This is a genomic window from Leptolyngbya sp. FACHB-1624 (assembly GCF_047649235.1).
Classification (GTDB): domain Bacteria; phylum Cyanobacteriota; class Cyanobacteriia; order Leptolyngbyales; family Leptolyngbyaceae; genus Leptolyngbya; species Leptolyngbya boryana.
The window spans coordinates 6,140,569-6,198,239 of sequence record NZ_CP180258.1; the positions used below are offsets into that span (position 1 = coordinate 6,140,569).

Sequence of the window (57,671 nt, forward strand, 5' to 3'; positions counted from 1 at the left end):
TTGAACGACTCGATAGTAAGGAAGGATTGCTTCGACCGAGCGATTGATCGGATAAACCGATGAATATGAGTGATCATTGATGCGGCTTCCCACTCGATTCTTATAAAACTTTGTGGGTTGATCATCCACATCAAGAATCAGGGCATTGATGCAAACCTGATGATAGGGGCTGACATTTTTAACTAATTGCTGAAACGACTCTGGAACTGCTTCGATCCAAACCACAGTATCAACTCCAGTTTGAGCATATCGCTCAGCTTCTTCTCCAATGTTACCGCCGACATGAATGATCCCTTTTGGCACAATGGGAGTACCGTTTACTACCGTACCTACAAAGTCTTTGGATTGTTCATGCTGTTTGCGGAGATTTTGAAGCAGCGTCATTCGTTTAACCCTCCCATAGTAAGACGGATGGCAGACGGTCAGGATGAGCAATTCTCAGAAGCTGATAGCCAATTCCTGACAATCCATGAAAAAAGCCTGGCTCAGTCACTCCAGATGGCGTAACCTCAGATAAGGTAAATCCGCCTTGAGCCTGCGCTCTGTTAAGCACAGTACTTGCGGTTTGACGAGCAAAGCTCAAGTGCTCTGGTTGATTCAACTGCTGGGCTGCAAAGAGAATAGTTTCAATCCGTCCGAAATTGCCCCAGCATAGGGCATCATTTCCCCAGAGCATCGATCGCTGAGTCGTATTCAGCGCGATCGCAATTTGTTCGCGAATGTCTGCGGTATCTAGCACAGATAAGCTGCCTAAGCGAGCTAAGGCAATACCCGGTGCTCCCTGTGCCCAACTCAGTTGAGTCTGATTCGTCTGAGATCGCAGATCTCGCCAGTTTTGAGCTTCGGGAGAGAACTGAGTTTGTTCATACGCGATCGCTTCAACTGCTGCGTCAAAAAACGGTTGATCTTGGGTGACAGCATAGAGCTTCAGGAGCGCATATGCAATGCCAGCAGCTCCGCGAGAAAATCCAGTCAGGGCTTGCTGTCTTCGCCAGGTTTTCCAAGCTTTTACTCCGTCAGTTCCACTTTGATGGGCGAGGAGATGCTGACCACAAGCTCTTGCTTGTTCTAGAAGAACTGCTCGATCAGAAGCTTCGACCCGCGGGATCAAGGCAAGTAAGCTCAAAATCGTACCTGCTGTTCCTCCGACTACATCAAACGTGCGATCGCCTGAAATCTCTTCTAAAGTTATCCAGGTTGTGATGCGTTGCGCAACTTCGACGAGTTCGGGTACTCGCAGCCATTCGCTGATCCAACTGAAAGCGTACACGATTGAACCTAATCCGTCTCCGCCGCCAATCCCTAAAAATTTTGCTAGCTTCAGGATAGAGGATTGATCTGGAGTGCGCATCGCCTCCAACAAGGGATTCAGCGCCAGTAACGCCAATTCTTGCCAAGTCGAGTCTTGGGTGATGTGGTAGAGCGCTGCAAAATACAAGGCTAAGCCACACTGTCCGTCATACAAACTTGCTCCAATTCTCTGAATCGAAAAGGTTTGAGTGCGATGCTGATAGTATGCACTCATCCAAGAAATACTGCTATCTTCAGCGATAATTGCAGAGCGGCGAAGCGTTTGAGCGATCGCAATGGCTTCATTAACACACTGCTCAGATGACACTGATGTGTCAACCTGGCAAGTCGAAGGTTGTGCAGATTCAAACTGAGGTTCTTCTAAAAACCGAGCATAAAAGGCAGTTTGAATGACCTGAGATTGAAACGCGAGATCTGATTCACTTAAGGCTTGAATGCGATCGCAGACTTGATCAAAACTAGAGCGATCGAACAGATCCGGAATCACAGTTCCAGTGGGCAGCGTTAAGTCGGTGCTAGAAGTATTCGCAGTGAGGAGCGGAATATCAAGCTGTTCTAGAGAGTATCTCTCTGCTTCTAGAATGCGCCAGTAACGAGGCTTTTCTGGCGATACAAGATACGCTCGGCTTAAGACATCTAGCCCAAGACTACGAGCGATTCCCGCTTGGAGAAACATCGGAGAGAGAGAACGCGCCAAAATTGCACCATAAGTTTTCGTATCCCGAAAGAGCAACCGACACTCTTGGTGAGCAAAGTTCTGAAGGGGACTCTGATCGGATAAAAGCATTTCTCGATACCGGATCAGCCACCGATACATCTGCTCAAATCCAGTGACAATCTCGCTGATAAAACGCTCTGGTGTGACGGGATCACCTTTTAAGATCGGCAAATTTGCTTTTTGTTCAAGCACCGTAGTGAGCGAACCGTAGCTTACCTGCATTCCATCTGTATTGATATGCTTCCAAGTTGAAGTCGGAACGGATTGATCTTCTAATTTTCCTAATCCACTGACATCAAAACTGAATAGGTCATTCACTGCTAACCTGCTTTGAGGCAGCAATGCTGTACGTAATACTGAGTTAAATAGCTTTCGAGAGAGTCCAGTTGCAGCATCTGAAGACTCTACAGACTGAGCAGGAATTTTCGGATGCAGCAATGCCTCCATATCGACTAATATCGGATATTCCCCATGAGCAATCAGATTTTCATAGTGATAATCGGTTCCCTCTAGCGTGTGGATTAAGCAGAGCAGCATCCCCGATCGCTGATAAAAGCGACGAACCGCTGCTTCAGATTCACAGGGCATCGCAGCGATATATTCTAACCACCCATAAGTTTGATAGTCCAACACGATCGGAGCTTTGAGCGGCAGGGGAATGTCGTGATGATTACACCAGTCTAAGAATTCGCGAAAAGCAACTTCCAGTGCTAGTTCTCTGGGTTTATAAACGACCTTTAACCCGGTATCAAAAGTCAGGATCATGACGGAGCGTCCGCCTTTGTGAGCGTCCGCGACGCTGGCATCAATGGATATGACCTGTGTCAATGCGCGATCGGGAGAGAAGGTCTGTTGAATTGTCGTCCAGTCTGCTGCTAACCGAGTCAGCAGTTCTGTGGTTGCTTCGACCCAAGACTGAACGATGCTAACAACCAAGCGTGCTAGAACACTGTATTGCTGGAATAGCGAGAGGAGTCCATCTTGTAATTGCTGATCGACAAATGCCTCATATCGATCACAACGAGGAGCACTTTGCACCGAAAGTAATAGAAAATCGCGCAAAGAATCGCCTGTGGAGCGAAAGTTGGAGAATTCATGGAATAAGGGAGTTACACAAACCGTTGCAAGTTCTTCGATGAGTTTGTGTTCTAATGTTGCATGGGTTGAGTCTGATAAAAGGTACAGGTGATCAGCCGTTCCCAAGCGCTGTTTCAGCAACGACTGGGCAACTTGCAAACTGGGGAGGCTAAGGTGCTCGAATGGAACAGGCCGATCGACATTAAGGGCGCGGTGGGATGTCGGTTTACAGCGATGTTGGGCAAGTGCCGCATCCATGATTTGTTGCAAAACTTCCACCCAGTCAGGTAAAGCCTTCACCTCTAACGATTGATCTTGCAGAAGTGCTTCGCTCACTAAAAGACGTGCTGTTTCCAGTGGCAAAGCTTCCCAGTCTAATCGTTTTTGAAAGGTTGCCCAATTGCCTTTGGCAACAACTTGGCACCAAAAGTCTAAGCGTCTGTCAATTTCGGCTTGCGTTTCAGGGGATGAATCTGGAGTTAGCAGGGAATGAGCGGGTAATGCTTTCAACTGCTCTGAAAGAGTCCGCGATCGAGCGGCGATCGCAGCCAAGATGTCGGTGGAGGAATGAGTCGTTAACATGATTTATAAATTAAGCCAATTTCCGAGCTTTGACAATTAGAAATAGCAAAAAAATGCAAAGTGAATTCCATCAATGCAAACGTAACAAAATGTTTTTATGATGTGTTGGATAGAGTTGCAAATCTAAAAAAAATCTAAGTGTTAATTGGTATCAAAAGGTATCAATCTAGAGCAATTTTGAAGGGGCTTTGAAGCAGCCGAATCTTGAGCCGAAGCCGTATCTATGTCAGACAAAAGGGTTAAAAAGTATCAAGATGTGTCTTACTGAGCTGAAAGATTATGGAAATATTCAGCGAAAAAAGTAGGAAAACGTATTTAGCCGATTGAGGATTTGTTTTCGATATCAGTTAAACATTGAGTTAACATTTTTTCACTCAGCGATTCCTTGAAAAAATGAGCTGTTGAAATTGGTAGACAACTTCTTTACGCATGTAGTAAAGTTTATTTTCAGGATTGATTAGCAAAAACTTTCAAAGTTTCTGCTGATTGTTCTAGTTGACCCTGAAGCAACAGTTTGGGCAAACGGTGCAAAGTTTGTTTTAGCCGATTTCTGAAATCGATAGTGAGCGATCTCAGATCATCCTGTTGACTGACCTCTACAGGTCATCAAGGTATTGTGATTTGAGTTTAGATTTGAGTTGAAATACCTTGCTCACTATCAAGGTATTGACGGAGTTTTCATCAGTACGATGTGCAAGAGTACGATGTGCAAGTGATAAGCCGAGAGCCGCAGCGTTACAAGAGCGCTGCGCTCCTGCCTTTCTGTTGATTTCAAAACACAATTCTATTCTGTTTAACGTATCAGGAGATTTTCATGAGTGCTGAAGCGGTCAATCAATTTCTGCAAAAAGTTGCAGAAGACCAATCTCTGCAAGCTGAGCTAGCAAGTGTTTTGGGAGCACCCGACGATCGAGATTTAACCACTCAGTTGGCGAAGCAAAAAGGATATGATTTCACCTCCGATGAACTCTGGGCAGAAGTGCAAAAGCGCCAAGCCGAGTTCGATCGACTGCGGGAATCAGGTGAACTAGAAATGAGTGACGAAGAATTAGAATCCGTCTCTGGAGGTATAATATTTACTCTCGTCTATCTCATTGGATCGGCTATCGCTACGGCAGTTGCCACAAGTGCCGGGGGTGGCGTGACCTACGCTAAAACCCAATGGTAAATCGCTGTTCATTCAATCCTAACGCGGCTTCCACCGCTAGTAGTAGACATTGAATAAAATTTGCTTCGCTAGCTAACAGTTGAACCGTCTCTGTGGTTGTCTGATTGACCGTGATATGGAAAGACGATCTGCAGATCATTCTGCTGACTGGCTTGTAGAAGTTAGTCAGCTTTTGTGGTTCAAGTTTGAACATCTATCGCAACATAAGGAATTTTGGCTTCATGAGTAGACAAGCTGTGACTGACTTTTTACAGAAAGTTAGCGAAGATCAGGCATTACAGGCTGATCTGGCTAAAGCACTGCAAGCAGACAACGATCGCGAAGCGGTTACTACACTGGGTAATCAGAAGGGCTATGACTTCACCTCCGACGAACTCTGGGAAGAAGTGCAGAAACGTCAAGCGGAGATTCAAGCCCAAGCAGATTCTGGAGAACTGAGTGATGAAGAATTGGAAGCAATTTCTGGAGGACTCAGCCCCCTAATCTTCATTACATTAGCCGCACAGGTGAGTGTGTCTGTTAGTGTTGCTGCTACCACTCCAACTTGGTAAATCAGTTACAGAATAGAAGATCTCTAGCTCCCTTCCTCTTAGGGAAAAGGGAGCTAGAGATGAGGAAAACTATACTTGCATTCAGCAACATCTACGAGCCGCGAACTAGAGTTTGACTGAGGACTTGATGAGGAGATGCCTTGGGGCGAAGTCCACGAATCCAGCCATTGATCGTAAATCGACTGTCAGCAAAGGCATGTGAGGGACAACGAATAGGCATAACCTCATGAAACTGACGACTTAGGAAGAAAACAATCCGATTGTTCCGTGGCTCTATGCTTTGAAAAGAATCAGCTTTATCGTATAGATGATTAACGAATGTGCTGTCATACAGTCGCAGTTCTCCTCCAGAAAAAGCTTTGGGTTCGTTGTGAAAGTAATAAACGTAAGTTAGTAGTCTGTTCTTAATTTTAGATTCAGAACTTCTATCGTAAATCCCATTATCAGTATGAATTTTGTAATAGCTTCCATCATTATGTGCTGTGAGTTGAGTCTCAATTTTGGATATCTCAAGTGAGGGCAAGCTCAGTTGGGCGAGGATGTCAGGAAATATTGCTTGAATGCGAGCTTCAACAATGCTAGAAAATTCAGGAAATGAGAACAAAACCCAGGCTTTTCGGTGAACTGATCCCTTGACCGTCATGTCCGCTGATACAAAATGAGATTGCTGTTGAGAGACGTAATTGAGCAGATGACGATGCTCTTCCACAGATAGCCAATTGTCAATCTGAACATAATGTGCGGCAAATTTCATGATGATTCCGCTGAGAGCAATGACGGAGCCGAGATGTAAAGCGTTGGATGCCAATTCGGACCAAGAATTTTGAACAGGATTTGATCCTAGCTGATGCTTGATGATGCAATCTTGACCTGAAAACTGCTTTATCCGATTGGCATCCAACGGAACCTATCAGACTTTGACTTTGACTTTGACGTATAGCCCTAGAAAACCGGACCTAGTATTGGACGCGCAACTGTAGCTGGTGGAGGTGGGGGCGTGGTGGAGACTGTTGAAGTAGTGGTTCCTGTTGTGAGCATAATTAACCCTGCTCCCGACATCTCCTCTAGTTCTTCAGCGCTAAGTTCTTCAGTATTAAGCTCTTCAGTTGTAGCCTCTATAGTCTCTTCAGCAGATGGATTCTCGGCATTTTGCTCAACAGGTTGAACAGGATTGATTTCGTTGTTAGATTGGCTTGTCACGATCGCATCTCCTAATGTACTAATTCGTTTTCTCGGTGTCTTGAAGAATCGGTAGGCAAAACCTACTTCATAAACAAAAACCTACTTCATAAACTAAGCTAACTTCCTGATTTTGACAACTGAAAATCTAGAAAAAATGTCGTGCATTCTCAAGTAACAAAATGTTTCTGGTTGAGTCTTAAATTGTAAAAAATAGCAGGTGTGAATTGGTATCAAATAGTATCAAAATGTAGCGGATTTGCAGGCAGCCTAAGCATACAAATTGTGGGGAAAAAGCACAGCGTGCTAAACGATCAGACACGAAAGAATAAGAAAACATGCTCTACTCATTCAATACTGCTCAACCTCGTCAGAGTAGGAAGTAGGAAATAGTATCAAAACGAGTGAAATCGTTTCAAATAGATGCGAGATCGAGCAATTTAAACTTTTCTTTTGCAAATCAAACTAATTATTGAGACTGCTAGACAATTTTGGCTATATCTAGTTAAATCTAGTGGCATGATTGACGAGAAAAGTTTTGCAAGCGCTTTGAACGTTCGTTGAAAATTTCTTTTGTTCCTTTAAGCGCGACCCAATTCAACATGATCTGAATCTACTGTAATGACTTAAATCAGAGTCAAGGAGTTTTACGATGAGTACGCAGGCTGTTACTGATTTTTTGCAGAAAGTTGCTGAAGACCAGACCTTGCAAACAGAGTTAGTGCAAGCTTTGAAGGCTGACAACGATCGAGAAGCTGTCACGCAACTGGGCAATGTTAGAGGATATGAATTTACGTCCGAAGAGTTGTGGGCAGAAATTCAGGCACGTCAAGCTGAGATTGAACGGAAGCGAGCGAGTGGAGAACTAGAACTCAGTGATGAGGAATTAGAGGCAGTGTCTGGAGGTGAACTCCTTTTTGTAGCGACGATGGTTGCATTCGGAATTGCCTCAGCCATCGGTTCTATTGTAGGAACGGCGACAGCGCACCTGTGGGGTATCGACGCATCAATTAAGTGGTAAAAGTAAGGGGTAAAGGAGCATTAGCATCATGAGCACACAAGCAGTCACTGATTTTTTGCAAAAAGTTGCAGAAGATAGTACTTTGCAAAGCGAACTAGCAAATATGATCGGAGCCGAGAACGATCGTGAAGCGGTCACCCAACTCGCACAGCGGAATGGGTACGAGTTTTCCTCAGAAGAACTCTGGGCAGAAGTACAGAAACGCCAAGCCGAATTTGAGGCAAAGCGGGAGTCTGGTGAATTGGAGTTAAGTGATGAGGAGCTTGAAGCAGTAGCAGGCGGAGAAATTGTCTCGATCGCTATTTCTGCTATCTTCCTTGCAGTCACAGTCGGAGGTAGTGTCCTCGCAGGAACGCTGGCTGCTACCGCTATCAAAGGACCAGCAGCCTGGTAGCTGTACCGAGAATGCCATCATGCCCATTCCTGCAAAAACGTCATTCGTGCAGCCCCAAACTCAATCTCAACTGCTTGTGGATCTCAAGGTCGTTCCACTCTCGCCCTGTATTGGGGCAGAGATCGAGGGAATTGATCTGTGCTATCCATTGACGCGGGATGAGCAAGCCACTCTAGATCTTCTTCGTCAGCGCTACAAGGTTCTATGCTTTCGGAATCAGTCCTTGACGGTTGAACAATTGATTCGATTCGCGAGTCAATTTGGAGAGTTAGAGCAATACGTGAGTGACGGTTTGCAGGCGGGAAGGAGTGTTCATCAGGATTATCCAGAATTAGTGTCTTTCTGCTACAACACCGATTACCCAGGTCGGGAAAATTTTTGGCACTACGATATTGCTCCGCAGGGCACTCCCTATGCTGCTGCGATTTTGAGAGCGGTGCAGGTGCCGGAATTGGGGGGAGACACTTTATTTACAGATGTCGGTGCAGCATATCGAGCGTTGAGTCAGGAGATGAAGCAAACTTTAGCGGGGTTAGTTGCCCTAAATGACTATTTGCCGATTCGGCGGATTGCCAGAGCCAAGGGAATGTCTGAGGCTACTTTAGCTTGTTATGATGCAATTTTTCCAATCGTTGAAGCGCCGCTCGTGCAGAATCATCCGGTTACGGGAGAACCGATTTTGTGGGTGAATTCTACTTTTACAATTCGGATCAAAGATCTGCCCGATGCAGAATCACGATCTCTCTTAAACCATCTAACCGAGCATTACAAACTGCCTGAATTTCAATGTCGGTTTCGCTGGACACCGAATGCGATCGCGTTTTGGGACAACTGGGCATGTCAGCACTATGCCATCAACGATTACTATCCTCAGACTCGGATCATGGAACGACTTTCACTTGTGAGTTGGAGCAATGACAATGGCTGCGAGTACAAGTAACTACCCGATGGAAATTAGCGTTGCCATTGTGGTGATGTGTCTGTTGGTGATTGCAATTCTCTGGCTGCCTGACATTTTAAACAAAGACTAATGCAGTGTAATTCATGGGAGAGCACAGATGACAACAGGCTCGAACGCAGGACGGATGAGCGAGGTTGAAGCTCAGTTGATCAGCCGAGCAATACAGGATGCAGCATTCCGCGATCGTTTGATTGCAGATCCAAAGGCTATTCTTGCTGAACAGGGGCTAGCAGTTTCAGAAGATGTAAAAATTCAAGTTTTGCAAGAGACATCAAGCCAGTATTATCTTGTGCTACCAGCAGAATACAGTGCTGCTGACAGTACGATCGCGCTATCAGATACTGAGCTAGAAGCGATTGCAGGGGGAGCTGCGAGTCAGGTGACTTCATGGACAGGTTGTGGTACCGGGCAATCTGGTTGTATTGTGTCTAACATTTGTAATAGCTCACCCCCTGAGGGGGCTGCAGGCGCGGGTGGTCCTTTCGTACCAACACGCTAGCCATACGCTCAAATATCCAATCCTGATGATACTGGTTTCTATAAGTTGACCTTTCGTACAATATTCCTGACTTCATTAGTGTTTCATAACGTATGAAATTCAGCCCAGATCGCACGGTTAAGGCTCATGTCTTCGCGCTCGATCTGCACTGAATGGGTTCCTCTACTAGCGAGTAATTTTATGACCACCAGCAACCCATCTTCATCCCGTATGACTGATGTTGAATCACAGTTAATTGCTCAGGCAACGCGAGATGCTGAATTTCGCGATCGTCTGATTGCGAATCCCAAAGCAGTTCTAGCGGAACAAGGTATCACGATTCCAGATGACGTACAGATTCAAATTTTGCAGGAGTCTGCTCGTCAGTATTACTTGATCTTACCTGTGGTTGAAGTCAGCGATGCTACCAAATTATCGGAACAAGAATTAGAGACTGTGGCAGGGGGAGGAATGGCTGGACTCAGTTATACCTGGAATAGCGGCTGGACAGGCTGTGCGGGTGGATGTGGTCTGTGATTCAGGGCTTTGGTTGTGAGAATTATTACAAGAGTTAGAAGCGGTGGCTGGGGGAGTAACTATATATGTCTCTTCTTGGACGGGTTGCGGTTCTGGAAATTCGAGATGCTACTGGAGTGCTGGCGCTCAAGGCTGCTGATTAGGATGAAAGACATCTGACTCAAGCAGCCTGTTTGTTGGATTGCATTCTCTCTTGCTCAATCTATCACCAATGTTTCATCTACTGGAGATTAAATTTCTATGACTACTAGCGATTCGACTCCATCAGCACGAATGACAGAGATTGAAGTGCAGTTAATTCGTCAAGCAACGCAGGATAAGGCATTCCGCAATCGCTTGCTCACCGACCCGAAAAGTGTCCTCAAAGAGCAGGGATTAGCTCTCCCCGATGACGTGCAAATTCAAGTCTTACAAGAAACTTCCAATCAGTACTATCTCATTCTGCCAGCAAGCAATGTCTCATCCTCAGAAGGTATTTTACTCTCTGATCAAGAACTAGAAGGCGTGGCTGGGGGTTCAGCTACAGGTACAGCTTGGACAGGGTGCAATTGCATCATTAGCGCAACTCAAGGAAGATTAACTTGTTGATGGGAAATGCCAGGTAGAGAGGCAAAAACACCTGCTGCGCTTTTTTAGTAGATTGAAATCATAACACTCAGCAGAGATGACAGCAGCCATCAGACTCAGATGCTCTGTCTGTCCAGGTTGAGTTCCGCCTGCTCAATCGGTGATTTATCAATTGGAGATTAAATTTCTATGACTACCAGCGATTCGACTCCATCAGCACGAATGACAGAGATTGAAGCACAGTTAATCCATAAAGCAATGCAGGATATGGCATTTCGCGATCGTCTTTTAGCTAACCCCAAAGCCGTTCTCGCTGAACAAGGCTTAGTCGTACCTGATGATATTCAAATTCAGGTGTTGCAGGAAACTTCCAATCAGTACTTCCTTGTCTTACCGACACTGTCATTATCTGAAGAGGAGACCGTTGATCTATCCGATTCAGAATTAGAGACAGTTTCTGGAGGTGTAGATACGACTAACACTTCGTGGACTGGATGTGCTTCTGGGCGATCAGGATGTATCGTCTCTACTAACTGCCAGGCTCGTGACTATCCTGGTACTTGGTAAAAGCGGGTTCAGGTGAGCCAATTTTCCGGTTTTGAGATTGGTTGAGCAGAGCAGGCTATCGAAAGTTCAAGCAGCACTGTGACAAGACAAACTTTCAAGGATGACCAGATTATTACCATGAGTATGCACGAAATATCTGCATCTGGACGCATCACAGATGTAGAAGCGCAAATTATCAATCAGGCAATTCAGGATAGTGCGTTTCGCGATCGCTTGCTCACTAATCCCAAAGCAGTTCTCTCAGAACAAGGGTTAGCAATTCCAGAAGATGTGCAAATCCAAGTGTTACAGGAAACGGCTAATCAGTACTATTTGATCTTGCCCTCAATGAGCGGAACAGAGCCAGCGAGTGCGCCCCCACTTTCTGAGGCTGAACTAGAAGCTATCTCCGGTGGTGCGGGCATTGGTAGACCAAGAACATCTAACACAAGCTGGACGGGCTGTGCATCAGGACAAAGTGGCTGTGTTGCGGGATAGTGAGGACTAGGAGTAATGTTTTGTGGAGTTAACCCAGGAGATTGACCGTGAATGCGAATGAGATGCCTGCAATCGGACGGATGGCAGATTTGGAGACACAATTGATTGATCAAGCAATGCAAGATAGTGCATTTCGCGATCGCTTGCTCACCAATCCTAAATCAGTTCTCTCAGAACGAGGTTTGACCGTGCCCGATGAGGTGCAAATCCAAGTTCTTCAAGAGACTTCAAGCCAGTTCTATCTCGTGCTTCCATCACTTGCTGATGAGTCGGGATCAGAGGCGATCGCACTCTCCGATGCAGAGTTAGAGGCAGTCTCAGGAGGAGGATCTAATGTGTCCTCCTGGACGGGCTGCGCATCTGGGCGAGTAGGGTGTGTTTTGAGTACCCCAGAGACGACCCCGACGACCCCAACAAGTTCCTCTTCTTCAGGTTACACTCCCCCAAACACTCCAAATCCATCGTATTAACCAATCCTCTATTCCTATTTTTGCTGAGTTAATTTTAGGAGAAACATATGTCAGATTTCACTTCCCCATCGGGGCGGATGACGGAGATTGAAGCGCAGTTAGTGAGCCGGGCGGCCCAAGACCTGGCATTCCGCGATCGCCTGCTCGCTAACCCTAAAACCGTTTTAGCAGAGCAAGGACTCGTTATCCCAGACGATGTGCAAATTCAGGTCTTACAAGAAACACCCAATCAATATTATCTAGTCCTGCCTGAAGCCGTGACAGGGTCGGAATCTGAAGCAAATGCGTTGTCAGAGCAAGAATTGGAAGCGATTGCTGGAGGATCTTCTACTTTCTCGACTTGCAAAACGGGATGGACAGGCTGTGGTTCCGGGCAGAGTGGATGCGCGATTAATGTTTTATAGCTCCTGAATCTGAAGCGTCTGCATGACCAGAGGTAGCTGACTGAGACAAGATTAGAATTTTACCCACGTTGAGTGCAAAATTACGAGGACTAGCATCATGACGACCAACGATATGTCTGCATCTGGGCGCATAGCATCACTGGAAACGCAACTAGTCAATCAGGCAATGCAGGATAGTACATTCCGCGATCGCTTGCTGACCAATCCCAAAGCGGTTCTGGCAGAACAGGGTTTGAGCGTGCCCGATGACGTGGAAATCCAAGTTTTACAAGAAACGCCGAATCAGTTCTATCTCGTGCTTCCAGCAGCACCCACCTCGGAATCAGATACAATCGCGCTGTCCGATCGCGAATTAGAAGCAGTGGCAGGGGGCGCAGATTCAGGAGTCTCTTCTTGGACGGGCTGTGCTTCTGGACAGGCGGGTTGCGTTTATAGCAATGGCTGCACTTACATCTGTGCAGGAGGAGCTTAGCCCCCCTACTCTGCCCAATATCAATTTATTCACAGGCAACTTATGAGACAGAGCATCTTTTCCCGTTTCGCAATCTTGCCAGAACTGAACGGCGATTATCCTTTGCTCCCAGAGCAGATCGAAACGTTTCAACAAATGGGGCATCTGCGGCTCGATAGCATAATGACGATAGATGAAATCGCAGCCTATCGTCCTGGACTCGTAGCAGCCGTCAATCGCTACGATCTAGAACGCAAAGCAATGGAGAAATCTGTCGCAGGGCAAAGTCAGGGTTGGAAATTTGTCGAAAATCTCTGGCAACTGGATGCGACCGCTCGCCAATTTGTTCTAGCAAAACGATTTGGAAAAATTGCAGCTGATCTCTTAGGTGTGGATACCGTTCGATTGTTTCGGGATCAGTCCTACTTCAAAGACCCCGGTGGTGGTAACACTCCTTGGCATCAGGATGGCTACTTCATGCCCCTTGATACCCAGAAAATTGTCACGATGTGGATTGCCATTTCCGATGTGTCGGCTGACATGGCTCCGATGACCTTCGTGACAGGTTCTCATTTACAAGGCTATATGGGAACCTCGATGCCGATGGATGCTTCCCTGAACGAGTTTGAACATGCGATCGCACAACGGGGCTTCCAGTTCTGCAACTATGGCGCGATGGCAGCCGGAGATGCCAGCTTCCATTGGGGGTGGACGCTCCACAGTTCTCGCCAAAACACCGATCACAGCACCCGCGAAGCCTTCGTGGTGGTTTACTATGCCGATGGAGCTAGGGTATCGATGCCACCCGTATCCTCAAACGCTCTGCCCCAAGAGCACTTTGCTGCTGTGATTCGCCAGCATAATCTCAATACCTGTCTTCCCGGATTGCAGTCAGGAGATCTCGCCGTCACCGACATGAATCCGATCGTCTATCAGCGATCATAGGAGCTTTTACCATGTGGTTGTACTCCCTGGAACACTCTCTGACTCAAATTGAGCCAAACCTGACGCCCTTGATTGCTCCCAAAGCCCTAGAACAGTTGAAAGCAGTCAGTCGGTTCTTTCCCGATGCGCTGACCGACACCTATGGATTTGAGTATCGGCTGGCTCCCGCCTCATCAACAGTTGATTTTGCCATTCATATCGACAAACCCGAAGGTGCAATTCTCGCCGGATATCATCCCAACCAGCGGCTTCCAGAGGTCTTCGATCGCCATCCGGCGTGGCAACAGATTCAGCAGTTTTGTGCTGCTTGGGCTGATCCGTCCGCTTTGCTGCACTATCACATTGCCGATCTGTGGCTAGAGTTTGATTTAGAGCGTGATCAGGTTGACGATCTGCCTGTCCCCGGAGTGTTATTTAGACCAGAGCAAAGCCAACCCAGTCTTTCTACTAGGTATGACTGGATTTGGGAACAAGCACTGCCTTTGCTTCTAAATACAGCACTTCCAGATGCGGTGCAAGCTAAACTGATCGAATGTCTGACCTGCCTTCCCGCCAAAACCGGGGTATTTCAAGTGGGAGTGATGTTGAGCCGAAGCGTGCAGGCTGTGCGCTTGTGTTTGGTTGGCTCACCCTCTCAATTGATTCCCTATCTTGCGACCCTGGGCTGGCAAGGCGATGTTGCAGAGCTAGAAGCGATCGCCCATGCTCTCATGCCCTACGTCGATGGCATCATCTTGTCTCTTGATGTGGGAGAACACCTCTATCCGCGAATCGGTATTGAAGGCATTTATCTGTCTCGCTATCTGCCCTGTGTTAATGGACAATGGCGTTCTCTTCTCAATCATCTCGTCCAAGAAGGACTGTGTGAGGCACAAACCCGAGATGCGCTCTTACAGTATTCAGGTTATAGCGTGGGTAAAGCGATTCATCAACGCATTTATGTACGAGGATTGAATCATCTCAAATTACTCTATCAACCTGGGTTACCCCTTGCTGCCAAAATCTATTTTGGAGTGATGCACAAGTCAACAAGCTGCTTGGTAAATCCTGTTCATGTTCCAGTCGCTTCGTTGAACTCTGAAAACAGAATATCTCTGCACAAGAAACCTCGATCGCTGGATTCAGCCTTATCTTCAGCCGTGAGCTTTTTGTTAGCAGCTCGTGATCCTCAGGGATGGTGGGCAGATTTTCGCTTAGCAGCAGGCATCAGCGATGAATGGGTAACTGGATATGTGGGAATGATGTTGTCTGGCGTGTCAGATGATCGTGTTCCATCGGTCATGCAACAGTCCTGGAAGCTGCTGAATACCCGCACTCACCGAGCAAATCAGACGTGGGGATATAACCGCTTTCCACCCGGAGATGCAGACAGTACAGGATGGGCAATTCAGTTAGCAGCGACCTTAGAAGAAACAGAGTCAGAGCGAATCCAGCAGGCGGTGCGTTCTCTACTGTCCCATCAACGACCGGATGGCGGCTTTTCGACCTATGAGCGAGCAGAACCGATTCGAGCCTTTATCCATGCGCCACCAGAACAGACTTTAGAGGGTTGGTGTGGTTCTCATCCCTGTGTGAGTGCTGCGATCGCGACTTTACCCCATGGAATTTTACCGTCCACTTGTCGATCGCGATTGCACCACTATTTACAATCGACTCAATCAGCAGATGGAAACTGGGACGCTTACTGGTGGCAAGATCCTGAATACAGTACAGCCCTAGCAGCAGCAGCGATCGCGGTATCTCAACCAGATTCACCACGCATCACTCAAGCAGTCAATTGGGGACTGAATCGCTTGACTGACGAAGGCTTTATCCCCACATTAGATCATCCTACGGGTTCCCCGTTTGCGACTGCCTGGTGTCTGCGTTTGTTGTTATTGCAGCCAGAAAATCCTGCTGTTCAGGCAGCAATCGTCACTGTAATGGATTGGCTTTTAGACCAGCAACAGCCTGATGGTTCTTGGGCTGCTTCCGCTCGATTGCGAGTTCCCTACCCGGATGACCAAATGCCCAATCAATTTGACCAATGGATTTACCACGGAACGGTTCAAGGCAGTCTCGTATTTGATCACGCTCGCATCTTTACCACCGCAACGATTCTACAAGCATTAGCTCAATTCCAGCTCTACTCGTCGAAGCACCTGGACGGGAAATCAGTTCAAGATGAATTAACAACAGTTTTGGCATAACAACTAATCCGATGACAGGAAATCGTGAATGAATTTTACAAAAACTGGGATCACTACCGCACAATTGCATCGTCTTGTCGCTCAAGCAAGTACGCTCTACGAACGGCTTGACTCCTCGATTTTCTTACCCGCTTTAGATTCGTTCGGTGAATCCCGATTACAATCGCGCTTAGATGCCTGGTGTCAAGCGGTTGCCAAAGGCGATCGCGATCGCTTTCATGAGATTTTAACCTGGGATGGATTGACGCTAGAGCAAGCAATGCAGGCAATCTCCCCCGTCGAAGTTCGTTCAGGTGTGCCATTGCCTGCTTGGGCAGAACTGCTGAGAACCGTCTTGGACTTTGCACCGTCTACATTGACCCTTCGAGACCCATCAGCGACTCGCTTTCTAGACGCGGAGAATCCTCTGCCGTTTGAGGAGGTTTTTACCCCCTTTGTGTCCGTAGCTCAGCAAACTTTAGCTGAGCAGACCCATCACCTCACGCCACGCCTCAGCAACCTCGCTCATGCAGCTTTAGAGCGATCGCTCCTCACTCACCTGATTGATACTGCTTCTCACGCGATCGATCTGACCTTCAGAAATTGGCGAGGACATCAACAGTCCTCTTTTTCTCGCTTGCTCAATCAACTTCAAGCAGTCCCCGGTAACAGTCTTTATCTCAAATTTGTGCAGGAAATGCTGCAAGGCAAGCTGCAATTATTTCTGCAAGAGTATCCCGTACTCGCTCGCTTGTTAGCGACTCAAACCCTCCATTGGATTAACTTTCATACTGAATTTCTCCAGCACTTAGATGCAGATTGGACTGAGATCGCCACAACGTTCACACCGGATCAAACGCTAGGGCAAGTGACAACGATCAAGCCAGCGCTCTCTGATTCACACCGAGATGGGCGAATGGTCATGGCACTGGAGATCGAACCGAATTTGCACTTGATTTACAAGCCAAAACCTCTGGGAATCGAATATGCCTATAACAAACTGCTAACCTGGCTCAACGATCGAGGATGTCCCCTGCCGCTCAAAGCCTTACAAATTCTTTACCGAGAAACCTATGCCTGGGTAGAATTTGCCGAAGTTCGCCCTTGTGAAAATACTCATCAGCTTGAACGGTTCTATCAACGGGCAGGCATGATTCTCTGCTTGATGTATGTACTCGAAGCGACAGATTGTCACTTTGAAAATCTGATCGCGAGTGGCGAACATCTCGTGGTGATTGATGCTGAAACCTTACTGCATCCGCGATTTAAATCCGAATCGATCGAGCTAGCTCAAACGGCTCAGAGCATGGCACTGTATCAAATGGGAAATTCTGTCTTACGAACGGCGCTGTTACCGTCTTGGGAGATGGATGATCAAAATAGCACGGTCTTTGACTACAGTGGACTCGGCAGCTATGAAGACTGGAATCTAGTCTACAGAGGTTTACAGTGGTATCAGACGAATACCGACCAAATGGTTTTGAGACTGCAAGACATTCCAGTGCCACCGCCCGTTGGCAATGCTCCGACATTGAATGGGCAAGTTGCTCATCTGCGAGACTGGGTCGATGCAGTCATGACTGGATTTGAGCAGATGTATCGGTTTCTGCTTTCACATCGAGAGGCACTGCTCGCAAAGGACAGTCCTTTGGGGAATATGGAATCGCAATCGATTCGAGTTGTCTTTCGGCGCACCAATATTTATTTCAAATTACTCAAAAAACTCAGAAACCCAGAATATCTCCGAGATGGAGCCGATCGCAGTATTGAATTAGAACTCCTGAAACGGGCGATGATTTCCGCACAGGACAGACCGCCTTTTTGGTCAGTGATTCGATCAGAGCAGCGACAAATGGAACAATTAGACATTCCTTGTTTCACAGTTGCTGCAAATCAAGCGGTACTAGAGTTGCCCGATAGTCGAGTCGAGAACTTTTTAGGAGACCCCAGTTTTGAAGTCATGCTAGATCGGGTTCGGCACTTGAGCGATGCGGATCTGAAGTTTCAATCCCAATTGATTTATGCCAGTTTAGGAGCAAGAACGATCGCTGGACATGGAACTGCGGTAGATGAATCCTTAATGCAACAATCCGAGCAGCGCAGTTTGAGCCACGATGCACTCCTTGCAGAAGCGATCGAGATTGCTCAACGTCTTCAAGAGCGTGCGATTTCTGCTCCAGATGGCAGTGTGACCTGGCTTGCTCCGCAGTTCATGCCTCAAGATGAGCGATTCCATCTCCAGCCCACAGACAATGGACTTTATGACGGCAAATTAGGAATTGCTCTGTTCCTCGCGGCACTGGCACAGGTGACTTCAGAGAATCAGTATCGACACTTGTGTATGCACACATTACAAGAGCTTCATCAGTCGCTCAATCAGCCGGAACCGAACCTTTCAAGTGATATCGGAACAGCAATTGGACTCGGCGGTACAATCTATAGCCTGACACAGATTAGCCTATTTCTAGACGATCAAACGCTCCTCGAACAGGCTGTGAAAGTTGCACATTCTCTGACTCCAGAGACGATTGAGCGCGATCGACGTTTCGATATCATTTCGGGCACCGCAGGAGCGCTATTGAGCTTGCTCAAACTCTATCGCGTTACTGAAGATGCTACAGTGCTAAAATCTGCGATTGCGTGTGGTCAGCATTTACTCAATGAAAGTACGCCGATGGCACAAGGTCGAGCCTGGAAAACGCTAGATGGGCAACCACTCGCAGGTTTCTCGCATGGAGCTGCTGGAATTGCCTATGCATTGTTGCATTTAGCCGAGGTGTCTGGACAAGTTGAATTTCGGACGGCGGCAATTGAAGCGATCGCATATGAACAAAGTCTCTTCATTCCCGCAGTCGGTAATTGGCCAGATTTACGAGATTTTTCAGCGCTGATTCGAGGTGATCGTCGCAAAGTAGAAATCCCCCTGATGTCGAGTTGGTGTCATGGTGCAACGGGGATTGGTCTCGCTCGGGTAGGGGGCTTGCAGCAGTTTGCGACTGATGAAATTCACCAAGAAATTGAAACCGCAATTCAAACCACAACTCATTTTCTGACCTTATCAGGAGTTGAACAGCTTTGCTGCGGCAAGATGGGGCAAATTGAGTTGCTGTTGACCGCGAGCGATCGTCTGGCTCAGCCTAGTTTACTCGCTGATGCTCAACGGTATGCATCTCAAGTTATTCACTCCGCAAAACGACAAGGGGGATACAAGCTAGAAGCAGCGCTTCCGATTAGCGTCTATGTTCCTAGTTTCTTCCGAGGAGAGGCAGGAATTGGTTATACCTTGCTCCGGTTGATCGCACCTGCCCAAGTTCCTTCGGCATTGTTGTTTGACTAAGTGATGTGATGAGATAAGCAATTGAATTCTATGGAATCTTATAGAATTCGGGGCGAATTGAACAAAGTCCGCTGAAGAGGATGAGAAGCAGTTTCAGCGGACTTTGTTCTGTGTACTGAAATCAATTAATCTAACTGCCTAGCCGCCAATCTAGCAAACAGTCCATCTTGATTCACCAATTCATCAAACGTCCCAACCTGCACAATTCGCCCTGCTTCCATGACATAGATACGATCGGCATTGCGAATCGTACTCAGACGATGAGCCACTACAATTCGACTCGCATTTAACCGATCCAAACTCTCAGTCACGATCGCTTGAGTCCGATTATCCAAAGCACTCGTCGCTTCATCAAACAAAATAATCTTCGGCTTCAACACGATCGCCCGTGCAATCAATAATCGCTGCCGTTGTCCACCTGACAAGTTCAGCCCCCCTTCACTCACAACCGTGTGCATTCCCATCGGCATATTCTGAATATCCTCAGCGAACCCTGCCATCTCAGCCGCTTCCCACACCTGCTCTAAAGAAACAAGCGCTCCGCCCGTAATGCTCTCAGAAATCGAACCTGCACCAATTCGACCATTCTGCAACACGACCCCAAGCTGTCGTCGCACCGCCTGCACATCCAAACCTGCGAGATCCTGACCGTCATAAAACACGGTGCCTGCACTGGCTTGTTCAAAGCCAAGGATGAGCCGCAACAGCGTCGATTTTCCACTTCCAGACGCTCCGACCAGTGCCACAAACTCTCCAGGTTCTACCGTCAAACTCACATCATCCAGAATCATCGGACCATCTTCGCGATAACGAAAAGCAATATGATCAAGCGCGATCGCACCTCGCAATCGACCGGGATCAGCTTTCGTGAGATCCGCTTCTGGTTTCCCTTTGACGATCGGTTCTGCCCGCTCCCATAGCGGCACAATGTTTAACAGATCCGTGACCGTATTGCTGAGATCATTCACCCCCCCTAAAAACGTGCCATAGGCAGAATTGAATGCCATAAATGTCCCCAGTGTTAGCCCTGGGATGCCTTCTTTTTGTGCCGCTTCGATAAACGAAAGTGCAAACCAGTAAATCAGAACAGAACTGAGCACAGGCAATGCTTCAGTCAAGACGGTTACACTGTTATCAATGCGCTGAATTCCAGCAAGTAACCGGATGCGCTGGCTAAATAACTTTGTCCAGGCTCCAAAGGCGCGATTCTCAGCTGCCGCTACCCGCAGTTTTGCTACCCCATTAATCAGTTCCACATTCAGACCGTTTAATTTGCCATCCAGCGCTTCTTTTTTGCGCGTCTTGCGAACCATCAATAAGCTCGACACCGAAGTCAGTATGGAAATGACGATCGTGATGCAAATACCCACAAACGCTAATTTCACGCTGTAGATGAACATCAGTGCTAGATTCAACAGAGCAAAAACTGCATTGAGTAACGTGCGCTGAGTTGCGCCACTCAATTGAGCGCGAATTTGGCTAATCGTCAACATTCGCAGCAGCAAATCGCCTGTATTGTATTGGCGAAAAAACGCTGGAGGCAATTGTAAGAGCCGATCCCACACTGCCGTTTGCAAGGTTAGGTCGGCAGCATTTTCGACCCGAATCGATGCTAATCCTCGCGTCATCTCAAAGGCAGCTTTCCCACAAGCCGCCGCAAACAATCCCAATCCCAACTGCCATACGATTTCGCGATCGCCAGAAGGAATTGCATCGCTAATCAACAGATTCGTCGCCTGTGGCACAACCATCCCCAACAGCGATCCCAAGATTCCCATACTGACCACAATGATCAAATCTGGAATATGCCCCCGAACCGCAAAGCTCAAAATATCTGAAATACGAGTCAGAGTCTCAGGCAGCGCCCGATAAAACATATAAGCATCACTGCTCAGCGTGTTCGCAATCTCATCCGTCACTAAGGTTCGCTGAAGCGTGATCGGATCAAATAGTTCGTAGCGATTGCCGCGAACTTGCAATAAAGCCACAGGCTGATTGTCTTGGGTATAAGCGAGCAGAGAGCCATTCTCTTTTTGCCACCAGTTTCCCACAAGTTTGACCTGGCGGGTGCGAAACTTAGAAGCTCGCGCGATCGCGTCAAGGGGATCTCTCAGCCGTTTCACGTCTTCTGAAGCAGCAGGAGGACGAACGGGAATCCCTAGCGCATGGCCTACCGCTCCGGCAGCCACTAACAGAAATGAGCCTTCTTGCAACGGCATCGTACCCGCAGGTTCTAGCGTTGAGACTAGCTCCTGCATTGCACCGACCGTGATCTGATGATTCAGGCGTTCTCGTTCTTGAAATCGCTGAAATTCACTTTCTAGATCGATCTGTTCTAACTGATTGATGTAGGTCAATCCATAGGTGTGAAAGCGCGCTAAACTCTCCGAGAATTCGTGTTCAAGGTCGATTTCTTCAAGCGGAACACTTTCCACTTCTACCTGATTTTCTGCGACGAGCCAAGTCTCTGAGGTCAGAGGAAACAGCGGACTGTTGACCTCTAAGTTCAACAGGTCAAATCCCAGCCAGGATACTCTCCCTTGCTGAATCCGAATCCACTGAACTTGCCCGGCTGGAGCTTGCAGCACTTGTTGAGGAAACAAAGGGAAGTAGCGGGATGTTGCTTGGATAGTTTTGCCAGCACTTTCGATTTCGGTTAAAGGATATTGTTTAAACCAACCATTCCAGTGCTGAATCCAGCCTTCGACCCAAATGCCTAGATCAGGATCAGCTGCCATTTTCGCTGTAAAATCTGCGATCGTAAAAGCAGTCAGTTCTGTCTCTTGGGCTGCGACTGCAATCACACCCCGCTGTTCCCGCTCATTGCCCGTTGGCAAGAGAGGCACGTCAAACAACACTTCTCCTGCTTCTAAGGTGAATAAATAGCGTCGAGTTCCTTTAGGCTCGTTCTGCTCATCGAGTGCCGTTGCAAAGAGGGAAACTGCACCAGATTCAACCCGCCAAACTCGATCGCGCTGTGCCAGCAGCAACGGGGTGTTACCTTTTAAGAGTTGAGAGGCTGGCGTGAAGAGAGATTCAAACATGATGTGAAGAGAACACAGTGCATTGAGGACGAGAAATCTAATTAAGCGATCGCGCTTTCGGCTTCACTTGTCGTTGTGCTGATCAGGGCTTGATAGGTTCCGGGTTGCTGCCGTAGCTCGTCGTGAGTGCCCCGCTGTACGACTTTGCCTTTTTCCAGCACAATGATTTCGTCGCAATCTCGAATGGTGCTGAGTCGATGAGCGACAACTACACAGGAACAGCCTCGTCGTCTCAAATTGCGATCGATGATAAATTCGGTTTCAGCATCAAGCGCACTCGTCGCTTCATCCAGCACCAGAATCGAGGGATTTCTGACCAAAGCACGGGCGATTTCTAGTCGTTGTCGCTGTCCGCCACTCATGTTCATCCCGCCCTCGATCAGGGTGGCATCGTATCCACCTGGCATCGATAGAATCAAATCGTGAATCACAGCATCTTCACAGGCTTGGACTAAATCATCTAGGGGAATCGTGGCATCCCAGAGCGTGAGGTTATCCCGCACAGTTCCCCCAAACAAAAAGATATCCTGTTCGACCATGGCTAGAGAGTTTGCTAGCACCGATCGCGCAATCTGATCGCGCGGTCTGCCATCGAATAAGATTTCACCTTGCCAAGGCGCATATAAGCCCGTGATCAATTTGGCGATCGTCGATTTGCCAGAGCCACTGCCCCCTACTAATGCCACTCGTTGCCCAGGTTTAATCGTCAGACTTAAATTTTCGACTAAAGGCGCTTCCAATCTGCTGTAGCCAAATGAAAGATTGCGTAGTTCTAGATAGCCTTGTAATCGCACAGATTGAGCCGTGAGCATTTGACCACTATCTTGAGTGAGACTGCGTTCTGCCTCTGGATCGAGCGGATTTTGCAGCACATCATCCAGTCGATTCAAATCGGCTTCTAAATCTTGGAGCGTACTGCCAAAATTCAGCAAGCTATTCACTGGACTCAAAAAACTCTGAGTCAACGACTGATACGCAACGAGCATCCCAATGCTCAGGCTGCCTCCCATCACACGAAAGCCTCCAACCACTAGAATGGCAGTCGTCGCGATCGCCGTCAGAAAGGTCGGTACAGTCGATAAAATTTGGTTCGGTATCGCCGCTTCTCGCTGAACGTTAATCTTCTTCGCGTAATAGCCCGCGAACTTAGAAAACAGATCCGATTCTAATCCAGAAGCCTTGACGCTCTCGATCGATAACAAGCCTCCAATCGCGACCCCAATCGATTTTCCGCCTTCTTGTCCCAGTTTAGTATTGGCATCTTTGCGGCTCTCAGATAAGAGCTTGAGCATGAGGAGGTTTAAGCCTGCAAACACGATCGCGATCAGCGTCAGCACCCAATCATACGCAAACATGATGACACCATAGAGCGCAATCATCACCGTATCAATCACAGTCGTCGCTAACTGACTCGTAATCACCTGAGCAACTTTGTCATTCAGACTGGTGCGGCTACTAATTTCTCCTGCATAGCGTTGAGCATAGAATCCCACAGGTAAGCGCAAGGTATACCAGAGAAACTGCCCTGATAGTGTGACCGAGAGTTTGACCAGTAATCGCCGTAAATACGTCAGGCGAAGTCGCGCTAGCAACCCTTGGAGCAGCGCGGTCACAATCATCCCCAACAGCAACGGGCGCAACCACTCCTCTCGGTTTTGTACCAGCACTTCATCGACAAAGACTTGAGTAAACGCAGGAATCGCTAAACGGGGCAAGGTGAGCAGTAATCCAGCCAGTAAACAATATACGATCGCACGGCGAGAATAGTTCAAGCGTGCCACCAGCGCCGGGAGCATTCCCTGCTTCTTTCCGCCGCGCTCAAAATGAGCACCGGGCTGCATGATCAGAACTACGCCTGTATAGTTGGCGCTAAATTCCTCATGCGTCACCTTTCTGCGCCCCGAAGCAGGGTCATTTAGGAATACTTTATCCTGACCAAACTGTTCAACGACTAAGAAGTGATTAAATCCCCAAAAGATGATGCAAGGGAGTTGAGCTTCTTGCAGCCGTTCCAGTGACATTTTGAAGCCCTTTGCCTCCATGCCATAAAACCGCGCCGCTTTCATCATATTCGATGCCTTACTGCCATCGCGCGATACACCGCACTCCCGACGCAGTTCAGGTAAAGGTACAATCCGACCATAATACGCGAGGATAATCCCTAACGCTGCCGCTCCACACTCCACATTCTCCATCTGAATCAGCGTCGGAGTCTTGTGAGGATTGGGCTTAAGCGGCTCAAGCAAGCGGGAGATGAAGAAAGTCATGATCTCTAATACACTCCCGTCCAGCTACGAAATAGCGGGATGATGTAAGCGATCGGCGCAATCTCCCCAACTCGGACCTGCACAGTAGCAGTCGTTCCAGAGGTGAGAGTTTGATTGGGACCATTAGAAGAAGTCCACTGATAGCCGCTGAAGGTATTGCGATCCGGTTGAAGTTGGATCATCACTTGGACGGGGGCAGACTCTCCTGCAAGCTGTTTTGCCAGTTCAGCATTTCCGACTAACGTTGTGATACTTTGCGAACTCACAGGGTAAGGAGAAACTTCGATCACCTTGCCGACAATCCCGCCAAATCGCTCCCGTTTGGAAATACTGGGCGAAACTTGAGACATCATTCCGGCTTGAATTTGCTTCCCGTCTTTGTCAGGAAAAAACGTGAGGCTCACCAGTTGCTCTGCTGGGTCTTCAGCCTGAATTGCGCCTAGTCGCCCACCGGCTTCGATCACCTGCCCATTCATTGCAGCCACTTCTAAAACGCGACCATCATAAGGGCTGATAATCTTACCTTGAGTCGAAAGCTGTAACTCGAGTTGAGCAATTTTTCGCTTGACTTCATTAATTTGATTCGTCTTATCAAAGGTTTGTTGTAATTCTTGCTCGACGAGTTTTGCTTCTTGCGTGACGATCTCTTGCAGTTTATTCTGGGTTTCTTTAATCGAACCCTGATTCTGTAAATATTGCTGCTGAGTTTCCAATTCTTTGACATCAAGCTGCTGCAACTGAGTTTCTAAGTCTGCAATTTGCCCAATTTTTTCGTTATATTCTTGCTCAGCCTGAAGGACTGTATCGGAACTGACTCCCCCCATTTGCTGCAATTGACGACGAATGTTCACCCGTTCTTTCAAAATGGGCAGTTGATCTCGCATCTGAGACAATCGCAGTTCTAGTCCTTTGCGATTTTTTTCAACTGCGAGAATGCCCTTATCTCGTAAGACAGGCGCCATTGCTTGCCCTTCTTGTAACTGGGTTTGCAAGATCGTCTGCTGCTGTTGTAGGTTTTGGCGTTGTAGGGCGAGCTGTCGCTTTTGCGCTTCGCCTGTGGCTCCGGTTTGAGATTGCAATTGCTTGAGCTTCTCTTGCTCTTGCTGAAGTTCTTGCTGAGTTGCTGATTGATCAAGAATGCCTAGAATTTCTCCTTTACGGACTTCCTGACCTGGTTGCAGAGTCAGATTCACAATCCGCCCTGCACTGGGAGTCTGCACCTGTAAAACTCTACGGGGGCGAAGTAACACACCTTGTCCGGTCACATTGATCGGCAATCGACCAAAAATCCCCCAGAGCAGTGCAGCGATCGCAAGTCCTGCCATCGTTGCTAAGGGGATCCATGCTCTGAGATCAACGACCTCAACAAGTTGATCCAATTGTTCAGGGGAAGTTAAGCGATCGCTGGCTTCTTGCCGAAATAAGTTTTTAGAAGGCGTATTGTTCTGAGGCGTATTGCTCTGAGGCGTCGTTTTTTGAGTGGGTTTATCTTGTAGAGTCATCGCATACCTCTCACATTCAGTTGTCGGAGCATCCAATCAAACCTAGCTCCTCCTAAAGTCAATCCATCGAGTAATTCGAGATCGATTTCATCTTCATATCGCACCGATTCGGAAAGAAGTGCGCCAGCTTGATAGGTGTTTTGCCCATAGCCAAGGCGACTGATCAACCCTTCGAGTCGTTGCGAGAGCAAAATCGATAAAACCCGGTAAAACCGAGATGCCATCGCTGGATCTTGTTGTAGTTTGAGTGCCATCTGCTGCGTCGATAACACTAATAAAGTCGAGGGTTCGATCGCTTGAATCGTGTAATTGGAGAGGCGTGTGGTGAGTAGAGCAGTCTCGCCAAAAATTTCTCCTTTCGCAACGCGAGCAATTTCGCGCCCAACCACAGCTTCGCTGCCTTGAATGCGATCGAAGATACTCGCCATTCTGCTTTTCTGACCTTCCACGATCGCAATCGAGAGCATTCCTTCTAGAACAATGTAGAGTTTTTCGAGCATCCGCCCTGCCTGAACTAATTCTTCACCGGGGATCACATCTTGCACAACCGCATGTTCAATCATCCAGTCCACATCGCGATCGCTCAGTTCACCAAAGAGCAGGGGACCATCCTGTAACGGCGGGATTTGCAGCCCTTTGCGATGAGAAAATGTTTCTAGTAAATACTCAAACCGTTTGAGCAATAGAATCGCGATCGCGCGGTAAAATCTCGCAGCAAACTCAACATCGCGTTCAAAATGGGCTTGCAGTTGCTCATAGGGCAAAACCAGGACAGAAGAGGGTTCGACCGCTTGAACTGCAATAGAAGAGGGAGCTTTCGTCAAAAAAACAGTCTCTCCGACGACCTCTCCGATCTCAAAGCGCAGCACATCCTGTCGAGTCGAAGGATTGTCTAGAATTGCAGCATAAGCCCGCCCTAGAGTATTGCTCTGATCGCTTTGAATCGTCGCCACCAAAGCTCCTTCGAGAACGACGTAGAATGCTTCAGACACATCATTTTGTTGAATCAAGAACTGATGCGTCGCTACTTGCTGTTTACGACCTGCTTGCGTCATCCAATCAATATCGCTATCGATCAGTTCTTCGAGCAATACTTCTGCCATGCATTCTAGTCCTCATGAGTTATCGGGTAGACATCGATCGCAAGGTGTGATCAACTGCGGTTTGAATCAGTTTATCTCCTTGGCTGCAAGCTAGTTCTTCGAGCGTCAATCCAGCCAGTGCGATTAAAATTGCAAGTTTTTCGGATCGAGTTCGATCCTGAGTCAGAATCTGTTGATCAAATCGTTCTAAGTTCTCTGCTGCTTGCTTGACCAAGATTTGCAGGACTCGAAATGCTCCATCAGAGATCTGAGGGGTTCCACGATAATTTTCTAATCTTCCTCCTAGACGATAGACCGGAAAGGCTTCTAATCCAACAAAGCGCAAGAACCAATCTGAACGGTAATACCCAAGGGCTGCAACAATTCCCATGTAGTCTGCAATCAACTCATCAAGGGCATTGTTGCGCATAGAGTTGAAGAAACGTCGAGTGCAGTAGTGAGTACATTCATGCTCTAACCGAATCTGCAAAGAGTAGGCAGTCCATTCCGCTTCTGGAAGACCAAGGTTGGCAGCAGACACACCACTATAATCACCGGGACTCAGGAGAATGAATTGATCCTGATAGTGCGTTTTTCGAGGAATGAGTTGCTGGAATTCGACAAGCCATTCCGTTTCAGTCGTTTGACCGGGATGCTGAGCTTGCCACTGATGTTTGTATCGGTTGACTCGATCCCAATTGTTGTATCCACTTATAATACATGATCCCATCGAAGCTGGAACGAGAACGGGTTCGTTTCGCTTAGCGAGAGCTTGATAGAGGGCAATAAAATCCTCTCGGCACCCAGCCACAATCACCGGAATTGCGCCTGCTAGGGTTGGGTGAATCCACAGTTTCAGGTGGTTTTCAGCTTTTAAATGAAGCGACGATCTCGCAATTTTTGGATCGAGTACCGCACCTTTTCGAGTCACAGATTGGTACTGCTGCGTCGTGCTGATGCCTGCTTGAATGGGAAATTGGAGCTGAACTAATCGAGACTTCAAGGCCGAATAGACTCCCACCCGTTCAGAGTCGCTCACATAGTCTTTCCACGCTTCTATCTGAGGAGCAAAAGCCGAAACATCATTGAGAAATACGTCTAAACAAGCGCTTTCTTGAAGTTGCTCCAGCTTAAAGTGATTTTCATTGTAAGTTAGCAGTTCTTCAACTTCGCTACTGATTGCTCCTGCTGCTTGAAGAATCTCAGTCCGAAATTGCTGTACATTCATTTACACAATCTTTTACTAAACTTGTTACTAAATTCAGCTATGCTTCTCATCGATCGAACTTTATCAAATCCCCTGCTAGCTCGGAAAACGTTTTAACTAATCTTATTGATGACACCATTTGATACTTTTTCACACTTGAGTTGGCAAGGCTTGACATTGAAGACCGTTAAAATTTTGGCAGCAAATGATCGCTGAAATATTGCCGATACAGTTCGCACCGCAAGGTCGCCTGATTATCTTTCACCTTGATCAGCCCCATGCGCTTCAACTTTGTGGTTTCAGTCAGCGTTAAGCTCACTGGATCAGCAGAGACAACTAGTGTTTTCAATGCATTCACTAAATCCGTCTGTCCCTCTAGCAATGCTAGAATTTCTTGCATATGACTATTGTAAAATCCCGCTTCAGTCGGCGCCAACCGCAACAACTCATCGAGAGACAAGTTATCCTGTACGATATGGTAGAGAGCTAAGCGTACTAAGTAAGGATGACCGCCGACCATTTGCGCGAGTTGCTTAGCTTGTGCAATCGTCCAGTCTAATTGATGCCGTTGTGCTAACGTTTCGATTTGCCCGACATTAAATTCCGGCATTTGAATCGGCAAGCCAACATTAATCGATGAGGATTGATGCATTTTCTCTGCAATATAGACATCTGTTGAGTGTACTAGGACAAGCCGCAAATTTTGCCAGATTGAATTCATTTTCGCTTCTTCGTACCAAGCTCGGAGCAAGGCAAAGAAATGATCAGCAGTTTCAGGATAAGGAAACACAGCCTCTAATTCATCTAATGCAAGGACTAAAGGCTGATCCAATTGCGGAAGTAAGTAATTTTCAAAATAGTCTTTACAGCTGATTTTGCTGCCAAAAACCCCATCCCAGTGGTCTTCTAACTTCAAGGGCAATTGCAGCCCCCGCGTCACTCGCGCACAAAACCACTGCAGAAATTGATCCACATCCTGAAGCATTTTACGGTCTACAAGCTGTAGATTCAGTGCAACAGTTTTATAGTTCTGTTCGCGAGCATGGTTTAAAATCCTGGCAAGGAGCGAAGTTTTTCCTGTGTGGCGAGTTCCTTTGATCCGAATCAAGCGTCCTGGCTTTGAAATGGCGTAATAGCAGCAAAATTCGATATTCGGGAAATCGATATAAAAAGGAGAACCCACTTCGACAGGTCCTTCAGGAAATTGCAGTTCCTCGATCACGGGAATTGGCAGCAGTTCAGGAAAGTGGGCCGAAGTATCTGTGCGACGAAGCATCGGAATGGGTGCGATCGCGTCTTGCAAATCAAGTGCTTCGGGTCTTGACTGAGCATATCGCTCGATCGCGGCTCGAAAGGTCTTTTTGTTGACTTCTGCGTCTAGTCCTGAAGATAATAGCTCCCACAATGCAGACCCGACTTTTTTGAGATGCGTATCGGAATAACGGCAAGTTTGCGTCATTTCCTCATAGGTTTGATTCAGCCATGCACTGCGAAAAATGAAGGCATGTAAGGTATTCAAGTTTTGCCCAGTTTTTTGAAAAACTAGGGTATTTGCAAGCGTCAGTGCAACTTCCACATCCATTGAAACGTTTAGGGTTTGTTAAGGGGTAAGCCGAAGTAACGAGAATAAGCAAATTAAACTTCGTAGCAGTTGAAACCGATAGCCTGCTACTTTTGCTTAATGACCAGCAATGTAATGTCATCAAAAATTTTCTGTTGACCAATATGACGGCGCACATCGTCGATCACTGCCTGTCTGATCTCCTGAACAGACAGGCTCCAGTGTTGGCTCACGACCTGACACAATTGATCTAGACCATAGAGTTCATCGGCGAGATTAGCGGCTTCTGTAATTCCATCGGTATAGAGAACTAATCCATCTTCTGACTGTAATTGCACCTCCAGATATGAAACAAATTCACTGATATCTTGCACAAGCCCAATCGGAAAACCCAAATCACCTGTCTTCATTCGTTCGATCGAGCCATTCGCACGAACAATCAGCACTTCTTCATGTTGTCCACTGAGTCTCAATCGCCCCGCTTGATAATCGATTAAAGACAAGGTGAGATTGCGATCGGAGTTCATCCGTTGGACATTCTCATAAATCACTTGATTGAGTGTACTGAGAAATCGAGCCGAATCCTTTTCCTGATTAATCAACAGCGTTCGCACCGCAGTTTGCACCATCAGCATTAGAATCCCGCTCTCTAGTCCATGCCCGGTGACATCACCAATACCGATTTTGACCAAGCCATTGTTTTGCAGCACATCATAGTAATCGCCGCCTACTTCATCAGCAGGTTCCATAAAGCCAGCAATTTCTAAACCTGAAATTTGACTCAGTTCGGCTTCTTTTGGCAAAATAATTCGCTGAAGTTGGCGTGTTACGTCTAGCTCCGCACTCATGCGTAAATTTTCAGACTGCAATCGCTGATTGAGCAGCATAATTTCTTGGTTAGCCTGAGCGAGTTGAGCGGTGCGATCTTCAACTTTTTGTTCCAATGTTCGATAGAATGAAGCGTTTTCTAGCGAAATCGCAGCTTGTGCTGATAGGACATTCAGAACCGTAAGGCGCTCAGGAGTAAAAGTATCCGTTGCGAGCGAATTTTCGAGATAGAGGATACCCATCAAGTTGCCTTGATTCAGAATCGGAGAACAGAGAATTGAACGAGGCTGAGTCTGAAGAATGTAAGGATCAACCGTAAACAGCCCTTCATTTGCGGCATCCCGTAACACGACATTCTCACGGGTTCGCTGCACATAGTTGATGATAGAAAGGGGGATCTGGGCTGCGTTTAAAAGTTGAGCCTGCACTACAATGGCAGGATCGCGATCGATTTGTCCTTCTGCTTCAATCCGCAATTCGTTCCCGTCGGTCAGCAGCAAAGCTCCTTTTTGAGCACCTGCATTCTCGATCGCAAGTTGCAGCAACTTTTCCAGCAGTTGATCCAGCACAATCTCGCCAGAAATCGCTTGAGCAGCTTGAATTACTGTATCTAAATCAAGGGCTTGACCGAGCGAGCGACCGCTGGTTTTGCTCGATCGAGAAATACTGGTGGTCGCGTCAGAAATCGTGCGATCGCGCAGCTGAGGATAGTAGGTATCAAGTTGTGCAACTTTCACAGTTGCACCCCAGCGAAGATAAAGATGCCGCGCTTCTAGAAAATAAGGCTGAGCCAGTTTCTCTTTATTCAGACTGAGAAAGAATTTTGCGGCTAACTCATTTGCCAAAGCCGCTTCGTGGGTATAGTCCTGGGCTTTTGCACCAGCAATTGCACGATCGTAGAACTCGACAGCTTCCGCATACTTCCCTTTGATCCGAAACCACTCCGCTTCAACTAAGTCATAGCGATGCTGATAATTTTCTGGGCAGAACTTTGCCCAGCGTTTTGCCTTACGTTGATGCCTTGCCACTTGCCGCAAATATTTGCGTTGAGCGGCTTTAGAACGTGTCGAGCAGAGTGCCAAACAAGCGAGAGAACTGTAGAAAAATCGGCTCGCATAAGCCGGGGTAACCGGTGCAGATTCTTGCAGAGGTTCTGCAAGTTTGGCGGATTGAAACGCGCCCATATAGTCCCCAGAATAGTAAAGCCAGATCGATCGCGCGATGTACGTGTAAAACGTCGGAATCCCAAGCCGATTCTCGATAAAAACAGGCAGCATTTCATCTTCATTAAACGCAGCTCCGATCAGTCGATCCGGCGCGGCTGCTCCCCCTTGCAAGTTCAACACAAGTTGATGCCAGGGCTGGGTTTGATAGACGATCGCTTCTTGCTTAAATCGCAAAAATTGCGCGATATATTCTTGAAATCCAGCCGCCACATCTGAGAGCGGTTCCCCGACAAGCAACCGATGAATGCAGTAAACCTGAGCCGCGATCGACGCAAACTCCTGATTGCCCAGTTCTAGTCCTTCTTGGTGAGTACTCAGCAAGACAGGCAGAGATAGACGGAGTGGCTCTTTCCAGTGGCGAATGCAGGATTCATACGCCACAATTGTCATCGTGCGATAAATACGATCATTGAAGCGAGATAATATTCGCAAGCTGACCTGGCTAAAGCGGTAAGCCCCATCGATATCTTCTAACCCTGCCCGTAACATCACCCCATAGGCAAGCCCCTGCACAGAAGAGGAGCTAGAACTGCCGTGACGCACCACCAAATTCACCACGCGCAGTGCCAGAATTGCCACGAGCAGAGGGGCAACATTAATCGACGCTAACGCAGCAGACCCTAACAGTTGTACGGCTGCGAGCTTGTACGGATCAGTCATCGGCGGCAGCGCTTCGAGTTGCGCCAGGGAATGCCTGCCCACAATCCAAAAGCGCGTGTGGAGCAATTCTAACCCCACTCTCAACCGACTGGGATTGCGGGGCAAGGGTTCGCCCAAGCGTTTCATTGCACTGACGATCGTATCCAACGCAGCTTGTAAATTATTTTGAGCCGTGTAGGCAGCGGCTCTGGCTTGATAGGCTTTGACGCAATCTAAAACAGTTTTGGCATGATGGATGATTTGCTCGACGAGTCGCTCTGTTTCGGTAAAATCTCCATTTAAATAAGCAGATTCTGCCGCTTCTTCATGCAGCGCTAACATCAATTCATATTGCCGTTTCCAGCTTGTGGGACCTAACAGATCAATCCCCGTCAGCAAATAGCGAATCGCAGTTTCGTAGGCGGCAGAATCTTTGGCTTTTTTGCCTGCTGTGAGATTCAGCGCGGCGAGTTGATCCCGTTGTATTGGATCAGAGATCAAGTTAATACCAATATTCAGTTGATTGACGATGTCAAAGATTCGATCTTCTCGCTTCTCTGGGTCAGTATGAGCAAGAAGCAATTGCCCAATAGCTCGGTGAATTGCCTGTTTTTCAGCTTCTGGAATCAGAGAATAGGCCGCTTGCTGAACGCGATCGTGCAGGAACTTAAACACGATCACTAGATCGTCTGAAACTTGTTCTAAATTGGCAAATTTATAGTTTTCTCCAAGCGGCAAAATCAATCCCTCTTGCACCCCTTGCCGCAGGTCATGAGCTAACATCGCTGGAGAAGATTCAGAAATGATCGCAAGCGTTCTAGAATCAAATTGATTCCCAATACAAGCAGCCAGTTTGAGAGCACGCTGAGTCCGCTCACTCAGTTTTTGCAGCTTACCCGTCATCAACTGCACAATGTTGTCTGGGACTTGTGCAGCACGAAGCTGCACAAGATCCCATTGCCAGCACCCTTGTTGCTCATCGAAGTTCAGCAATCCATCTTCATACAACGATTTGAGAAACTCATTGATAAAGAAAGGATTTCCACCCGTCACTTGTAGAACAACTTCTGCGAGAGGAGCCGCCTGTTCAGAAGAACGATTAAACGTATCCGTAACCAGTTGGGTAATTGTCGTCAGATCGAGCGGAGAAAGCTCAATGCGGCTCGCAATCACATTAGCTTTCTGCATCTCGTTGAGCGCTACGGTTAACGGATGAACCGCATTCACTTCATTACTGCGATACGCCCCGACCAGAAACAAGAATTGACTATCAGGAGCCGTCATCAGTAAACTAATCAGCTTGAGAGATGCAGAATCCGCCCACTGCAAATCATCTAAAAAAATTGCGAGCGGATGTTCTGACTGCGTAAAAACTTTGATGAACTTCTGAAAAACTAAATTAAAGCGATTCTGTGCCTCTCTAGGTCCAAGTTCTGGCGGGAGTATCTGTTTGCCGATAATCAGTTCAACATCGGGGATGACATCAATCACAATCTGCCCATTGTTTCCCAAGGCATTCAGGAGCTGTAATCGCCAGCGATCGATTTGTTCAATGCTTTCGGTCAGCAGTTGGCGAATCAGGTCTTGAAATGCCTGAATCAAAGCTGAATAAGGAACGCTGCGCTGAAACTGATCGTACTTACCTGAAATAAAATACCCTTTCTTCCGAGTAATGGGTTTATGAATTTCGTAGACCAGCGCAGATTTGCCAATGCCAGAATATCCCGAAACGAGCATCAGCTCACTTTTGTGGTGCGCACTGGTGACAACTCGATCGAATCCTGCCAGCAAGATTGAAACTTCTGACTCGCGACCATAGAGCTTTTGAGGAATGTGAAACTTCCCAGATGCATCTTGCTGTCCTAATACAAACGGCGCAATCGGCTGACCTTGCCGCACTTGCTCTAAGCAGTGCTGTAAGTCGGCTTTAATGCCATACGCACTCTGATAGCGATCTTCAGCATTCTTTGCTAGTAGCTTTAAGATGATCTGAGACACCATGACCGGAATCTCAGGTCGAATCAGATGGGGCGGTTCAGGTTGCTTTGCCAGATGACAATGAATTAATTCCATTGCATCTGTCACCGCAAACGGTGGAATACCCGTGAGTAATTCGTACAAAGTCGCGCCCAAAGAGTAGAAATCGGTACGATAGTCCAGCGCTCGATTCATCCGCCCTGTTTGTTCCGGGGACAAATAGGGCAAGGTTCCTTCTAGAACATTGGGGCTGCGAATCGAGGGATTTTCGCGCGAAAGCACTGTGGCATTTCCAAAATCAATCAGCTTCACTTGTTTAGAAGCCAAATTCAGCACAATGTTTGCGGGACTGATATCTTTGTGAATCACATTCGCTGCATGAACCTGGCCGAGAATTTCAGTCAGCGCGATCGCCAATTCCAAAAACTCGACCAGATTAAAGCGACGCTTCTGCATCACTTGATGCAGCGATTCGCCACCAAAATCTTCGAGAACCAGAGCTAACCCATTCTGATGTGGGATCAGATCATAAGCTGCTGCAACACCTGATCCCTTCAGTTGTGTAATGATGTCGTATTCCAGACGATATCGACCCAGTTCTTCTAAACTCGGATATTCCGCCTGCATCACTTTCAAGATCAGGGGTTGCTGATCATCACTTCTCTGCCCTCGGTAGACTAGAGAACGACTGCCTTCGTAGAGTGTTGAAAGCACTTCATAACCCGAGATCATGATCATAGTAGCTTCCGTTAGAACAGAAATTGGGTTCGTAGAACGGTCCCGAAAACAGTCGGATTGTCCTTAAAGTTATTCGCGTTAAAGGTCGCAAAAAACGTCGGCACGATCATAATATTACGATTAATCGGATAAGCATAAGTTGCTTCTACATCGAATTCAGTCCCCCCATCTCCGTTACCTGCGACAAAGAATTGACGACCCGACACAATATCGAACGGCACAACCAACGAAAGCGTACCTAATGCACCTCTGCGTCCTAAATCGGGCAGTGCAACCCCTAACTGAAATGCCTGGACCTTGACCGAGCCACTCTGAACTAGCGGATTCACCGGATCAAGATTCGATCGACTATATGAATAGCGACCGAACAGGGCAAACTTCGGAGAGATTGTCCAATCGAAGTTAAACACAAAGTTGTCGGCGTCAATGTCCTCTAACCCTCCGCCAAATCCATCATCAACAACGCCTCGAATCGAATTCGTTAAGAAAAACGGAAAACTGGGCTGGAAAGGCGAGGAGGTAGGAGGAGGAGCTTGACTGTGAGCGCGCGTGTACAAGAAGCGGAACGTTGCTTGAGGAGTCGGAGAATAGGCAAGCTCTGCCAGAACTGAGTAAGAGCCTTTGAAGATGCCGCGTTGCGGGTTCGGCGCACCGTCTCCACCAAAGTACTGGAGAGAAGCATCATTGCGATTGAGATAACCCGCTTGAAAAACCAGCTTCGGATTGATCTTCCAATTCACAATTGCGCCCGCACCCGATAATCCTCCATTTGCGAGCGTACTCTGATAGGAATTAAGACCGCTGGCTGCATTGACGACATTTGTATAAGGATTCATATCAAAATGTCGGAAGGGGAGAATGCGCGGTCCAACGATCGCACTCACTGAGTCGCTGATCGGAAACTGATACTTTAGTTCAAATAACCCGATGCTATTGGGTGCAAGGGGGTTAACAGGATTAGAGTCTGCATATGGCACTCCAAACGTACTCGAAAAGCCCGCTGAGCTATACACACTAGCAGGCGGACTGCCATTTCCGGCTGCTAGTACAGTCGTTAACAAATCGCGTCCTGTAAAGGAGGACGACAAAATCAGATAAGTTGATTGGCTTAACGTCGCTGAGGGTGAGCGCGTGGTCGTTGTCACGACCGGTTCGAGCCTTCCGGTTGTAGGATTTGGCGCTCTCAAAGCAAAGCGAGCTGCCGGGAGAGCATTGGGGATCGGAATCCCTTCTGCTTTCACATCGCCACTTGCAAAAGCTTGACTGAGATTGAACGAACTCAACACATTTAGGCGCGTCGTTGGAGAAAAGAGTTGAGCTTGCAGAGTATTCGTCCGAGCTTCTAAGCTATCGACTCGCCCTCGCAGGGTGGCGAGTTCTGCTGCAAATTGCTCTTGCATCTTTTGCAGTGCAATGAGATCGTCTTTCTTGACGAGATCTGCGGTTCCTGCTGCGATTAGCTCATTGACTCGATCAAGACAGGCATTGATCCCAGCTGCAAATTCGTAGCGAGTTAAAGCCCGATTGCCCCGATAAGTACGGTCAGGATAACCTGCAATGCAGCCATAGCGCTCCACTAGCGATTGCAGTGCCTGAAATGCCCAATCGGTCGGTTTGACATCTGAAAGCTGAGAAACTGACGTCACTTGATCAACTTCTTCATCTAACTGCGTAAAGGATGAATTCGAGGAGGGATCGTTTTGTTCAGAACTCAAAGGTGCTGCTAGTCCCCGAGGTGCAGATAGCAACACGCCCACGATGATGACAGATGTAAATTTGCCTGCTTTAAACAGCACGCTACTGATTGCCGTGCTAATTATCATTATGACGGATAGTCCTCACACTAAATACTGTTATGCTGGCAATCTCACTGCCACTTGACTTAGATTACAGCTTTATCCGTGAGGAAAGCAATTGTTTAAATTCTGTATTGAATCACTTCTTTCGATCTTCATAGAGGTAGAATTTATCCTAAGTGATTCTGTAGGTCTTGCAAACAGATAAACTACTCTAGATATGTAATCCAAAATACAAATTACACGTTTAGGAGTAGATCTACTTTGGCTGCGTAGTCGTTGAGAGAAACCTTTTACATATAGAAATAATTATGGATCAGCTATCGACTGAAGTAGAAGCTTTATATCAAGAAATTAGTCGGTTAAAACAAGAAAACGCTGACCTAGAGATTTTGCTAGAAAATACAACAGAACACTCGACCCAAATTGAAACCGAGCTGCATGAGAAGAACGAAGAAATGCAGGAATATTTGCGCCACGTTCACGATGTGACAAACGCTTCTGCAGCAGTTGAGAATGGCACTTTTCAGATCGGGATGTTAGACAAAGTAGCACAGCGAGGAGATGAATTGGGACAGCTTGCCCGTGTCTTTCAAAGTATGACCATGCAGATTAAACAGCGGGAGGAAAAGCTGAAACAACAAGTCGAAGAACTGAAGATTGAAATTGATCAATCTAGACTAGCGCAGCAGGTTTCTCAGATTACTCAGACTGAATATTTTCAAGAATTAAAGCAGAAAGTAAAACAACTCAGAAGCTCAAAACAGTCCTGATGCGCCTGATTTTTCTCAAGATAACCCAGCCTATTTCTATTTATTGGATGAGAGAAATGATGTTATGATTTTCCCAACATTAAACGCTAAGGTCAGTAGCAATTGAGGGCTACATAGCATGATTGAAATTCTTGGAGATTTTAATGATCATCTGCCCATGAGTCGGGAATACTTGACGATCGTTTTGTCACCTAGTTCAGCCCCGCTACAACAACGTTGGCATAACAATGGATTATCGGCTGATTTTATGGCAGATTACTTTGCCGCATTTTTTCCGCGCAATCAAGATACGGTTTCAAAAATCAACAGCAAAGTTGAAGTTAAAAGTGCGGTCAGTTTCATTGCAAACGAATTGTTAGAAAACGCAATGAAGTTCAACGATTGCAAAGCCGAATACCCAATTAGTATTACGCTACAATTACATGCCGACAGTCTGATCTTTGTCGCAAAGAACAGCCTTCCTGTCGAATCTGTCGAGGGCTTTCAAGCATTTATCCAAGAAATTCTAGCGGTTGATCCTGCAGAACTTTTAGTCCGCCAGCTAGAAAAAAACGCTGAGGAGGACAATCTAACCAGTTCTGGCTTAGGACTGTTAACAATGTTAAGCGACTATCTAGCAAAAGTAGGCTGGAAATTTGAAACAGTTCAAGAAAACCCGACTATCACTGCAGTCACGACCATGGTTTACTTGATGATGTAATTGACTTCATCCAACAATGTCAGCAGACAGGGAATCCAGAGAGATGGAAATTACGAGTGAGAAATATAGTATCGAGTACGATGAGACGACGAATACAGTTGCCTGTCGCGGAGCATTGCGCCTAGCCGGTATGGAAGATTACGCGCCGATCGTTCAGCTTCTCGATCAAGTCCTGCAATATCAGCCTGCCCAACTGATGCTGAACTTACAAGAACTTGAATTTTTAAATAGTTCTGGGATCAATGTTTTATCAAAATTTGTCTTAAAGGTTCGAGGTCAAGAAAACATGCGGCTCATTGTTCAGGGTTCGACAGCAATTCCCTGGCAAGAACGATCTCTGAAAAATTTGCAGCGCTTAATGCCACAGTTAGAGCTAACTTGGGACTAGCGCGTACATCAGTTTACCTTTTCTTCAGCAATCGACTATCCCGTGTGCAAGTCCTCTTCTGCTGGCTTTGCTAGACCATCATTCTACCCACTCCATCTAATGCTCTAATGCTTCTCAATCATGCGAATTGGATCTTACTGACCGTTTTGCTCTCTTCTCTCTTTACACTAGTTCCTTATCTTATCGATGTGGTTAAAGCAGCGAGGCAACTTCCTCGAATTACAGTTCCTCAAGTAGAAATTTTCTCTAAAACTGAATCCTCTAAAATTTCGGTGATTATTCCAGCGTTTAACGAGGAAGCAAATATTGAAGATTGTATTAAATCAGTTGTGTTTAGTACTCAGCTTTCGGCAGCACAATTAGAGATTTGGATTATCGATGATCAATCGACCGATCGCACTCCAGAAATTCTCCACAGCTTACAGACCCAGCTAGCAGATCCAAGATTAAACATTCTCACCGGACGACCTAGGCCGACCGAGCAGTTCTGGACAGGGAAAAACTGGGCATGTCAGCAAGGAGCAGAAGTCGCAAGTGGAGATTTTCTGCTCTTTATTGATGCTGATGTTCGCTTGAAGCCTCATGCAATTTTGGCGGCAGTGCAAACCGCGATCGCACAATCACTTGACTTTCTTACCTGTATTCCAACTGTAGTCTGCGGCTCATTAGTGGAGTGGTTAGTTCAACCGCTGATGTTTATTAATTTGATGATCAGCTTCAACTTTGGAGGAGTCAAAGACCCAACAACAAAAACGACTTACGCCTTGGGTCCATTTCTCTTATTTCGTCGGTCTGCTTACGATGCCATTGGAATGCACAAAGCTGTGGCTGAGTGTGCAGCTGAAGATGTTGCCCTAGCTCGTCGGATCAAACACAAAGGATTTAAGCTTCGACACTATTTAGGAGACAACCTTGCTTCCTTACGCATGTATCGTAACTGGAGTGCTCTTTGGGAAGGCTGGACAAAGATTTTATATGTTGGCTCACAACGTAGTGTCCCACTGATGCTGCTTTTGGTCATTGTTATGTTGCTAGTTTACACAATCCCTTGGATAGGATTCGCGATCGCAATCGCTCAAGCCTCCCAGCGCCCGCTTCTTGCCAGCTGGATAGGGGTTGGTATCGCAGGACTAGCTATTCTCGTGCAATATCAGATCAGACAGCAGGGATCATCTGCTCTAGGGACATCAACAAAGTACTGGTGGTTACAAGGTATAGGTGGTTTACTGATCTCAGTCTTTGCGATCGCATCTATCATTAAAGCTGAAACGGGCTGGGGCTGGACTTGGCGAGGACGAAAGTTACAGTTAATCAAAAAATAGACTTCTTAGCACATGAGGATTAGGAATCTCGATTATGGCAAAGATTATTTCTGTTCATTCCTATCGTGGTGGGACTGGAAAATCAAATTTAACCTCGAACATTGCTGCAATCATTGCTCGGCATGGCTATCGAGTAGGCATTGTCGATACAGATATTCAGTCTCCTGGAATTCACGTCCTATTTGGCTTCGATGAAACCAGGATCAATCTCGCATTGAATGACTATATTTGGGGAAATACTGCAATCGAGAATACTGCTTACGATGTGACCTCAGTTCTCAACAACAAAGGCACAGAGAACAGCAAGCTTTATCTTGTTCCGTCCAGCGTCAAAGTGAATGATATCGCTCGTGTTTTACGAGAGGGTTATAACGTTGAGATGCTCAATCAAGGCTTTCAGAATTTAATTGAAAAGCTAGACTTAGACTATCTTCTAATCGATACTCACCCTGGTTTGAATGAAGAAACGTTACTGTCGATCGCGATGTCAGACATTTTTGTACTCATTCTGCGTCCTGACCAGCAAGACTATCAAGGCAGTGCCGTCACACTAGATGTTGCTCAGAGGCTAGAAGTTCCTAAAATGCTTTTGGTGGTTAACAAAGTTCCCCAAACTCTTAATTTGGTTCAACTTCGAGAAAAAGTCAGAGAAGCTTACTCCACAGAAGTTGCAGGTATGCTGCCTCACTCAGAAGAGTTGATGACTCTAGCAAGTAATGGCGTTTTTGCGCTTCAATATCCAGAACATGAATTATCTTTGGTGCTGGAAGAGATTGCGACAAAAGTCATTCGTTAGCGTACTAGTAGGCTTGCGGTGGTGTTGAACCTAATTAATTCGGTAAACCCCCAGCTCGGCTGGGGGACTCACAAAGTTTGACAGTTCCGGGAATCTAAGAAAGAGTCTCCTGGCACGAACACAGTGATTCGTGCCAGGAGACTCAAAATGAAAGATATCGGAAGTTTAAGTCATACGAAGTGGGAGTGCAAATATCATGTGGTATTCATTCCCAAGTATCGAAAAAAAGCGTTGTACTACGAGCTACGGCAGTATTTAGGCGAGTTGTTCCGAGAGTTGGCAGCGCAGAAGGAATGTCGGATCGAGGAAGGACATTTGATGAGTGATCATGTGCATATGCTGATCTCGATTCCGCCGAAGTACTCGGTGTCACAAGTGATGGGATACATCAAAGGCAAGAGTGCGATTAACATTGCGAGAACGTATCAGGGGCGGCGGAAGAACTTTACGGGACAACATTTTTGGGCAAGGGGGCACTATGTTTCGACAGTTGGACGGGATGAGGCGTTAGTGCGCCAGTACATCCGGGATCAAGAAAAAGAAGATCAGCGGGTGGATCAATTAAATTTCTTCAACGAGTAGGTCGATTGCCTCCTTCAGGAGGTGCTGAACTGCCGCTTTGAGCGTCTGCACATACGTTAAAGCCTTCGGCTCTGCCGGAGGTTTATTACTACCGCAAACGTTCTCAATCCTGGATCTACAACTGTAGCATATAGTATTACAGTGTTTTGGTTCGGGTGAGTGCGTTGAGAAACTTAGAGTAATCATCGTGGAGATCAAAAGAGTGAAGCCCGAAGTGTTTCGACATTTCTTCACAGACTTTGACTCCCCGAATACTATTCCCGCGCGCATCTAGGCGAGGTGAGAACACTGCAATTCCCAAAAGTTTCGGGACAACTGCGACAATACCACCTCCTACACCGCTCTTTGCAGGAAGCCCTACTCGATATGCCCACTCTCCTGAATAATCGTACATCCCGCAGGTATACATCACACTGAGCACATCTTTAATATATTCAGAGTCTACAGCACGTTCACCGGTGATAGGGTTCACACCATTGTTTGCTAGTGTCGCACCCATGATCGCTAAATCGCGGCAAGTGACCAGAACAGAGCACTGCTTGAAGTACAAATCCAGCATGTCTTCAAGGTTAGCTTCTACCATGCCAAAGTTAAGCATCAGGTGAGCAATCGCTCGGTTGCGATGTCCGGTCGTTCGCTCTGAGGTGTAGACAGACATATCAACCTGAACCTCATGCCCGATATAGCGACGAAACATCTCTAGGACACGGTTGAGTTTATCCGTTGGATTCTCGCCTTTGACTAAACCCGCAGTCGCGATCGCACCGGCATTCACCATGGGATTATAAGGTCGTCCAGACTGTTCATCTAAAATAATCGCATTGAACGAATCGCCTGTAGGTTCAACACCTACTCGACCTAATACAAACTCCCGCCCACAGTCTTCTAGGGTAAGCCCATGCACGAAGGGTTTTGAAGCAGATTGAATGGTAAAAGACTTATGAGTATCACCGACCTCGAAAATTTGCCCATCAACCGTTACAACACAGATGCCAAACAATTCTGGATCCACTTTGGCAAGCTCTGGAATATAGTTAGCAGCCTCGCCCTCTGTGACAGACTTATACTTTGTATGCAGGTCATTCAAGAACCCCTGAAGGGGCGAAGCAACTGCTTTAAAGGGCTGAATCAATGAGTCAAGCTCATCAAAAGCCTTCTGTTTATCGTTATCTTCGGTCACTGCTAAACCACCTTTCTCGTGAGATGTAAGTTGTGTGTTGCCAGAAGCCAATGAACTAATTGTGTCAACACGTAATCCAATCAAAGTGAAATACTAGGAAAAACGAGAGCATTAACTTGTACTGCATGAAAAGAAGAATGATGAGGGTTGTCAGCCAGGGATGAATTGTTTAATCTATCTACGAATTATGTAAGCGATGGAGAGTGAATGCTGAAGTAAGCTAGGTAATAATTTGTGCTGTGGCTTGTCTGAGCTGATCTGTATAAGGATGATGAGGATATTCCAGACAGAAAATACCGCTACTTGCTAATTGAATCATTTCCTCACAAACTGGAAAGACACCTGCAACGGGAACCTGAAATGTAGTTGAAATTTGTTCCTTCACATCTTCGGGATTATAGGACGGTAAGACTTTATTAATCACGAGGACGGTTTTTGGCGCATCGAGTTTACGGGCAACCTGAAGCGTAACAGCGGTGCCCTGAAAGTCTTGGCGATCGGGGCGGAGAATGATCACTAATACGTCAGAAATTGCTACGGAGAGTAAGGTTTCTTTATTTAAACCAGGGTGTGTGTCAATAAAGAGGTAACTTAACTGAAGTTCTTTACACAGAGTGCGTAATCCATCGTTCAGCAGGGTAACGCTGTATCCTTCGTTTAAGATGCGAGCGATTTCACCTGCTTTGATGCTTGATGGAATTAAGTAAACCGAACCATTGGATTGAGCGATTTCAGGAGGGGTGACATCGTAGGAAGCTTCGGCAATGGTGCATCGCTCCCAAAGATAATCATTCAACGATCGCTGAATTGCCTGCTCATCCATGCCAAACAGAACGTGAATCCCAGGCGATTGAATATCGGTGTCCACGATCGCAACTCGATTTCCCTGAGATGCCGCAAGGACTGCAAGATTGGCCGTGAGATTCGATTTTCCTGTGCCTCCCCGAAATGAATGAACAGAAATAACCTTGACCATGCGCATTCTCCTTTGGATGCATCTGCTCACGTTCCCACTTCAATACTTAATCCAACGAGGATTCATTGAAGTTTTTCAATGATTTCTTAGCAAGGGAACCCCTTGAAATTTATTTCTTTAAAGCAAGGATATTCTGTCGTCTGGAATACACTTTGTCCCCACTGTTTATCCTGATGCACGTTAATTTTCTTAGCGATCTTTCAAGCGCTGGCTCTCTTACTGTAAGTCATTGAAATCATCGAGATCTGCGTCAGTTTCTTCTCCTAAGACAAATAGGTCAGCTAAGGTCCATTTCTGATCAAGCCATAAATTTTGTGGAGGCCATAAATTTTGTGGAGGTTAGATGTTGCATATTCTTTCAAGCGCTTGCTTTCCTGCCTTGAGTTCTTGAATGAAATCGAACGCCTACTCCTCAGCAGTCTGTTTAGAGTTTTGACTTTATTAGTCCAGGATTGAAGCCACTTCCTGAGATCTCTCTTGGTTCTAATCTAGATTTTGCAGGGGGTTGCTGGTTGGAGCTATAGGGACTACTGTTGTCAACGCGATCGTCACTAAACCAGAGCGGATGGCGAAGATACAACGCGAGAGTGATGCCCACCAATGACCAAGCCAAAATCCAAATCACTCCGATCGGAAATGACCAGAACCGAATCAAGGGTTCATGATCGAGAACCATGTCCAAGATTGAGCTAATCGATTGAGCATGAACCATCGCCCCCAGAATTTTCTGGAGATCATCCTTACTGGAACTGTGCAGCTTCTCTGCGGTAGATGCAAATCTAAGAAGCATGGCAACAATTTGATAGCAAGCAATCGCTACCAAAACCGGAGTGAGTCGGAATCGGAAGTCGAGCGAAAACATTGCCTAAACTACTTGTTCAGAATCAAATTCTCAGCGATCGCTGAGAATTTTAGAAACTTTTGATTGCCTCTGCTTCTGTTGGGTAAAGATGGAGCAAACTAGCAAACCCAGCGGTTTCTAGCACTTGTTTGACTGACTCATTAGCATCGCATAGCTTGAGGATTCCGCCGGAGCCTTGCAGGAGTTTTGCTGCAACAAGCAATGACCGTAATCCCGCACTGGTCAAAAATTCAAGTTCTGCAAGGTTAACGAGCACCTGCTTATTGTCGCCTTTTGCAATCCGCACTAATTCATCATAACTATAGCCGGATGTTCGAGAATCCAGCCGTCCTTTCATATCAACTACTAATACGCCGTAAGCCAAGCGGGTGCTAATTTCCATTGAAGTCTCCTGATACCAAATCCCTATAGTGCAAATTTCCTATAGTGCAAACCTCGATCGTTGAACAATCTCCTTTGATAAAACATCAGCTAAATTATCGAACCAAGACTTCTCAGAGCGGAAAATGACTGGAAAACTTTCATATTTGTATACACAACATTAATTACACAACGGTATACACAACGGCTTGAGTCGCATTTTGTATAGTACGCCACAGACTTTGAAATAGCGTTTGGTAGCTCTATCGCCACTGCTCTCGTAAAGAAGATAAAGCTTCATTATTAATCGCCAACTCTGCTGCTGCTTCCTTAGAAACTGGTTCTCTGAGAAACTGAAGCGCAAGCATGGTCAGGTCATCTGATTGCTCAACTTCTCCTTGAAAGGCTTCGATCGCGGCTAGGGTCAGTTGAATCACTTCTTCGGCGGAACTATACTGATTCGATTTCAGCAGGTCTAGAAATCGCTGATCCGAAAAAAGGGTTTGGTCTTGATCCATCGCTTCCGTCACCCCATCTGTGTAGGTAATCAAAATATCGCCATTTTCTAAGGTTGTCTTGTCTTCTTTGTAGACCAAACCCTCGAGGACTCCGAGCGCGGTTCCATGACGTTGATTCAGTGGCTCGACTAAACCGTTTTGGCGGCGAATGTAGGGTGGATTGTGTCCTGCATTCGTGTAAACCAATTCGCCATCTGCTAGATTCAAAACGCCAAAGAAGAGAGTGACAAACATGCAGGAAGGATTCTCAGCACTGATCACATCATTCACATGGGTAAGAATTTTTGCAGGCGACAAATCAATATAAGCTTGCGATTTTAGTAAGGTTTTGATTACTGCCATAAATAAGGCGGCAGGAACCCCTTTACCAGACGCATCTCCGATACAAAAGCAAAAGCGATTTTCTTCAAATAAGTAGGATAGATTCTCCCGCCTAAAATAAAAGTCGTAGAAATCTCCGCCCACTTCACGAGCAGGCTTTAACGTTGCGTAGATGCCTAAATCTTTATGTTTAGAAAATGCGGAAGCGCCAAGAATTAGCATATCCATCTGAATCTCTCGACCGATCTGCAACTCGCTCTCCATACGTTCTTTGATAGCAATAGCTTTTCTTAAATCCTCGATCGATTGTTCCAGTTCAGCCTCCCGTTTTTGCAAAGCACGGGCAAGTTCCCCGATTTCGTCCTGTCGTTCTAGCGTCAGCGTTGCCAGAGCCGGAGAGCAGTCTGAATGAGATGATTTTTCATAATTTTGCTGAGAAAGCTCATTCGTCCATTGGATCAAACCTTGTAACGGTTTTGTGATGGTACGTGAGAATAAATGAGCGATCGCAATCGTTAGTATCGCTAAACCTGTTGTACTCCAAACGGTTGTGAATGGATTATATGCACCAATGATGAATGCTATCAGGGCAGTGGCTGAGAGCAAAATGAAAATCTTGGTCTCAATTTTCATAACAACAATTTGACAAAACTATCAAGACTCTAAATGATGTTTAGAATACACAGCAAGATCTTGAATATGCTGGAGATGCAACAATATGCAATTTGAGGTTACTCATCTAGACAACAAGATTAAGCAAGTCAAGCTGATTGGACGGTTAGATCTAAAAGGAACCAACGAAATCGATGATGCTTTCTCGTTTGCAGTCGGCTCTAGCAAAACGCCGACCTTGATCGATATGTCAGAAGTAGAATTTATCGCCTCGATCGGGATGCAGATGCTCATTTCTAATACGAGATCACTGGCAAAGCGAAGTAGCAAACTTGTTTTATTGAACCCAACGCCGCTCGTCAGAGAAGCCCTTGTGACTGCTGGATTTGAATCACTAATTCCAATGTACGATGATTTTGATACTGCCTGTGCAGACCTGCAAACTGCTCTCGTTGAATAATGGGGAGCCTGTTGATGAATTTGCCTTCTACAAGCGCTCAAGATGTCGAACCGATGTGTCATCACCTTGTTCTAAGCAATCGGTTAGACGATTTGGACATTCTCAGCGCGTGGCTCAACCCACTATTTCAACAACTTCAGATCTCTCCTAGGGGAGCTTTTCGGATAGAACTGGTGCTCATGGAGGCAGTGACGAACGTGATGCAGTACGCCTACGAAGCACACGAAACTGGCGAGATTCAGGTAGCGCTCCATGCTCTCAATCAAACAGTCACCCTTGAACTTAGAGATAATGGACGACCATTTGATCCGCTTCAGCGCCCAGACGTGCAGTTACCCAAAAGTTTAGAGGAAGCTACTGAGGGTGGTTTGGGCATTCATCTCATTCGCAGCTATGTCGATGAGTGCCGTTATTCTAGAGATGGCAATCATAATGTGCTGACGATGAAAATTTGTGATTCGGATGAAGGCTAGTGACTCAGTCGTCGATCGACACACTGTTTCGATCGCTCCAACTCAAGAAGAATCGTGTTGATCCCGACGCTTTTTCATCCGGTCCAGTTTTTGTTTCAAGTTTTGGAAAGATTCGGACTCTACAATTTCAGCCACTTTTTGATCTTTTTCCGCCTTGTTGATCTCAATTTGAAGGGTCTTAATTTGCTGTTTGAGCTGTTGCTCTCGGGCTTGCACTTGATCTGCCATGCGTTGAAACATTCGCGCCAGTTGACCGAGTTCATCGATGCGCTGAGTCACTTCAGATAGATTTGTCTCATCATATCGGCCTTTCTCTAAGGCAGTAGCAGCATCTGTAATTCTGTTAACCTGCTCAATATATTTCATCATTTGTTGATTTCGTTCATAAATATCAAACAAATGTAAGTGATGCTCCTTGGAGATTGCTTCGCAGACTCGCACCGCCCGAACGGAATTGCCCCATTGATCCAAGTAGGGCGAGAAAACCCCTAATCCTAGCTTTTGGGGAACCACTGCCAGGAGTGCGCCGCTTGTACAAGTCTGGGCTGGCATCCCAACCTGGCGCATCCATTCGCCCGATCGCTCGTACATACCACAGGTCATGATCACACTGGTCACATCCTGGACATACTCTGCTGGGATCGCCTGTTCTCCGGTCACAGGATTTATGCCTCCATTGGCAAGGGTTGCCCCAATCATGGCAATATCATGGCTACTCACTAGCAGCGTACTATGTTGGAAATAGAGATCTAGGGTCTCTTCCACTGATCCCCCGATCAGATCAAACTTGAGCAAAAAGTTCGCGATCGCGCGTTCTCGGTGTCCCTGGGCTTTCACCGCTGAGAAAACTAAGGCATCGACAGTCAATTCTCGCCCCGTGTAGCGCTGAAATAGTTTCAAAATCCGCCGCAGTCGTTCCGTCACACTCCCGCCTCGAATCAGATTCGTGGTTACGATCGCACCCGTAGTGATGATGGGATTGTGAGGGCAACGATTGGGAGCATCCAATAAAATCGCGTTTGCCACTTCGCCCACAGGTTTGACACCCACCCGTTGATTGACATAGTCGCGTCCCCAATCTTCCAATGCCAATCCATAAATTAGCGCTCTAGAAAGCTCTTGAATGGGAAACTGTTGCGCCACATCTCCTACTTCAAAAACCTGACCATCCACTGAAATAACACAAATACCAAACCCGTCGGATTTGGTTTGAGTGTGACCCATCTGAACAACTCGTTTCCCCTCTTTTAAGGATCGATATTGCTGATGCAAATCGACCAGGTAGTTTCTCAGCGGGGAAGTTGCTGCTTGAATGGAATTTGTCAGTAAGGCAAGATGGTCGTCTGTCATTGAATCGTGAAATAGATAATTCGATAAGTCGGTAGATCAGGACTACTCCAGATCTTAGATCGACTTAGAAACGGTATCGCTGGCTCGGGCTGGAATCTCAGAAAGCCGGTTAGTTTTTTATCATTCTTAACAAGCTTAGGCGATCTACCTTTACAACCTTGATGCAATGATTATTATCGGAATCAGAGATTTTCAAGACTGTACCAGATCATCGTTACTTGAGCAGTCAAGCTTGGGGAGGTTCAACCATGCTGTCTTCGCTGAAACAGGAATTACAGGAGCAGTCATGGATTCCCATCCTGACCGCAGGATTGGTGATGGGAATTACAGTGATTTTAACAGGGATCATTCCGATGGCGGCTCTGGTCTTCTCTGGAGAGCTAGATCGGTTTCTGGCGACGGGCATTAGTCTTGCCCTTATGAGTGCTGCGGTGATTGGAGTTGTGTTGGCGCTGCGGAGTTCCTTCGTGGGAATGGTGGCGTTTCTCCTTGCCGAAGAAGCAACGATTTTAGGAGCAATGGCAACCACGATCGCGAAAACCATGCCTGCGAATGCTACCGATCAGGACATCCTGATCACGATCGTGGCAGCGATCGCAGGATCATCGGTATTGACAGGGGCATTTCTGTTTGCGTTAGGACGATTTCGGTTAGGGGAGATCATTCGCTTTTTGCCCTATCCCGTGGTGGGCGGATTTCTTGCAGGGCTAGGATATTTGATTACCGAAGCGGCATTTCGAGTCGTCACGAATGGTAAGTACAGCTTCGTGAATTTTCCTCAACTTTTGCAGCCAGAGACTTTGCTGCAATGGGTTCCTGCTGTAGCGTTTGGTATTCTGCTCTTACTGGTCAGCCGTCGCCCTGTCCATTACCTCGTATTGCCGGGTCTGATCTTGGGCGCGATCGCGCTGTTCTACTTAGTGCTAGCACTAGCTCACCTATCTCCGGCTCAGGCGTTACAAGGAGGATGGTTGCTAGGTCCATTCCCAGAAGGAGGGGGGCGCAATCCCTTCAACCTCACGGCATTACTGCAAGCTAACTGGTCTCTGATTCTGCCTCAATTCAGTAACATGGCAGTGCTCATGCTGATCACAGCGCTCTCGCTCCTACTCGTTTGCAGCGCTTTAGAGTTAATGGTCGAGTGCGATATTGATCTGAATCAAGAGCTACAAGCCACGGGACTCGGTTGCTTGCTCTCAGGACTGTTCGGGGGTATGGTTGGAAGTCCTGCGGTTTTAGCCGCTTTATCGGGCAAGGTGGGGGCGAGAAGTCGGCTCACGGGACTCGTGACTGCACTGGTTTACTTGGGAGTTTTGCTAGCTGGCGTGTCATTTTTCACGTTCTTTCCCAAGCCTGTTTTAGGCGGTTTACTGGTGTATTTAGGGCTAGATCTCCTGGTGCTTCAACTCTATGATGGCTGGTTTAAGCTCCCCAAGATCGATTACGCGATCGTGCTTTTGATCATGGCAACGGTCGTACTCTTTGGATTTTTGATCGGGGTTGCTGTGGGGTTGGTGATAATGATCATCCTGTTTGCTTGGAATTACAGCCAAATTAATGTGGCACGTCATACGCTATCGGGTTCGAGCTTCAGCAGCCATCGCAAACGTCCGATCAACCAAGAACGATTGTTGCAAGAAAAGGGCGATCAAACCTATGTCATGACCTTGCAAGGTTATATTTTCTTTGGAACTGCAAATCGTCTTCTCAACCAAATTCGCCAGCGCCTCAAGGCAACGGATACAGCAACCCTACATTTTGTAATTCTTGATTTTCAGTGGGTGACGGGATTAGATTCTTCAGCGATCGTCAGTTTTGTCAAATTAAAACAGTTGGCTCACACACAGCAATTCCAGATTGTGTTTACCGATCTGTCTCCAATCCTCGCTAAATCGCTGCATCAGAGTCGCCTACTCGCGCCAGAAGATCCCATCTGTTTTGAATTTCCCGATCTCGATCGCGGTTTAGAATGGTGCGAAAACCAAGTTTTAAGCGCGAGTAAATACCGTCGTTCCCGATTTTTACCCCTATCGCTGTTGCTCAAAACCATTCTGACCGAGGACAACGAACAGATCTCAACTTTGATGGGATATTTAGAAACCCTTCAAGTTGAGAAGAGTCAGCCTGTATTTTGCCAAGGCGATACACCGGATGCCTTTTACTTTGTGGAATCGGGAGAGATCAGTACCTTTGTGGAACTCGAAACTGGAAAAACTCAACGAGTGCAAACTCTAGGAGCAGGAACGATTCTAGGCGAAGTCGAGTTTTATACCCAAGCTCCCTATGCGCTCTCTGCGATCGCGGAAAAATCCTCCAAGCTTTACGGTTTGCGGACTTCTGCCTTACAGACCATGCAGCAAGCCCATCCTCAGTTAGCTGCGACGTTGAGTAATTTTATGATGCGATCGTTGGCCAATCGATTGGCTTCGGTTCAAAAAGAAATCACCCATCTCACAACCCGCTAACGATCGCTGGATTAGTAATCGGTAATTTTTGAGCAACGATGATGATTCCTCCCAAGATGGTGAATTTACCAGAAGCATTTACAACTTACATAGAAGAAAACTTCTATGGCAGGGTGACCGAACAATCCAAATTAGAAGCGATTATTAACGACGCTCGATTTCTTGAGAACCCGTTAAAGCATGTTGCGTTGTTTTCGGATCACGGGATTGTACATGGCAAAGACATCTCGCAAAAGATTCAGCAGGTTCTCTGTCACATTAACGGTGTTCTGATTCCTGAGCGAACCGAGAATCAGTTAGCATTCTTGCTCGGGTACGGCGTGATGTTGGCTTACCTGCATGACATTGGGATGCGAGATTTTTCTGCCTTTGGGCGAGCCATGCATCCAGAATTTGCAGCACAACTCGTCTACACCGAGGAGTTTGATCCCCTGATCGATCAACTGTGGCAGGAAAATTCTGGCAATATTGCTTGGCGATTGATGAATCTTGCGCGAGGGGAGGTGTTGCAGCAAAATCCCCAACTGGTGCTGAGAGAAATGCTCGCGTTGTCCATCGGGCATAGCAAGAGCAAAATCTCGATCGCGACGCTCAACGATCCCCAAATTTTGAGAGCGACGATGCAAGAATGTTTGAGTACCAATTTGCACTATCTCTACTACCGACAGCAGATTGCAAAAGCAGAGACAAAACTGGCTCAAGCCAATGATCAGAATCTGGATACAGAAATTGTCGAAATTCTAACGCAACATCTAGACCAGGCAAGAAAAGATCTCATACAGTTTCTCCAGCAGAATCCTACTCAGACTACGAATCCCAATCTTCAGCGCTACTATCACAACTTTGCCCAAGATTCGTTTCAATGGCTGATCAATCCCAGTGCTCCACTGAACGAATTCGTTGGAGATGTCATCGACACAATCCGGGCATTAAGATGTGCAGATGCACTGCGACAGCGAGGACATACTTTTAGAACCTCTGCTGGCTATGAAGTGCTAGTAAACCAGCACACCGCGAATGGCGTGTATGCCTTGCAATCTTCCGATGGTTCTAAACTCTTTTTACTAGAGGGTAAAGATGCCATCAGCAGTGGAGAAGCCAATATGACAGGCTGTGAATTAGACCAGGATAGAAATTTACGAGTGTCTTTCGATCGTGGTTCTTTTTCCAGTCCCGAAGCTGTTCACTGGGCAGCATACAGTGCAGCCTTGGTGATCAATGATATTCAAGCCGATGTGATTGGCAGTTTTAGCCGTTCCCCTGAGACAGACGCTGCCCAATCGGTGAAAAAACCAGCCAGCGAGATGCAAATTCTCGTGGAAGGGGTCGATGACAATCCCAATTTTTCTGAGGCAGTATGTCGGGAATTAGGACGCATGAATCCCGCGATCGCTTCCCGTTGCCGACCTGTTGCCTCGCTACAAAAAGCTGATCTTGCTGAAGTTGAGCGTTATTTGGCTGGAATTACCCCCGTCTGGAGTCTAGAAGACCAGCACCAGATCTTAGTTGAAATTGCTAAGTCTGGGCAAAAAATAGATCATTTGGATTTAGACCAAGCTTTTCAAGAAGTCAAAATTATTACGATTAGAGCGGGAGAGGTGTTGATGGAAAATGGTTCACCCGCAAGTTTTGTCTACATCCCAATGAGTCAAGGCTTAAAAGTTTTTCCTGATGGTGGCTATGCGGCTGCCCTAGCTCAGCCCTGGATGTCAATTGGGGATACGGCAGCAATTAAAGGCTCTGTCCGCAATGCCCGGGTGATTGCAGAACGAGACACTAAACTCTTGATGCTCCCTAAGCAAGTCTATCTGCAATCCTGGTACAACCCCTATACCTTAAGCGAGTTTGTACACCTATTTGAAGGAGATGGCTCCATGTTACGTCGTCGTCATCTCCTAACCCCGATCGCCATTCAGAAAAAACAACTGAATAAGAGCCGTCGGCAACGCTTTTTGCCTTTAGCCTTACAACTCAAGACCCTGTTTCAAGATGCAGAACAGGTGAAAATCTTTATGACCTACTTAGAAAAACTCGATCTCTTTAAAGATGAGCTTTTGTTTCAGCAGGGAGATGAGATCGATGCACTGTACTTTATTGAGATAGGACAGGTCAGGCTATCCGTAAAACTGTATGGCGGACAGTGCAGCCCTGTGCAGATCTGTAGTGCGGGAGAACTGGTTGGAGAAGTTGACTTCTATACGCAAACCGTCTATCAAACGACTGCGATCGCAACTCAAAACAGCCAGGTCTATCGCTTGACTCGGCATGCTCTCCAACAGATGCAACAGGAACACCCCTCTGCTGCGATCGCATTTAGCGAGATGATCCTCACCCGCATTGCAAATCGTGTTGTGGAATTTACAAATCGGCAAGACCCTACCTCAAGTGCAGGTTAGAATCATTCCGACTCGCACAAATTGTCTCTGTTTACCGTCCAAATCAAAGCTCCAACTATACTGATTCATCATCAAAAGGACAACAACAATGACTAAAATCGTATCGATTCATTCCTATCGAGGTGGAACTGGCAAATCTAATATCACTGCCAATTTAGCTGCTAGCATGGCGCTTCAAGGTAAACGGGTCGGTATTGTTGACACAGATATTCAATCTCCAGGAATTAACATTCTCTTTGGTTTGGGAGAAGCTGCGATCAAGTGCACACTGAATGACTATCTCTGGGGACGCTGTGCAATTAAAGATGCGGCTTATGATGTGAGTGATGTGTTTGAAGGAAAAGTAAAAGCTGGTACAGTGTATTTATTACCGTCCAGTATGAAGAGTGAGGACATTGCAAGAGTGTTGAGCCAAGGCTATGATATCGAGCTGCTACAAACTGGCTTCTATGACATTGCAGAACAGTTGCAGCTCGATTATCTCTTTGTAGATACCCATCCTGGCATCAATGAAGAAACGCTGCTATCTATTGGGATCTCAAACACCTTAGTACTCATCTTGCGCCCTGACCAACAGGACTATTTGGGCACTGCGGTTGTTTTAGAAGTAGCAGATAACTTAGATGTGCCTCAAATCTTATTAGTCATCAACAAGATCCTACCGGAGTTTGATCCAGAACTGCTCAAGCAGAAAGCTGAGAATGCCTATCAACGATCCGTGGCAGGATTATTACCGATTGCAACTGAAATAATGCGCTTGGGTAGCCAGGGAATTTTCTGCTTGCAGTATCCTGATCATCCCGTTTCACACGAATTTCGGCAGATTGCGAATCAATTCAATCATTCAGCTTGAAACAGGGTGGTGTTCTAGACCTGTGTATATTATGGGAAAATACAGCTGTTCTTAACTAGCACTACTCCGTTAAGTAGTATTCCAAGATAAATCACTGTGGTGACGTTGACAACGAGGGCAGACAACAAGGCTCAGGGCATTGAGAATGACTCGCCGAACCGATGGAAGTGTACATCGACTTCCTTTTTGTGCGTCGCCAAAGCAGCAAAAAGCAATATGCCATGAAGCACAGCACCAAATGGTGATTCAAGCCTCTCCAAGACTGCCCTTCAAAGTGATCCAGTCCCAGTTCTTCCTTCAGTTGCTGATAAGCTTGCTTAATCGTCCATCGTTGATGTGCTTAAGCTAAGAGTTGCGGCAAAGAGGTTGGAATTCATCCGAGTGATCGCTTAGCTGCAATTGTGCAGGGAGTTAACCCAGAGGGAGCTGATTTACTATAGCCCTAGCAAGCTACATTAGGGCTTGTTGCAACACAACGATTGACACACATCCGATCGCAAATCAATGTTTATTTTGATCGCTAAACATTCCCCCGCTTCCACTCACTAAAGCCTTTTCCTAAAATCACAAACAGTACTAGAGTTCCTTGAATCACTCCCGCAAGAGACGATTCTAAATTCAAATCGAGCGGCAACTGCAAGCTGCCAATGTTCAGCGCACTGAAAAAGAACGCGATCGGCAAAAGTAACCAAGCATTCATTCCCGCCAACATTGCGACTAATAACGCTAAATATCCCAATCCGCTTGAAATGTTGGGAATCAAGCGATGAAAGACAGCCACAACTTGCAACGCTCCCGCAACGCCTGCAAACGCACCACAGATTGCAAATGAACTGAGTAATTGTCGAATCGATGGAATGCCGAGAACATAAGCTGCTCTGAGATTTTGCCCAACGGCTCGAAGCTTTAAACCGAAATGTGTACCGCTGAGAACGACGATCGTTAATGCGATCGCAATCAGCGCAATCAAAACCGAAATTGGGCTTGCATCTGTATTACCAAACGTCGGCAACCACAGCGATTCTGGAAATTGTTCTGTGCCGCTCATCGATGCAACACCCGGACGTTTCCAAGGTCCAAACACCAAATACAAAGCAATCCCATCGGCAAGAAAGTTCAAGCCTAAGCCTGCAAAAATTTCATTGATGCGTCCATAGATATTGAGAACGCCTGCGAGTAATCCCCACAACATTCCACCCATTCCGCCAGCCACAATCGCAAGAAAAAGTGTCAGAGGAGGAGGCAAAGAATCTTGCCCTAATCGCAGTATCAAGGTTGCAGCAATCCCACCGAAAGCAATCTGTCCTTCAATGCCTAAGTTGTATAAGCCAGTTGTGAAAGTGAATAGTAATCCACAAGAAGCGATGAGCAATGGACAAAGTGTAGAAATTACACGGGCGAACTGTCCAGGCGTACCAAATGCCCCGGATGCAATTTCAGAAATGACCGCGATCGGGGAAGCCCCTGCTAACACGATAATGATTGCAACAAAGATCAAAGCAAGCACGATCGCACCAGCTTGATAGTAAAGTGTTTTACTCAAAGCGTCCCCCAATCATCTGTCCAAGCTTTTCGACTGTGAGTTCTGATGCTGCAATCGGCTCTGAAACTTCTCCACCACTGAAGACTAAAACGCGATCGCTATACTGCATGATTTCATCCAAATCTGAAGACATAAATAAAATCGTGGTGCCAGTTTGACATCGAGCAATTAGCTGCTGCCAAACCCACAAGGTTGATTCAATATCTAATCCGCGAGTCGGATGCTCCATTAACAATAAATTTAATGGAACAGGTAACAATGCAAGCTGTGTCCGTTGTTGATTTCCGCCAGACAGTCGTTCAACATGAGAATGGGGCTTGCCTCGAATGTTGAACATTGCGATCGCTTCGAGTGCTGTCTGATGCGTTGCTTTCCAATCAATGAATGGCGACTGATTCGGCTGACGTAAAATCACATGCTCATGGATCGACAAGCCTCGAATTAAGCCATCTTTCAGCCGATCCGCAGGCGAATAGCCAATTCCATGTTTGAGATACGCTGGATACGGTTTTTGAGTCATATCAAGCGCATCAATCTCGATCCTGCCTGCTGAAGCTCGCATTAATCCAGCACAGAGTAAGAGTAGTAATTGCTGTCCGCTGCCTTCGAGTCCTGCAAGCCCGATCACTTCACCTTTATAGGCGGTCAAAGTATCGACTTTCAAAGTTAAGCGATCGTCTTTGACCACAATGCTGTCGAGTTCCAACATTGGTTCAGATTGCTGAGTCCTCGGCTTGATGGGTAAAGCAAGTTCTTTCCCAAAGATCAGATCAATCAGCACTGAATCTGGACAAGGAATTTCCACATGACCGACGACCTGCCCTGCCCGCATTACAGTAACGCGATCGCATAATTCCTCTACATCCTCAAGCTTGTGCGACACGAAGATCACAGATTTTCCTTCAGCCGCTAATCGTCGTGCTGCTTCAAACAATGCCGTCTTTTGAGACGCAGAAATTCCGGTCGTCGGTTCATCGAGAATTAGGGTCTTCACACCGAGAGACAACAATCGAATGATTTCCAACTGTTGGCGTTCTCCAACGGTTAGATCAGCAACACGAACATCCGGATTGAGTGAGAAATTAAAAGTTTCGCTCAGACGAAGAAATTCTTGCCGAGCACGATCGAGATTCACGAACTTCAAACCCGAGAATAATCCTTTCGCCAGCACTTCGCCTCGACCGACCACAAAGTTATCCAGCACCGAAAGGGGTGGAAAGTCGAGCGGATCTTGATGCAGCATCCCAACGCCAGAGCGAATCGCATCAGCAGGCGTTTTAATGTTAGCTGCTTCACCATCGAAAAGGACTGAGCCGGAATCGCGCGAGATGAAACCACTGAGAACTTTGACGATCGTGCTTTTTCCCGCACCATTCTCTCCGAGCAAGCCATGAATACTTCCTGCTTGAACAGTCATCGAAACCTGATCATTTGCCAGGACTTGCCCAAAGCGCTTTGTAATCTGTTGGAGTTCGATTTGCATAGTTCAACCCACTCTGTAACGCGAGAAC

The 57,671-nt window shown here is 46.7% G+C and carries 47 protein-coding genes and 1 pseudogene (1 of these 48 running past the window's edge); 27 read left to right on the forward strand and 21 right to left on the reverse strand.

The window, feature by feature from the left end; translation table 11 throughout:
* Together ACMUEV_RS29195 and ACMUEV_RS29200 are read right to left on the reverse strand one after the other, a co-directional pair.
* A protein-coding gene (locus ACMUEV_RS29195; RefSeq protein ID WP_190650317.1) for an FkbM family methyltransferase crosses the window boundary here: on the reverse strand, positions 1 to 384 show its 5' portion. 333 nt of this gene lie to the left of the window's left edge; the window shows 384 of its 717 coding nt (coding positions 1-384); the start codon lies at positions 382 to 384; its stop codon lies off the left edge, out of view.
* 4 nt (positions 385 to 388) lie between these two features.
* A complete protein-coding gene (locus tag ACMUEV_RS29200) occupies positions 389 to 3,688 on the reverse strand; it encodes a type 2 lanthipeptide synthetase LanM family protein (RefSeq protein ID WP_190650316.1) in 3,300 nt (1,099 codons plus the stop codon).
* A gap of 814 nt (positions 3,689 to 4,502) precedes the next feature.
* On the opposite strand from ACMUEV_RS29200, the gene ACMUEV_RS29205 reads away from it, so the two are divergent.
* Positions 4,503 to 4,856 (forward strand): Nif11-like leader peptide family RiPP precursor, encoded by a 354-nt coding sequence (locus ACMUEV_RS29205; protein ID WP_190650314.1) that lies wholly within the window; start codon positions 4,503 to 4,505, stop codon positions 4,854 to 4,856.
* 221 nt (positions 4,857 to 5,077) lie between these two features.
* Positions 5,078 to 5,407 carry a Nif11-like leader peptide family natural product precursor gene (locus ACMUEV_RS29210; protein ID WP_190650311.1) on the forward strand — a complete coding sequence of 110 codons (330 nt, stop codon included), beginning with the start codon at positions 5,078 to 5,080 and terminating at the stop codon, positions 5,405 to 5,407.
* Between the two features lie 91 nt (positions 5,408 to 5,498).
* Here the strand turns inward: ACMUEV_RS29210 and ACMUEV_RS29215 are convergent, their stop codons facing one another.
* Complete coding sequence (locus ACMUEV_RS29215; RefSeq protein WP_190650309.1) at positions 5,499 to 6,161, reverse strand: 2OG-Fe(II) oxygenase; 663 nt, start codon at positions 6,159 to 6,161, stop codon at positions 5,499 to 5,501.
* 188 nt (positions 6,162 to 6,349) lie between these two features.
* On the reverse strand, positions 6,350 to 6,607 hold the full coding sequence (locus tag ACMUEV_RS29220) for a hypothetical protein (protein WP_190650306.1): 258 nt from the start codon (positions 6,605 to 6,607) through the stop codon (positions 6,350 to 6,352).
* Positions 6,608 to 7,238: 631 nt separating this feature from the next.
* On the opposite strand from ACMUEV_RS29220, the gene ACMUEV_RS29225 reads away from it, so the two are divergent.
* The 14 genes from ACMUEV_RS29225 to ACMUEV_RS29290 all read left to right on the forward strand — a co-directional run bounded on the left by ACMUEV_RS29225 (position 7,239) and on the right by ACMUEV_RS29290 (position 19,363).
* The gene (locus tag ACMUEV_RS29225; RefSeq protein WP_190650304.1) at positions 7,239 to 7,607 is read left to right on the forward strand and encodes a Nif11-like leader peptide family natural product precursor; all 369 of its coding nucleotides are present in this window, start codon (positions 7,239 to 7,241) and stop codon (positions 7,605 to 7,607) included.
* Between the two features lie 28 nt (positions 7,608 to 7,635).
* The gene (locus ACMUEV_RS29230) at positions 7,636 to 8,001 is read left to right on the forward strand and encodes a Nif11-like leader peptide family natural product precursor (protein WP_190650303.1); all 366 of its coding nucleotides are present in this window, start codon (positions 7,636 to 7,638) and stop codon (positions 7,999 to 8,001) included.
* A gap of 19 nt (positions 8,002 to 8,020) precedes the next feature.
* The gene (locus ACMUEV_RS29235; RefSeq protein WP_190650301.1) at positions 8,021 to 8,941 is read left to right on the forward strand and encodes a TauD/TfdA dioxygenase family protein; all 921 of its coding nucleotides are present in this window, start codon (positions 8,021 to 8,023) and stop codon (positions 8,939 to 8,941) included.
* A 118-nt stretch (positions 8,942 to 9,059) separates the two neighbouring features.
* Positions 9,060 to 9,461: an NHLP leader peptide family RiPP precursor gene (locus ACMUEV_RS29240; protein ID WP_190650299.1), complete on the forward strand. Its 402-nt coding sequence runs from the start codon at positions 9,060 to 9,062 to the stop codon at positions 9,459 to 9,461.
* 210 nt (positions 9,462 to 9,671) lie between these two features.
* Positions 9,672 to 9,977 carry an NHLP leader peptide family RiPP precursor gene (locus tag ACMUEV_RS29245; protein WP_190650297.1) on the forward strand — a complete coding sequence of 102 codons (306 nt, stop codon included), beginning with the start codon at positions 9,672 to 9,674 and terminating at the stop codon, positions 9,975 to 9,977.
* 240 nt (positions 9,978 to 10,217) lie between these two features.
* Positions 10,218 to 10,565, forward strand: coding sequence for an NHLP leader peptide family RiPP precursor (locus ACMUEV_RS29250; RefSeq protein WP_190650295.1), 348 nt, complete (start codon positions 10,218 to 10,220; stop codon positions 10,563 to 10,565).
* A 168-nt stretch (positions 10,566 to 10,733) separates the two neighbouring features.
* Positions 10,734 to 11,111, forward strand: coding sequence for an NHLP leader peptide family RiPP precursor (locus tag ACMUEV_RS29255; RefSeq protein ID WP_242044334.1), 378 nt, complete (start codon positions 10,734 to 10,736; stop codon positions 11,109 to 11,111).
* Between the two features lie 78 nt (positions 11,112 to 11,189).
* Complete coding sequence (locus ACMUEV_RS29260) at positions 11,190 to 11,588, forward strand: NHLP leader peptide family RiPP precursor (protein ID WP_190650293.1); 399 nt, start codon at positions 11,190 to 11,192, stop codon at positions 11,586 to 11,588.
* A 47-nt stretch (positions 11,589 to 11,635) separates the two neighbouring features.
* Complete coding sequence (locus tag ACMUEV_RS29265) at positions 11,636 to 12,058, forward strand: NHLP leader peptide family RiPP precursor (RefSeq protein ID WP_190650291.1); 423 nt, start codon at positions 11,636 to 11,638, stop codon at positions 12,056 to 12,058.
* 47 nt (positions 12,059 to 12,105) lie between these two features.
* Complete coding sequence (locus ACMUEV_RS29270) at positions 12,106 to 12,462, forward strand: NHLP leader peptide family RiPP precursor (protein WP_190650288.1); 357 nt, start codon at positions 12,106 to 12,108, stop codon at positions 12,460 to 12,462.
* Positions 12,463 to 12,559: 97 nt separating this feature from the next.
* A complete protein-coding gene (locus ACMUEV_RS29275) occupies positions 12,560 to 12,934 on the forward strand; it encodes an NHLP leader peptide family RiPP precursor (protein ID WP_242044333.1) in 375 nt (124 codons plus the stop codon).
* A 42-nt stretch (positions 12,935 to 12,976) separates the two neighbouring features.
* Complete coding sequence (locus ACMUEV_RS29280; RefSeq protein ID WP_190650286.1) at positions 12,977 to 13,858, forward strand: phytanoyl-CoA dioxygenase family protein; 882 nt, start codon at positions 12,977 to 12,979, stop codon at positions 13,856 to 13,858.
* Positions 13,859 to 13,869: 11 nt separating this feature from the next.
* A complete protein-coding gene (locus ACMUEV_RS29285) occupies positions 13,870 to 16,047 on the forward strand; it encodes a prenyltransferase/squalene oxidase repeat-containing protein (protein WP_190650283.1) in 2,178 nt (725 codons plus the stop codon).
* Positions 16,048 to 16,075: 28 nt separating this feature from the next.
* Positions 16,076 to 19,363: a type 2 lanthipeptide synthetase LanM family protein gene (locus ACMUEV_RS29290; protein ID WP_190650281.1), complete on the forward strand. Its 3,288-nt coding sequence runs from the start codon at positions 16,076 to 16,078 to the stop codon at positions 19,361 to 19,363.
* A 125-nt stretch (positions 19,364 to 19,488) separates the two neighbouring features.
* Here the strand turns inward: ACMUEV_RS29290 and ACMUEV_RS29295 are convergent, their stop codons facing one another.
* From ACMUEV_RS29295 to ACMUEV_RS29330, 8 genes are all read right to left on the reverse strand, one after another.
* Entirely contained in the window at positions 19,489 to 22,407 is a 2,919-nt protein-coding gene (locus ACMUEV_RS29295; protein WP_190650279.1) for an NHLP bacteriocin export ABC transporter permease/ATPase subunit, read from the reverse strand.
* A gap of 41 nt (positions 22,408 to 22,448) precedes the next feature.
* Entirely contained in the window at positions 22,449 to 24,674 is a 2,226-nt protein-coding gene (locus ACMUEV_RS29300; protein ID WP_190650277.1) for an NHLP family bacteriocin export ABC transporter peptidase/permease/ATPase subunit, read from the reverse strand.
* 5 nt (positions 24,675 to 24,679) lie between these two features.
* Positions 24,680 to 26,176: an NHLP bacteriocin system secretion protein gene (locus ACMUEV_RS29305; protein ID WP_190650275.1), complete on the reverse strand. Its 1,497-nt coding sequence runs from the start codon at positions 26,174 to 26,176 to the stop codon at positions 24,680 to 24,682.
* Positions 26,173 to 27,279, reverse strand: a complete 1,107-nt coding sequence (locus ACMUEV_RS29310; RefSeq protein WP_190650273.1) for a cyclic nucleotide-binding domain-containing protein — start codon at positions 27,277 to 27,279, stop codon at positions 26,173 to 26,175. The genes ACMUEV_RS29305 and ACMUEV_RS29310 overlap by 4 nt, the downstream gene beginning before the upstream one ends.
* Positions 27,280 to 27,298: 19 nt before the next feature.
* On the reverse strand, positions 27,299 to 28,486 hold the full coding sequence (locus ACMUEV_RS29315) for a DUF7005 family protein (RefSeq protein ID WP_190650271.1): 1,188 nt from the start codon (positions 28,484 to 28,486) through the stop codon (positions 27,299 to 27,301).
* A gap of 166 nt (positions 28,487 to 28,652) precedes the next feature.
* Positions 28,653 to 30,047: an AAA-like domain-containing protein gene (locus ACMUEV_RS29320; RefSeq protein WP_190650270.1), complete on the reverse strand. Its 1,395-nt coding sequence runs from the start codon at positions 30,045 to 30,047 to the stop codon at positions 28,653 to 28,655.
* An 86-nt stretch (positions 30,048 to 30,133) separates the two neighbouring features.
* Positions 30,134 to 35,434: an AAA family ATPase gene (locus ACMUEV_RS29325; protein WP_190650268.1), complete on the reverse strand. Its 5,301-nt coding sequence runs from the start codon at positions 35,432 to 35,434 to the stop codon at positions 30,134 to 30,136.
* A gap of 11 nt (positions 35,435 to 35,445) precedes the next feature.
* Positions 35,446 to 37,257: an iron uptake porin gene (locus ACMUEV_RS29330; protein WP_190650266.1), complete on the reverse strand. Its 1,812-nt coding sequence runs from the start codon at positions 37,255 to 37,257 to the stop codon at positions 35,446 to 35,448.
* Between the two features lie 284 nt (positions 37,258 to 37,541).
* Here ACMUEV_RS29330 and ACMUEV_RS29335 point away from each other — a divergent pair, with 284 nt between their 5' ends.
* From ACMUEV_RS29335 to tnpA, 6 genes are all read left to right on the forward strand, one after another.
* Positions 37,542 to 38,003, forward strand: coding sequence for a histidine kinase (locus ACMUEV_RS29335; RefSeq protein WP_190650264.1), 462 nt, complete (start codon positions 37,542 to 37,544; stop codon positions 38,001 to 38,003).
* Positions 38,004 to 38,121: 118 nt separating this feature from the next.
* A complete protein-coding gene (locus ACMUEV_RS29340; protein ID WP_190650262.1) occupies positions 38,122 to 38,703 on the forward strand; it encodes a slr1658 superfamily regulator in 582 nt (193 codons plus the stop codon).
* A 43-nt stretch (positions 38,704 to 38,746) separates the two neighbouring features.
* Complete coding sequence (locus ACMUEV_RS29345) at positions 38,747 to 39,091, forward strand: slr1659 superfamily regulator (protein WP_190650358.1); 345 nt, start codon at positions 38,747 to 38,749, stop codon at positions 39,089 to 39,091.
* Positions 39,092 to 39,198: 107 nt separating this feature from the next.
* A complete protein-coding gene (locus tag ACMUEV_RS29350) occupies positions 39,199 to 40,413 on the forward strand; it encodes a glycosyltransferase (RefSeq protein WP_190650260.1) in 1,215 nt (404 codons plus the stop codon).
* 34 nt (positions 40,414 to 40,447) lie between these two features.
* Entirely contained in the window at positions 40,448 to 41,209 is a 762-nt protein-coding gene (locus tag ACMUEV_RS29355) for a MinD/ParA family protein (RefSeq protein WP_190650258.1), read from the forward strand.
* Between the two features lie 147 nt (positions 41,210 to 41,356).
* The gene (tnpA, locus tag ACMUEV_RS29360; protein WP_190650257.1) at positions 41,357 to 41,791 is read left to right on the forward strand and encodes an IS200/IS605 family transposase; all 435 of its coding nucleotides are present in this window, start codon (positions 41,357 to 41,359) and stop codon (positions 41,789 to 41,791) included.
* Positions 41,792 to 41,927: 136 nt separating this feature from the next.
* Here tnpA and glsA read toward each other — a convergent pair whose 3' ends face one another.
* The 5 genes from glsA to ACMUEV_RS29385 form a co-directional block, all read right to left on the reverse strand.
* On the reverse strand, positions 41,928 to 42,971 hold the full coding sequence (glsA, locus tag ACMUEV_RS29365) for a glutaminase A (protein ID WP_415354715.1): 1,044 nt from the start codon (positions 42,969 to 42,971) through the stop codon (positions 41,928 to 41,930).
* A gap of 220 nt (positions 42,972 to 43,191) precedes the next feature.
* Positions 43,192 to 43,947, reverse strand: a complete 756-nt coding sequence (locus ACMUEV_RS29370; protein ID WP_190650256.1) for a MinD/ParA family protein — start codon at positions 43,945 to 43,947, stop codon at positions 43,192 to 43,194.
* 424 nt (positions 43,948 to 44,371) lie between these two features.
* On the reverse strand, positions 44,372 to 44,809 hold the full coding sequence (locus ACMUEV_RS29375; RefSeq protein WP_190650254.1) for a CHASE2 domain-containing protein: 438 nt from the start codon (positions 44,807 to 44,809) through the stop codon (positions 44,372 to 44,374).
* A 49-nt stretch (positions 44,810 to 44,858) separates the two neighbouring features.
* Entirely contained in the window at positions 44,859 to 45,191 is a 333-nt protein-coding gene (locus ACMUEV_RS29380; RefSeq protein ID WP_190650252.1) for an STAS domain-containing protein, read from the reverse strand.
* A gap of 241 nt (positions 45,192 to 45,432) precedes the next feature.
* Positions 45,433 to 46,641 (reverse strand): SpoIIE family protein phosphatase, encoded by a 1,209-nt coding sequence (locus ACMUEV_RS29385; protein WP_190650250.1) that lies wholly within the window; start codon positions 46,639 to 46,641, stop codon positions 45,433 to 45,435.
* 85 nt (positions 46,642 to 46,726) lie between these two features.
* Here ACMUEV_RS29385 and ACMUEV_RS29390 point away from each other — a divergent pair, with 85 nt between their 5' ends.
* Together ACMUEV_RS29390 and ACMUEV_RS29395 are read left to right on the forward strand one after the other, a co-directional pair.
* On the forward strand, positions 46,727 to 47,080 hold the full coding sequence (locus ACMUEV_RS29390) for an STAS domain-containing protein (protein WP_190650248.1): 354 nt from the start codon (positions 46,727 to 46,729) through the stop codon (positions 47,078 to 47,080).
* A gap of 14 nt (positions 47,081 to 47,094) precedes the next feature.
* The gene (locus tag ACMUEV_RS29395; RefSeq protein WP_190650246.1) at positions 47,095 to 47,553 is read left to right on the forward strand and encodes an ATP-binding protein; all 459 of its coding nucleotides are present in this window, start codon (positions 47,095 to 47,097) and stop codon (positions 47,551 to 47,553) included.
* A 42-nt stretch (positions 47,554 to 47,595) separates the two neighbouring features.
* Here the strand turns inward: ACMUEV_RS29395 and ACMUEV_RS29400 are convergent, their stop codons facing one another.
* Positions 47,596 to 48,903 (reverse strand): glutaminase, encoded by a 1,308-nt coding sequence (locus tag ACMUEV_RS29400; RefSeq protein ID WP_190650244.1) that lies wholly within the window; start codon positions 48,901 to 48,903, stop codon positions 47,596 to 47,598.
* A 248-nt stretch (positions 48,904 to 49,151) separates the two neighbouring features.
* On the opposite strand from ACMUEV_RS29400, the gene ACMUEV_RS29405 reads away from it, so the two are divergent.
* The 3 genes from ACMUEV_RS29405 (at position 49,152) to ACMUEV_RS29415 (ending at position 54,617) form a co-directional block, all read left to right on the forward strand.
* A complete protein-coding gene (locus ACMUEV_RS29405) occupies positions 49,152 to 51,368 on the forward strand; it encodes a SulP family inorganic anion transporter (RefSeq protein ID WP_190650242.1) in 2,217 nt (738 codons plus the stop codon).
* A 38-nt stretch (positions 51,369 to 51,406) separates the two neighbouring features.
* Positions 51,407 to 53,764: a cyclic nucleotide-binding domain-containing protein gene (locus tag ACMUEV_RS29410; RefSeq protein WP_190650240.1), complete on the forward strand. Its 2,358-nt coding sequence runs from the start codon at positions 51,407 to 51,409 to the stop codon at positions 53,762 to 53,764.
* A gap of 88 nt (positions 53,765 to 53,852) precedes the next feature.
* Positions 53,853 to 54,617, forward strand: a complete 765-nt coding sequence (locus ACMUEV_RS29415) for a MinD/ParA family protein (RefSeq protein ID WP_190650238.1) — start codon at positions 53,853 to 53,855, stop codon at positions 54,615 to 54,617.
* Positions 54,618 to 54,822: 205 nt separating this feature from the next.
* On the opposite strand, the pseudogene ACMUEV_RS29420 reads toward ACMUEV_RS29415, so the two are convergent.
* The 3 genes and pseudogenes from ACMUEV_RS29420 to ACMUEV_RS29430 form a co-directional block, all read right to left on the reverse strand.
* Positions 54,823 to 54,948, reverse strand: a pseudogene (locus ACMUEV_RS29420) (IS701 family transposase); the annotation flags it as partial.
* Positions 54,949 to 55,137: 189 nt separating this feature from the next.
* A complete protein-coding gene (locus ACMUEV_RS29425; protein WP_190650236.1) occupies positions 55,138 to 56,160 on the reverse strand; it encodes an ABC transporter permease in 1,023 nt (340 codons plus the stop codon).
* Positions 56,153 to 57,643, reverse strand: coding sequence for an ABC transporter ATP-binding protein (locus ACMUEV_RS29430; RefSeq protein ID WP_190650234.1), 1,491 nt, complete (start codon positions 57,641 to 57,643; stop codon positions 56,153 to 56,155). Before ACMUEV_RS29430 ends, ACMUEV_RS29425 begins: the two co-directional genes overlap by 8 nt.
* Between the last annotated feature and the right edge of the window lie 28 nt (positions 57,644 to 57,671).

Coding starts and splice junctions, on each gene's coding strand:
- ACMUEV_RS29325 (WP_190650268.1), bottom strand. CDS start 35,434: ATGATCATGATCTCGGGTTATGAAGTGCTTTCAACACTCTACGAAGGC.
- ACMUEV_RS29415 (WP_190650238.1), top strand. CDS start 53,853: ATGACTAAAATCGTATCGATTCATTCCTATCGAGGTGGAACTGGCAAA.
- ACMUEV_RS29330 (WP_190650266.1), bottom strand. CDS start 37,257: ATGATAATTAGCACGGCAATCAGTAGCGTGCTGTTTAAAGCAGGCAAA.
- ACMUEV_RS29205 (WP_190650314.1), top strand. CDS start 4,503: ATGAGTGCTGAAGCGGTCAATCAATTTCTGCAAAAAGTTGCAGAAGAC.
- ACMUEV_RS29225 (WP_190650304.1), top strand. CDS start 7,239: ATGAGTACGCAGGCTGTTACTGATTTTTTGCAGAAAGTTGCTGAAGAC.
- ACMUEV_RS29230 (WP_190650303.1), top strand. CDS start 7,636: ATGAGCACACAAGCAGTCACTGATTTTTTGCAAAAAGTTGCAGAAGAT.
- ACMUEV_RS29215 (WP_190650309.1), bottom strand. CDS start 6,161: ATGAAATTTGCCGCACATTATGTTCAGATTGACAATTGGCTATCTGTG.
- ACMUEV_RS29385 (WP_190650250.1), bottom strand. CDS start 46,641: ATGAAAATTGAGACCAAGATTTTCATTTTGCTCTCAGCCACTGCCCTG.
- ACMUEV_RS29320 (WP_190650270.1), bottom strand. CDS start 30,047: ATGGATGTGGAAGTTGCACTGACGCTTGCAAATACCCTAGTTTTTCAA.
- ACMUEV_RS29305 (WP_190650275.1), bottom strand. CDS start 26,176: ATGACTCTACAAGATAAACCCACTCAAAAAACGACGCCTCAGAGCAAT.
- ACMUEV_RS29390 (WP_190650248.1), top strand. CDS start 46,727: ATGCAATTTGAGGTTACTCATCTAGACAACAAGATTAAGCAAGTCAAG.
- ACMUEV_RS29315 (WP_190650271.1), bottom strand. CDS start 28,486: ATGAATGTACAGCAATTTCGGACTGAGATTCTTCAAGCAGCAGGAGCA.
- ACMUEV_RS29310 (WP_190650273.1), bottom strand. CDS start 27,279: ATGGCAGAAGTATTGCTCGAAGAACTGATCGATAGCGATATTGATTGG.
- ACMUEV_RS29410 (WP_190650240.1), top strand. CDS start 51,407: ATGATGATTCCTCCCAAGATGGTGAATTTACCAGAAGCATTTACAACT.
- ACMUEV_RS29405 (WP_190650242.1), top strand. CDS start 49,152: ATGCTGTCTTCGCTGAAACAGGAATTACAGGAGCAGTCATGGATTCCC.
- ACMUEV_RS29285 (WP_190650283.1), top strand. CDS start 13,870: ATGTGGTTGTACTCCCTGGAACACTCTCTGACTCAAATTGAGCCAAAC.
- ACMUEV_RS29370 (WP_190650256.1), bottom strand. CDS start 43,947: ATGGTCAAGGTTATTTCTGTTCATTCATTTCGGGGAGGCACAGGAAAA.
- ACMUEV_RS29275 (WP_242044333.1), top strand. CDS start 12,560: ATGACGACCAACGATATGTCTGCATCTGGGCGCATAGCATCACTGGAA.
- ACMUEV_RS29255 (WP_242044334.1), top strand. CDS start 10,734: ATGACTACCAGCGATTCGACTCCATCAGCACGAATGACAGAGATTGAA.
- ACMUEV_RS29350 (WP_190650260.1), top strand. CDS start 39,199: ATGCTTCTCAATCATGCGAATTGGATCTTACTGACCGTTTTGCTCTCT.
- ACMUEV_RS29355 (WP_190650258.1), top strand. CDS start 40,448: ATGGCAAAGATTATTTCTGTTCATTCCTATCGTGGTGGGACTGGAAAA.
- ACMUEV_RS29245 (WP_190650297.1), top strand. CDS start 9,672: ATGACTGATGTTGAATCACAGTTAATTGCTCAGGCAACGCGAGATGCT.
- ACMUEV_RS29250 (WP_190650295.1), top strand. CDS start 10,218: ATGACTACTAGCGATTCGACTCCATCAGCACGAATGACAGAGATTGAA.
- ACMUEV_RS29430 (WP_190650234.1), bottom strand. CDS start 57,643: ATGCAAATCGAACTCCAACAGATTACAAAGCGCTTTGGGCAAGTCCTG.
- ACMUEV_RS29210 (WP_190650311.1), top strand. CDS start 5,078: ATGAGTAGACAAGCTGTGACTGACTTTTTACAGAAAGTTAGCGAAGAT.
- ACMUEV_RS29240 (WP_190650299.1), top strand. CDS start 9,060: ATGACAACAGGCTCGAACGCAGGACGGATGAGCGAGGTTGAAGCTCAG.
- ACMUEV_RS29400 (WP_190650244.1), bottom strand. CDS start 48,903: ATGACAGACGACCATCTTGCCTTACTGACAAATTCCATTCAAGCAGCA.
- ACMUEV_RS29200 (WP_190650316.1), bottom strand. CDS start 3,688: ATGTTAACGACTCATTCCTCCACCGACATCTTGGCTGCGATCGCCGCT.
- ACMUEV_RS29235 (WP_190650301.1), top strand. CDS start 8,021: ATGCCCATTCCTGCAAAAACGTCATTCGTGCAGCCCCAAACTCAATCT.
- ACMUEV_RS29345 (WP_190650358.1), top strand. CDS start 38,747: ATGGAAATTACGAGTGAGAAATATAGTATCGAGTACGATGAGACGACG.
- ACMUEV_RS29340 (WP_190650262.1), top strand. CDS start 38,122: ATGATTGAAATTCTTGGAGATTTTAATGATCATCTGCCCATGAGTCGG.
- ACMUEV_RS29300 (WP_190650277.1), bottom strand. CDS start 24,674: ATGACTTTCTTCATCTCCCGCTTGCTTGAGCCGCTTAAGCCCAATCCT.
- tnpA (WP_190650257.1), top strand. CDS start 41,357: ATGAAAGATATCGGAAGTTTAAGTCATACGAAGTGGGAGTGCAAATAT.
- ACMUEV_RS29295 (WP_190650279.1), bottom strand. CDS start 22,407: ATGTTTGAATCTCTCTTCACGCCAGCCTCTCAACTCTTAAAAGGTAAC.
- ACMUEV_RS29270 (WP_190650288.1), top strand. CDS start 12,106: ATGTCAGATTTCACTTCCCCATCGGGGCGGATGACGGAGATTGAAGCG.
- ACMUEV_RS29395 (WP_190650246.1), top strand. CDS start 47,095: ATGAATTTGCCTTCTACAAGCGCTCAAGATGTCGAACCGATGTGTCAT.
- ACMUEV_RS29375 (WP_190650254.1), bottom strand. CDS start 44,809: ATGTTTTCGCTCGACTTCCGATTCCGACTCACTCCGGTTTTGGTAGCG.
- ACMUEV_RS29335 (WP_190650264.1), top strand. CDS start 37,542: ATGGATCAGCTATCGACTGAAGTAGAAGCTTTATATCAAGAAATTAGT.
- ACMUEV_RS29280 (WP_190650286.1), top strand. CDS start 12,977: ATGAGACAGAGCATCTTTTCCCGTTTCGCAATCTTGCCAGAACTGAAC.
- ACMUEV_RS29290 (WP_190650281.1), top strand. CDS start 16,076: ATGAATTTTACAAAAACTGGGATCACTACCGCACAATTGCATCGTCTT.
- ACMUEV_RS29380 (WP_190650252.1), bottom strand. CDS start 45,191: ATGGAAATTAGCACCCGCTTGGCTTACGGCGTATTAGTAGTTGATATG.